This window comes from Rhizobium sp. WYCCWR 11152, assembly GCF_013087615.1.
GTDB classification, from domain to species: domain Bacteria; phylum Pseudomonadota; class Alphaproteobacteria; order Rhizobiales; family Rhizobiaceae; genus Rhizobium; species Rhizobium indicum.
Genome location: NZ_JABFCP010000011.1, coordinates 727090 through 784760, shown reverse-complemented (window position 1 = coordinate 784760; position 57671 = coordinate 727090). Strand labels below are relative to the sequence as shown.

General features: G+C 60.3%; 44 protein-coding genes, 1 tRNA gene and 1 pseudogene (1 of these 46 running past the window's edge). 23 read left to right on the top strand and 23 right to left on the bottom strand.

All coding sequences use genetic code 11. The features are described from left to right. The 7 genes from G9X67_RS25425 to G9X67_RS25395 all read right to left on the bottom strand — a co-directional run. Nucleotides 1-2211 carry part of the coding region annotated (locus tag G9X67_RS25425; RefSeq protein ID WP_171599964.1) for an ATP-binding protein on the bottom strand (this coding region is incomplete at its 3' end). Its footprint begins 1137 nt before the window's first position, so 2211 of the 3348 annotated nt are shown. Nucleotides 2212-2345: 134 nt separating this feature from the next. Next, a complete protein-coding gene (locus G9X67_RS25420) occupies nt 2346-3998 on the bottom strand; it encodes a GNAT family N-acetyltransferase (RefSeq protein ID WP_138332035.1) in 1653 nt (550 codons plus the stop codon). 270 nt (nt 3999-4268) lie between these two features. Then, nucleotides 4269-4760 (bottom strand): hypothetical protein, encoded by a 492-nt coding sequence (locus G9X67_RS25415; protein WP_012759596.1) that lies wholly within the window; start codon nt 4758-4760, stop codon nt 4269-4271. Nucleotides 4761-4879: 119 nt separating this feature from the next. Further along, entirely contained in the window at nt 4880-6229 is a 1350-nt protein-coding gene (locus tag G9X67_RS25410) for an HlyD family type I secretion periplasmic adaptor subunit (protein ID WP_138332036.1), read from the bottom strand. Between the two features lie 5 nt (nt 6230-6234). Continuing rightward, nucleotides 6235-8529, bottom strand: coding sequence for a type I secretion system permease/ATPase (locus G9X67_RS25405; RefSeq protein WP_171599963.1), 2295 nt, complete (start codon nt 8527-8529; stop codon nt 6235-6237). Nucleotides 8530-8554: 25 nt separating this feature from the next. After that, nucleotides 8555-10588 (bottom strand): hypothetical protein, encoded by a 2034-nt coding sequence (locus G9X67_RS25400; protein ID WP_171599962.1) that lies wholly within the window; start codon nt 10586-10588, stop codon nt 8555-8557. A 142-nt stretch (nt 10589-10730) separates the two neighbouring features. Further along, on the bottom strand, nt 10731-11681 hold the full coding sequence (locus G9X67_RS25395) for a fibrinogen-binding protein (RefSeq protein WP_171599961.1): 951 nt from the start codon (nt 11679-11681) through the stop codon (nt 10731-10733). A gap of 847 nt (nt 11682-12528) precedes the next feature. On the opposite strand from G9X67_RS25395, the gene G9X67_RS25390 reads away from it, so the two are divergent. Next, a complete protein-coding gene (locus tag G9X67_RS25390; RefSeq protein ID WP_171599960.1) occupies nt 12529-13311 on the top strand; it encodes a response regulator transcription factor in 783 nt (260 codons plus the stop codon). 15 nt (nt 13312-13326) lie between these two features. On the opposite strand, the gene G9X67_RS25385 is transcribed toward G9X67_RS25390, so the two are convergent. Further along, the gene (locus tag G9X67_RS25385) at nt 13327-13647 is read right to left on the bottom strand and encodes a hypothetical protein (RefSeq protein ID WP_171599959.1); all 321 of its coding nucleotides are present in this window, start codon (nt 13645-13647) and stop codon (nt 13327-13329) included. 383 nt (nt 13648-14030) lie between these two features. Here G9X67_RS25385 and G9X67_RS25380 point away from each other — a divergent pair, with 383 nt between their 5' ends. Genes G9X67_RS25380 through G9X67_RS25360 form a run of 5 tightly spaced genes read left to right on the top strand, consistent with a single transcriptional unit; the run spans nt 14031 to nt 19435 of the window. Next, the gene (locus tag G9X67_RS25380; RefSeq protein ID WP_171599958.1) at nt 14031-15053 is read left to right on the top strand and encodes a UDP-glucuronic acid decarboxylase family protein; all 1023 of its coding nucleotides are present in this window, start codon (nt 14031-14033) and stop codon (nt 15051-15053) included. Between the two features lies 1 nt (nt 15054). Continuing rightward, complete coding sequence (gene galE, locus G9X67_RS25375; RefSeq protein ID WP_171599957.1) at nt 15055-16038, top strand: UDP-glucose 4-epimerase GalE; 984 nt, start codon at nt 15055-15057, stop codon at nt 16036-16038. Continuing rightward, nucleotides 16035-17903 carry a glycosyltransferase family 2 protein gene (locus G9X67_RS25370; RefSeq protein WP_171599956.1) on the top strand — a complete coding sequence of 623 codons (1869 nt, stop codon included), beginning with the start codon at nt 16035-16037 and terminating at the stop codon, nt 17901-17903. The genes galE and G9X67_RS25370 overlap by 4 nt, the downstream gene beginning before the upstream one ends. Nucleotides 17904-17941: 38 nt before the next feature. Further along, on the top strand, nt 17942-18463 hold the full coding sequence (locus G9X67_RS25365; RefSeq protein ID WP_138332045.1) for a DUF995 domain-containing protein: 522 nt from the start codon (nt 17942-17944) through the stop codon (nt 18461-18463). A 3-nt stretch (nt 18464-18466) separates the two neighbouring features. Continuing rightward, a complete protein-coding gene (locus tag G9X67_RS25360; protein WP_171599955.1) occupies nt 18467-19435 on the top strand; it encodes a glycosyl hydrolase in 969 nt (322 codons plus the stop codon). Nucleotides 19436-19499: 64 nt separating this feature from the next. Here the strand turns inward: G9X67_RS25360 and G9X67_RS25355 are convergent, their stop codons facing one another. Beyond that, complete coding sequence (locus G9X67_RS25355) at nt 19500-20795, bottom strand: ABC transporter substrate-binding protein (RefSeq protein ID WP_138388545.1); 1296 nt, start codon at nt 20793-20795, stop codon at nt 19500-19502. A gap of 146 nt (nt 20796-20941) precedes the next feature. Between G9X67_RS25355 and G9X67_RS25350 the strand changes: the two genes are divergently transcribed. From G9X67_RS25350 to G9X67_RS25340, 3 genes are all read left to right on the top strand, one after another. Beyond that, entirely contained in the window at nt 20942-21961 is a 1020-nt protein-coding gene (locus tag G9X67_RS25350) for a LacI family DNA-binding transcriptional regulator (protein WP_138388544.1), read from the top strand. 127 nt (nt 21962-22088) lie between these two features. Then, nucleotides 22089-23945 carry a DUF2264 domain-containing protein gene (locus tag G9X67_RS25345; protein ID WP_171599954.1) on the top strand — a complete coding sequence of 619 codons (1857 nt, stop codon included), beginning with the start codon at nt 22089-22091 and terminating at the stop codon, nt 23943-23945. Beyond that, nucleotides 23942-24952, top strand: a complete 1011-nt coding sequence (locus G9X67_RS25340; RefSeq protein WP_138332050.1) for a hydroxyacid dehydrogenase — start codon at nt 23942-23944, stop codon at nt 24950-24952. The genes G9X67_RS25345 and G9X67_RS25340 overlap by 4 nt, the downstream gene beginning before the upstream one ends. Nucleotides 24953-25043: 91 nt before the next feature. Here G9X67_RS25340 and G9X67_RS25335 read toward each other — a convergent pair whose 3' ends face one another. The 5 genes from G9X67_RS25335 to G9X67_RS25315 all read right to left on the bottom strand — a co-directional run bounded on the left by G9X67_RS25335 (nt 25044) and on the right by G9X67_RS25315 (nt 30455). Beyond that, entirely contained in the window at nt 25044-26321 is a 1278-nt protein-coding gene (locus G9X67_RS25335; RefSeq protein WP_138388541.1) for a Gfo/Idh/MocA family oxidoreductase, read from the bottom strand. Nucleotides 26322-26362: 41 nt separating this feature from the next. After that, nucleotides 26363-27193, bottom strand: coding sequence for a sugar phosphate isomerase/epimerase family protein (locus G9X67_RS25330; protein ID WP_171599953.1), 831 nt, complete (start codon nt 27191-27193; stop codon nt 26363-26365). Nucleotides 27194-27330: 137 nt separating this feature from the next. Next, nucleotides 27331-28494 carry a DUF993 family protein gene (locus G9X67_RS25325; protein ID WP_171599952.1) on the bottom strand — a complete coding sequence of 388 codons (1164 nt, stop codon included), beginning with the start codon at nt 28492-28494 and terminating at the stop codon, nt 27331-27333. 3 nt (nt 28495-28497) lie between these two features. After that, entirely contained in the window at nt 28498-29646 is a 1149-nt protein-coding gene (locus tag G9X67_RS25320; protein WP_020052297.1) for a Gfo/Idh/MocA family oxidoreductase, read from the bottom strand. A gap of 131 nt (nt 29647-29777) precedes the next feature. Further along, nucleotides 29778-30455: a TetR/AcrR family transcriptional regulator gene (locus G9X67_RS25315; RefSeq protein WP_138332054.1), complete on the bottom strand. Its 678-nt coding sequence runs from the start codon at nt 30453-30455 to the stop codon at nt 29778-29780. Nucleotides 30456-30653: 198 nt separating this feature from the next. Here G9X67_RS25315 and G9X67_RS25310 point away from each other — a divergent pair, with 198 nt between their 5' ends. The 7 genes from G9X67_RS25310 (at nt 30654) to G9X67_RS25280 (ending at nt 39389) form a co-directional block, all read left to right on the top strand. Then, a complete protein-coding gene (locus G9X67_RS25310; RefSeq protein WP_138332055.1) occupies nt 30654-31940 on the top strand; it encodes an ABC transporter substrate-binding protein in 1287 nt (428 codons plus the stop codon). 6 nt (nt 31941-31946) lie between these two features. Next, nucleotides 31947-32906: a sugar ABC transporter permease gene (locus tag G9X67_RS25305; protein WP_017962699.1), complete on the top strand. Its 960-nt coding sequence runs from the start codon at nt 31947-31949 to the stop codon at nt 32904-32906. Between the two features lies 1 nt (nt 32907). Beyond that, a complete protein-coding gene (locus G9X67_RS25300) occupies nt 32908-33786 on the top strand; it encodes a carbohydrate ABC transporter permease (RefSeq protein ID WP_064653678.1) in 879 nt (292 codons plus the stop codon). Further along, entirely contained in the window at nt 33786-34883 is a 1098-nt protein-coding gene (locus G9X67_RS25295) for a Gfo/Idh/MocA family oxidoreductase (protein ID WP_171599951.1), read from the top strand. The genes G9X67_RS25300 and G9X67_RS25295 overlap by 1 nt, the downstream gene beginning before the upstream one ends. Before the next feature lie 32 nt (nt 34884-34915). Continuing rightward, nucleotides 34916-35992 carry a sn-glycerol-3-phosphate ABC transporter ATP-binding protein UgpC gene (gene ugpC, locus G9X67_RS25290; protein ID WP_138332058.1) on the top strand — a complete coding sequence of 359 codons (1077 nt, stop codon included), beginning with the start codon at nt 34916-34918 and terminating at the stop codon, nt 35990-35992. Between the two features lie 70 nt (nt 35993-36062). Beyond that, on the top strand, nt 36063-36938 hold the full coding sequence (locus G9X67_RS25285; RefSeq protein ID WP_171599950.1) for a phosphotransferase: 876 nt from the start codon (nt 36063-36065) through the stop codon (nt 36936-36938). Continuing rightward, complete coding sequence (locus G9X67_RS25280) at nt 36939-39389, top strand: FAD-dependent oxidoreductase (RefSeq protein ID WP_171599949.1); 2451 nt, start codon at nt 36939-36941, stop codon at nt 39387-39389. A 10-nt stretch (nt 39390-39399) separates the two neighbouring features. Here the strand turns inward: G9X67_RS25280 and G9X67_RS25275 are convergent, their stop codons facing one another. Both G9X67_RS25275 and uxaC read right to left on the bottom strand, forming a co-directional pair. Then, nucleotides 39400-40857 carry a mannitol dehydrogenase family protein gene (locus G9X67_RS25275; protein ID WP_171599948.1) on the bottom strand — a complete coding sequence of 486 codons (1458 nt, stop codon included), beginning with the start codon at nt 40855-40857 and terminating at the stop codon, nt 39400-39402. Beyond that, entirely contained in the window at nt 40854-42269 is a 1416-nt protein-coding gene (uxaC, locus tag G9X67_RS25270) for a glucuronate isomerase (protein WP_171599947.1), read from the bottom strand. Before uxaC ends, G9X67_RS25275 begins: the two co-directional genes overlap by 4 nt. Before the next feature lie 180 nt (nt 42270-42449). Here uxaC and G9X67_RS25265 point away from each other — a divergent pair, with 180 nt between their 5' ends. Next, nucleotides 42450-42659, top strand: a complete 210-nt coding sequence (locus tag G9X67_RS25265) for a SlyX family protein (protein ID WP_138332062.1) — start codon at nt 42450-42452, stop codon at nt 42657-42659. 56 nt (nt 42660-42715) lie between these two features. Here G9X67_RS25265 and G9X67_RS25260 read toward each other — a convergent pair whose 3' ends face one another. Both G9X67_RS25260 and G9X67_RS25255 read right to left on the bottom strand, forming a co-directional pair. Beyond that, nucleotides 42716-44197 (bottom strand): NAD-dependent succinate-semialdehyde dehydrogenase, encoded by a 1482-nt coding sequence (locus G9X67_RS25260; RefSeq protein WP_171599946.1) that lies wholly within the window; start codon nt 44195-44197, stop codon nt 42716-42718. 66 nt (nt 44198-44263) lie between these two features. After that, on the bottom strand, nt 44264-45544 hold the full coding sequence (locus G9X67_RS25255; RefSeq protein WP_138388530.1) for a 4-aminobutyrate--2-oxoglutarate transaminase: 1281 nt from the start codon (nt 45542-45544) through the stop codon (nt 44264-44266). 169 nt (nt 45545-45713) lie between these two features. Here G9X67_RS25255 and G9X67_RS25250 point away from each other — a divergent pair, with 169 nt between their 5' ends. From G9X67_RS25250 to G9X67_RS25240, 3 genes are all read left to right on the top strand, one after another. Continuing rightward, the gene (locus tag G9X67_RS25250; RefSeq protein ID WP_138332065.1) at nt 45714-46523 is read left to right on the top strand and encodes a MerR family transcriptional regulator; all 810 of its coding nucleotides are present in this window, start codon (nt 45714-45716) and stop codon (nt 46521-46523) included. A 204-nt stretch (nt 46524-46727) separates the two neighbouring features. Then, complete coding sequence (locus tag G9X67_RS25245) at nt 46728-47354, top strand: ribonuclease D (protein ID WP_025396583.1); 627 nt, start codon at nt 46728-46730, stop codon at nt 47352-47354. Nucleotides 47355-47584: 230 nt separating this feature from the next. Beyond that, nucleotides 47585-49144 (top strand): hypothetical protein, encoded by a 1560-nt coding sequence (locus tag G9X67_RS25240; RefSeq protein WP_171599945.1) that lies wholly within the window; start codon nt 47585-47587, stop codon nt 49142-49144. Between the two features lie 77 nt (nt 49145-49221). Here the strand turns inward: G9X67_RS25240 and rpsA are convergent, their stop codons facing one another. The 3 genes from rpsA to aroA form a co-directional block, all read right to left on the bottom strand. Continuing rightward, the gene (gene rpsA / locus G9X67_RS25235) at nt 49222-50925 is read right to left on the bottom strand and encodes a 30S ribosomal protein S1 (protein WP_003544285.1); all 1704 of its coding nucleotides are present in this window, start codon (nt 50923-50925) and stop codon (nt 49222-49224) included. Between the two features lie 176 nt (nt 50926-51101). Next, on the bottom strand, nt 51102-51749 hold the full coding sequence (gene cmk, locus G9X67_RS25230) for a (d)CMP kinase (protein ID WP_138332067.1): 648 nt from the start codon (nt 51747-51749) through the stop codon (nt 51102-51104). A gap of 67 nt (nt 51750-51816) precedes the next feature. Continuing rightward, entirely contained in the window at nt 51817-53175 is a 1359-nt protein-coding gene (gene aroA / locus G9X67_RS25225) for a 3-phosphoshikimate 1-carboxyvinyltransferase (protein ID WP_171599944.1), read from the bottom strand. 276 nt (nt 53176-53451) lie between these two features. On the opposite strand from aroA, the gene G9X67_RS25220 reads away from it, so the two are divergent. Next, the gene (locus G9X67_RS25220; protein ID WP_011649932.1) at nt 53452-53835 is read left to right on the top strand and encodes a TIGR02300 family protein; all 384 of its coding nucleotides are present in this window, start codon (nt 53452-53454) and stop codon (nt 53833-53835) included. Nucleotides 53836-53984: 149 nt separating this feature from the next. Further along, a tRNA-Ala gene (locus tag G9X67_RS25215) sits at nt 53985-54060 on the top strand. A 755-nt stretch (nt 54061-54815) separates the two neighbouring features. Here the strand turns inward: G9X67_RS25215 and G9X67_RS35105 are convergent. After that, entirely contained in the window at nt 54816-55418 is a 603-nt protein-coding gene (locus tag G9X67_RS35105) for a hypothetical protein (RefSeq protein WP_138332070.1), read from the bottom strand. A 1026-nt stretch (nt 55419-56444) separates the two neighbouring features. Further along, nucleotides 56445-57158, bottom strand: coding sequence for a class I SAM-dependent methyltransferase (locus tag G9X67_RS25205; protein WP_138332071.1), 714 nt, complete (start codon nt 57156-57158; stop codon nt 56445-56447). 249 nt (nt 57159-57407) lie between these two features. Here G9X67_RS25205 and G9X67_RS25200 point away from each other — a divergent pair. After that, nucleotides 57408-57656, top strand: a pseudogene (locus tag G9X67_RS25200) (hypothetical protein); the annotation flags it as partial. Nucleotides 57657-57671: the final 15 nt, after the last annotated feature.

The window sequence follows — 57671 nt, the reverse complement described above, 5'->3', positions numbered from 1 at the left end:
AGAACGGAGACTTGCCAGTTCGTCCTGATGCCAAAGACCGTCAATCTGGAACCGGTCCGTCTCCAGATCAGTGAGACGCCCGGGTAGGGTGGGATGACCGAGAATCGTCCCGAGACGACCGAATTCTCCTCTCTTCCGGGACCAGATTTCCCGTTGCGATCTGAGCGCCCGTTCGGCCCGCTGATGTCCGCGCAACGCCCGTTTCAGCGCAGGTCCATGAGTTTTTGCAAGATGACGCTCGCATTCCGCCAGTGCCTTGCGCAGTTCCAGCTGCCCGCGCGCATTGGCGCCGACATGTTGCCGATGCTGCCGCGCAGGGGTGGTCGGCAACACCCTCTCCCACCAGGCAGGAGCGCTGCGGTCGAGCAACTGTTCCTCCTCCTTCAGATGAGACAAAGCTTCCCTGATACGAAGTATTTCGGCTTGGACCATGTCGTATCTCTCCTGCGCTTGCCGAAATTCGCTTGCGGCTGCCCTGACCCCTTCAAGGGCTTCGCGGCAGAAGGCATCCTGCGAAACCAGGGCGATTTCGTCATAGAGATCGGCATAGCGTGCACATTGGCCGATCTTGTCGCCAACCGCGCCGTCGGCGACATGAAAAGCCGCCGACGCTTCGGCAAAGGTCGGTCCTTCATAGCTTTTCAGCCATTCCCAAATGGTCTGTGGCTTATCAGTGCCAGACCAGCCGGGTTTCGGCCTGTCGGCGATCTCCATAAAGCCGAAACGTTCCTTGAAGGCTCGGCGGTTCCTGGAGTTGCCGAGCGCACAGGCGATCAGACCCCACGGGCGGTCGTCGTCGGAGAGCTTGACGGTGGCACCATTGTCCTTCTGGCAAGCGATCTTGTGTGCGACCGTCTGTAGATATTGGAATGAAGACGTCTTCGCGATTGCGCTCTGCTTGGGAAGGTCACGCGAAATATTCTCCACGGCAGCGTTGTTGGAGGAGGCGACGACCATCTCGAATCCTGCCAGGGCCGGGATCAGCGCCGATATCGAGGCCGTGCTCCGGTCCGAGAAAATGACGCGGCGCGGCGCGCCATCGAAGGCATCGCGCGCCGTCTTCAAGGCGGCCAGGATGCGGGCGCGCCGAACGATATTATCCGCGAACATGTCGCGAAGCAGCGTCGTCTTTCCCGTCCCTGGCGGGCCGTTGACCGAGAACAGTCCCGTTTCCGACAGATCGTCGATCGCCGAATTGATCGCGAACTGTTGCATGAGGCTCATGGCGTGGTGAGGTTCGCTGAGCCAGCGCCCGTTTTCCAGGATGCAAGGCCCGAACGATCGCCCGGCGCCCCCGTCCTCCGAGTAGAGGTCGATCCGTTTCTCACGCGCCAGCGGGGTGAGATATTGCCTGAGCGGCGCGGGGATATCGCCATGCGTGACGCGCATCATCGCCTGCTCGATGTCCTCGATGAAGAAGCTGTTCAGGATCCCGATCTCTTCTTCGATGTTTGCACTCTCGTCCTCCTCGTCGTCGGCATCGGGCGCATTGCTTTCCTGCGGCGGCGGCAAGGCGAGGACTTCGGGTTTTTCCGCTCTGTCTCGATAGCGTATTTCAACGGCGGCGATGGGCTTTTCCTGCTTCGAGGCAAAGCCGGCCCAATCACAGAGCAAATCATGCAGTGTCAGGATTTCGCCGGCATTGATCGGCTGATCGGCCATGTCCTCGGAAGATGAAGATCTGACATGCCGTTGTGCCCGAAAGTTTTGAAGCAATTCCGAGAGCTGCCGCTTGCTGTCGGCAAATGCCTCGTAGCCGAGCGAGGAGAGGCCGGATTTCCGCACCCGTCCCAGAGCCCATGGCAGCGTGGAAACCGAAAATGTTTCAAACATCGGCTGTCCCAAGGGAGAGAGCTGCAGACTGGCAAAGCAGGTATCGCCATCGAGGTCGCTGCGTTCGGCATCGTCATATTCGGCGATATCGGGCGCAACGTTATCGAAGTGTCTGCGGACATCGGAAATTTCGGATTTGCTGAAAACGCCGAGGAACAGGGTAAAACCCGTGATCTGCTTCTCTTCGGGGATCACTGGACGGCTGAGTGCGGCACCGTCATCCCCGAGCGTTTTCGCATGTAACCAGAAAACACTTCGGCCTTCACCGGAGACGATGCGACTGGAGAGATCGTAAGGAATGAAGAACTCGATCTTGTGCCAGAAATCGAGAATGGCCAGAAGCCGTTCCCTTTCGGCGCCGTCTGCATTTGTCTGCATGACTTCTCACTGAGGAGTTGCAAAAATAGGCTCGCGCTTTCTTTTAGCAACGATCGCAGCTCAAAATCAAAGACCATGGTGACTGCGTGTCCCGGAGCCGCCGGACCGCATTTCCGCACCATGGCAAAGCCACATCAATGCAGACGGGGTCGGCGCCGCTCGCTGAGTTGCCGTCCCCGGTTCCAGCGGGCGATGGTCTCCGGCACGACGTCCGTCTTGCCAACGGCGGGCTCGGCGATCGAGCGCAGGCGCTCGAGGGCAATACCCGCCTTGGCGGCATAATCGAGCGAGGTCGGATCGTCCGAATGCACGTCCTGGATCGCGGCGAAGACGGTCTCCGCCTCGGCCAGCCGTTTGCTGGCCGCAAGGGCGATACCACGCTTGTAATGTGCCTGGATGAGATGCGGCCCGATCTCGCCGACCCGGCGGAAAGTCTCTGCGGCCTGCTCATATTGATGCAGGGCAAGCTGCGTGTCGCCAAGCCGCATTTGGATCGGTGTCGGATCGGGCGCTTGCTCGACGAGAACCTTGTAGGCAGCCAGTGCCTCCGTCAGTTTGCCGCGGTCGAACAGCAGATTAGCGAGCCCGAATTCCGCGCCGGTATGGCCTGGAGCCGATTGCAGGACCTGGTTGAAGGCGATCTCCGCCTTGCTGCGGGCTCCGTTGCGGTACATGTCGAGCGCCTGTTCATAGACGAAACGGATGCTGCGCGGGTTGAGCACGCCATGTAGATTCTGGCCGTTGCGGGTGCGGAACAGGGTGCAGCTGATCCGCCTTTCCTCCACCCCGAACATGTACTTATAGGGCTCGTTTCCGCGCAGGAAGTCATAGGTCTTGAAGCCGTGCTCGATCGCCCGCCGGATACAGTAACCATGCAAGATGAGACCGGGAGACGGCGTCTTCCAGTTCTCGTCGCGGCCGGTGATATAGAAGAGGATGGCCTTCTTCTGCCGGTCGACGATATTCGCCAGCGCGCCGAGCGGCTGGTCGCCATGCCAAAACACCGGCACCTCGAGATTGCCGCAGTTGAAGCTGTCCCTCAGCATTTCGCGTGTGGTGATGATCAGCCGTTCTGTCCGCTCCGTGCCTTTGCGGGCACTCCACTTGATCCGCCAGAGATTGAAGAGGATGTCCAAGTCCCTATCGATGGTCTCGGCGGTTGCCATCGTGATCCGGTAAATATCATCGCCTTCGACCTTGCGCAGGAAGCGCCGGAGCTTTTGGCGCGTCTGGCTGCTCATGCGCTGTTCGAGATAGTCGTCGAAGCTTGCCGGCAGCGGGACGATCGGGCAGATCGTATTGTCGATATTCTCGCTGTTCTTGGGCGAGCTGTCGCGAAACATCACCTCTGGCCCCTGCAGCGCCTCGATCATCTTCTCGCGCCGGCGGGCAGGACCGCTGAAATATTCGAGCTTCAGGTCGGTCCAGTTCTGATGTTTGAGAAACGAAGCAAAGCCGGCAATGGCGTGATGCTCGTAGTCCGGTCTGGCGATAAAGCCGGTATAATCGGCCGCAAAATTCCCTGCCATGATGATCTCGTCGTAGAAGAGCCCGGTCTTCTCGTTCAGATGCGTGATCAGGCGCAGCGGAAAGAAGGCGACATAGGGTGCTTCGGGATCGCGTTCGCGAAGGGCAAGGATGAACCAGCGGCGTCTGCGGGACAGATAATTCTTCAGCCAGATCCAGGAGAGGAAATGCTGCGCGTCGGGATCTTCCATGAAGACCTGATCCCAGTTCTCGCGTACCGCCTCGAACCCCGCAATGGTGTCGATGATATCTATGCGCATGTCCGCCCCCCAATACCCCATACGTCACTCGGGAGGTTTCATTCTAATGGGAAACAACGATCTTCAAATAAACCGTCCGGATGATTTAAGTGGCCTAAATGGGATTAGTCCTGAGCCGGCGCATAACCCGAAATCGCAATCGGTTTTGGTGATAATGATGCGCAGATTCAAAGCGATAGAGCACAACGGGTCCTGAAGGATGCTGCGCTTCAACGGACCTCGCCCGAAAGTGTGCGGCGGTTTTGAGAACATGAGTACATAAGGATTAGATCAGAGCTCGCCGGAGATCCGCGGGCTCGCATGGATGAAGGCCCAGAGCGTCCGGCTGATGGCGACGATCTCGGCGATCGACTTTTCCAGAAGGTCGAGCTCGCGCGCGTCCATCTGTTCGATCTTGCCGTAGCGGATCTGCTTGTCGTCCTCGACGAGCCGCATCAGCTGCGTACTCGAGATCTCTCCCTTTTCGTCGAAGGAATAGATGCAGTGATTGTACTTGTTGCGGATCTTGGATTCCTTCTTCAGCCGCGACATGGCTGAAAGGATCGCCTTGCGGTCGGAAGGGGAGGTCGAAGCGAGCTTGGACAGCCGTTCGATGAGATCGATCCGGGCGCGCGTGGTGTTGAGCGTCAGGAACACGACGATTGCTGCATCCTTTTCGACCCGGAGAAGATGGGCGATGATGTAGATCAGCAGGCTTTCGGTGTTCGTCCAGACATAGTTCAGGCGGCCGACCCGCAGCAGGACATCGGACATCGCCGCCATGCTTGACCCTTTCTCCCCGGAGGGGATCCATCCCTCGATGGGATGACATGTGGACATTACATCAGAACAACGGCAAGTCCGTCATATTTACCGGACCGCTCGTGCCGGATCACGAGCGATCAGCGCTCCTTGAAAGCCCGGGACATGCTGTCGGTGATCGGTTTGCTCAGATATTCGAAGAAGGTGCGTTCCGACGTCTGAATCAGCACTTCGGCCGGCATTCCGGGAACGGGATGGAAATTGTGCACCCGCGCAATCTCGGAATCGGGTATTCCGACGCGGACGATATAGACGTCCTTGACCGAAGCACCCGCATTTTCCTCGATCGAATCGGCTGAGACGTAAAAGACCTTGCCCTGCAGAACAGGGGTCGTGCGCCGGTTGAGCGCCGTGAGGCGGATCGAGGCCGTTTCTCCCTCATGCAACTGGTCGATCGAAGTGCGCAGCACCTTCGCTTCCAGGATCAGCGGCACGTGCGACGGCAGGATCTCCATGATCGGCTTTCCTGTCGTGATGACACCGCCGGCTGTGTGAAAATAGGAGCGCACCACCGTGCCCGACACCGGCGAACGGATAGTGGTGCGTTCGAGCACGCCGGCGGCCTCGCGCATCTGTTCGCGCACACTGTCCAGATCGGTTTCGGCGGTCTCGAGCGCATCGAGTGCCGCCTGCTTGTTGGAGTTGACGGCGATGACGGCTTCCTGGCGGAATTTGGCGATCTCCGCCTCGCTCTCGTTGAGCTCGCCGTTCAGTCGAGCAATGTCGCCCATCGCATCGGCGATCGCCCGCTCGATTGCCAGCAGATCCGTCTTGCGCATATAGCCGACCTTGACCAGCCGAGCCTTGGAGTCGCGTTCCTCGGTCAGCAGCGACAGCTGCCTTTCGAAGGATTCTCGCTGGCCCCTATAGCCGACGAACCGGAATTCGAGCGATGCGATGTTCTTCCCGATCAGATTGAGCTGCTCTTCAAGCTTGATCTGCTTGCTGTGGAAGACGACGTTCTGGCTCTGGATGATCGCGTTGATATCAGGATCTCCGGCCTCCTTCGTCACGATATCGGGAAGCTGGAATTCGCGCAGGCCCTGCGCTTCGGCACGGAGCCTGGCGACAACGGCTTCAAGGCGCAGGCGGCGAAGCTGCAGCATCCGCTCGTTTGAACGGGATGCTGTGGGATCGAGGGTCAGCAGGATGTCGCCTTCCTTGACCGTATCGCCTTCGCTGACGCGCATCTCCTTGATGATGCCGCCTTCCAGATGCTGGATGATCTTGTTGTTGCCGGTCGCGACGAAGCTTCCCTGCGCGATAACGGCGGAGGCGAGCGGCGCCGTCGCCGCCCAGAAGCCGAAGCCGCCGAACGAGGTGAAGAGAACCGTCAGGCCGACGATGCTGTGTACACGGATCGAGCGCGGCACATCGCTATACCACTCGAGCTGCACCGGACCGGTCGTCTCCCGATTTTTCCGTCCCATGTCGTTCATCCCTCAATGCGCGGTGCTTGTTGACCGTTATTGCCGTTGTTCTTGGAAAGCGCCTGCAGCACCTCGATCCTTTCCCCGAACATGGCGACGGTACCCTCCTTGAGCACGAGGATCTTGTCGACGCATTGGAGAAGAGCCGGGCGCTGGGTAATGGTGACGGTGGTGATGCCCTGCTTCTTGGCGTGAATCAGCGCCTTGGCTAGTGCTGCCTCGCCCTGGGTATCGAGGTTCGAATTCGGCTCGTCGAGGACCACGAATTTGGGATTGCCGAAGAAGGCGCGGGCCAGCGCGATGCGCTGCTTCTGGCCGCCCGAAAGCGGAGCGCCATCGGCCGCCACGATGGTTTCGTAGCCCTGCGGGAAGCCTGCGATGAGTTCGTGCACGTCGGCCAGCACCGCGGCCTCGTAGATCTGGTGATCGTCGACGTCGTCGCGCATACGGCAGATATTAGCCTTGATCGTGCCGGGAAAAAGCTGCACATCCTGCGGCAGATAGCCGATGCTTTCGCCGAACTGGCGCTGGTCCCAGTTGCGCAGATCCATCAGGTCGAGGCGCACATTTCCCGATGTCGGGACGATCGAGCCGACGAGCATCTTGCCGAGCGTCGTCTTGCCGGACCCGGAATTGCCGATGATCGCAAGCGATTCCCCCTTCTTGAGCGAGAAGGAGATGCCGTTGAGAATGACCTTCTTTTGCGGTGGCGGCACGAAGAGAATGCGTTCGACATCGAGTCGGCCTTCGGGATTGGGAAGACGCAGGCGCGGGAAGTTCAACGGGGAATTCAAGAGCAGTCCCTTGATCCTGCCATAGGCGCCTGCCGACCGGTTGAACTGGTTCCAGCCTTCGATGGCGCCTTCGATTGGCGCCAGCGCGCGTCCCGAGATGATCGAGGCCGCAATCACCATGCCGCCCGTCAGCTCGCCGGAGAGCGACAGATGCGCGCCCCAGCCGAGCAGAGTGACCTGGGTGATCATCCGGCAGGCCTTCGATATGCCGGAGAAGATGATGTTGCGGTCCTGTGCCTCGACTTGCGATTTCAGCGAACCCGCCGTTTCCCGGCCCCACATCTTCACGGCCTCGGGGATCATCGCCATTGCGTTGATGATCTGCGAATTGCGAGACATGGAATCGAGATGGAAATTCGCCCGGCTGAGATAGCCGTTGGATTCGGCGAATTGCCGGGCGGTGAATTTCTGGTTCAGATAGGCGATGACGAAAAGCACCGCGCAGCAGACCATGATGATGATGCCGAGATGCGGATGCACGAAATAGACGACCACCACGAAGAACGGCATCAGCGGCGCATCGAGAAATGCGATCAGCGTGCCTGATGTCAGGAAGCCGCGCAGCAGCTGCAGATCCTGCAGCGTCTGATAGTCCTTGCCGCTGCCATGCAGCGATGCCCGCGCTGCAGCGCTGAGGATCGGCGCGCCCAGCTGCACTTCAAGCTCCACCGCGGTGCGCATCAGGATGAAGCGCCGCACCGAATCCATGAAGGCCTGCAGCAGCACGGCGCCAAGCACGGCGATCGAGAGCATGACGAGCGTGTCGATGGAGCGGCTTGTCAGCACCCGGTCGGATATCTGGAAGAGATAAAGCGGTATCGCCAGCAGAAGGACGTTGATGGCGATCGTGAACATCATGACCACAACCATATTGCGTCGTACCGCCGCCATGCCGCGGGAGAGGCTGGCGGCGAAATTCACAGGCTCGCTGCGCTTGTGAAAACCGCCGCCACTTCCTCCGCCCCCGCCCCCGCCCCCGGGATCGGAATCCTTGCCGTTTCCGCCGCTGCCGGTGCGCAGCCGCCTGTCGTTCTCGCTGAACGGACCGCTTTCGCCTTCGATGGTCTTGCCGAAAGGCATCGTCGGGCTCGATTTGAGCTCGGTCTTCTCTTTCGGCAGTTCGGGAGCCACCCGCGCTTCGATCTGCGGTGGGGCCGGCGCTTCCGCCGGTTTTGCTGTCGCCAGGCCCTGCGCCACCGCGACAGGAGGTGCCGTTTCCACTTTAGCTTCCGGCACCGCCGTCTTTTCCGGGAGGGGCGCCTGCGTTGCGCTTGCGCGTCCGGTATCGGCAGCCTCGTTTGCCGCAGCTTCGGACGTCTCCTTGCGCTCATCGGGAGACGAAGGAGCGGCGCCGCTCAGCCTGCGAAGGTTCTCGACCGCCTCGTCGATCGCGGAGATGCACATCTCGGTCATCGCCGTTTCCGAGGGGGCAGCGGAGGGAATATTGCCCGACCTCAGATCGAGGGCGCTGCCTGCCGCAAAAACTTGTTTCGAAATCTGGTTCATCGTGGTTCCTTCGCAATACTTAAGGTCACGCGACCATGGCTTGCATTACGTCGGCGGGATGCGTCGACGACCATGAAAAATCCTGCCCGGCATTGATGACGCCGTCAGCACAATCGCCGCCTGCCGGATCGTCGTTGTCGAGAAAGGCGATGACCTCGTTGGCGAGCCTGTCGTCGGCCGGCTGCGGCTGTGTCGTGTCATGCTCCACCAGCCCGCCCTGAATGAGGATGGCGTCTGAATAGAGCTGGCCTGCCAGATAGGTCGTCTGGCCGAAACTGTCGTAGTCGACGATCTCGGCGATGTTGACGACCGCATTGCTGCCCGTGTCGATCGTAACCGTTGCATCGGGATTATTGTCGAGGAGCGTCGATGCCGCCTGGGTGACATCGTCGGAATCGCCGAGGATGCTGACCTGCTTTATGATTGTCATGTCATAGAGATTGCCGGTGATGTAGAGCACGTTCAGCCCGGCATATCCTTGGAAATTCGCATCGAAGGACAGCCCCTCCGGCATATTGGGATCGCGATCTTCGATCGCCTTCTGCGCGTCGACCATGTAGTCGGGCATGGCCTCGAACGGGCCGCCCGTCCCGACATTGTGGATCGAGGCGAAATTCCAGATCAGGTTGTTGCCCGTTTGTATGTCGGCGCCGGGATCGAGGTCGCCCTCTGCCCGCACCCAGTCATTGTCGTAGAGCAGCGAGACCTGGGTGATGCTGTTGATATCGAGCACATTGCCGCCGATGATCACCAGATCATATTGCAGGCCCATCTGGAAAAAGGAGGAGAAATTGATCGAAGTATTGCCGCCCGTCAGAACCGTGGCTTCGGACCCTGAGGTGGTGACCGTCATCGTGTCGTTGTCGGTGACGAAGTGATACTGCTCGATCCACTGGACGAAGGAGACGTCGCCGTCGATGACGCTGACGCGCCAGCTGTTGGGGAACGTCGGATCGGCAGGATCGGGTTCGGCATAGCTCGATGCTTCGAAGGTGCTTTGTTCGAAGACGGCGATGTTCTTGGCGATCGTTCCGGCTTCCTCGGCCGAGTGACCGGATGAGCGCAGCGCCGAGGCGATCTCGTCATTGTCGCTGTAGACAAAGGCCTGGGAGACCGCGTCGATCTGATGATAGTTGCCCATGACGGCGGTGACCGAGGCAATGACGCCGGTATGGATCACGGAGGCGACGTTGACGACGACGTTCGCACCGGCGGTCACCTCAAGGCTGTTGCCGCTGGGGTCGGTCTGCTCGACGGATGTATTGCTGTCATCGGGCTCTTCCGGGAGCTCGGCGAGACCGCGATCGGGCAGGAAGTCGTCGAGGACCGGTATATCGGTCTCGGCCTTGCCGTTGATGTAGACGGTGATGGGGCCGTCGCCCGCGGGATCGGTGGTGACGAAATGATGCGTCTCGTCGGTGCCGAGCGAAGTTGTCCCGCTGTCCTCGGTATTCTGGATATAGCTTTCAAGATCCTCGGCGATCTTCAGGGCGCCATCATAGGTATCGGTGCGGTGCAGGCCCGCAAAAGGCGTGAAGATCTCTGCCTTGGTGCTGAAATCCGCCAGCCGCTCGATGACGAAACTCGTGTCTCGAGGCGCATGGACGCCGTCCGTCATATCGAGATAGTCGTCGTCATAGAGTGCGTTGACCTGGAGGACATGACTGATCGCCGAACCAGGTCCGGCAAAGACGGTCAGTTCCGGCTCATCCGTGAGCACGATATCCGTAGGATCGCCGAAATGCGGTAACGGGATGTCCTTTCCGGCAATCGCCGCCAGCTTCTCGAGGCTCTCTTCGAAGACACGGCCGAAATGGCGCGTTGGGCCATATTCGATTTCGTAGCTGCCGCTTTTGTAAATGATGCCCGGATCGTAATCCTTGAGCTGGAGATCGGAAGAGAAGGCGGCGCTAAAGGCATCCTGATCCGGCAGAGCCGGTCCATCCGCGCCCGGTCCTGCGCCTTCGGCATAGTTGGTGCGCAACCTCATCTCGTCGGTCGTCATCTCGAAGAGACCGATGAAGTGCGCAATGATTTCCGAAATCTTCTCGATATGCATGGTTCGGCCCTCCCATTCGAGATGACGATCGGCCTTGGAGGCACCCGCCGGGAGCCGTGGTGTGGTCGTCAAATCGTTTTCAAGCAGTCAAACTGCACCGGCTTGAGCCGGTGCAGTTCGTCTTGGTCGCTGGAGGTCAGTGTCAGGTGCTGGTATCCTCGCCGACGTCGGAGACACGAGAGTTGCCGCCGATGACGCTGGAGTCGACCGTATTGCTGAGCAGGTTCGCACCCTGAACGAGCTCAAGGTGGTAGCCGGAATTGGCAAGGATTGCCGAAGCGTCCGCTGCGCTCGAGCCAGTGGCGTCGTCGCCAGCCTTGAGATCCCAGCCTTTGCCGTCCATGTCCAGGCCTTCTGCACTATTGGCGGTGCCGCCATTGGCATTCAGGTTGTTCTGGGCTCCTTCGTTGTCCATCTTGATGTTCCAGGCGCTATCCTGGTCGGCCAGATGGTTCGCCTGGACGGCGCTGAAGCCGCTGTCATTGCCTGCGCCGGTCAGCGAATTGTTCAGGATGCTGTCGACGTCGAGAGTGAAGGAGAAGTCGTCCCCGAGGTTGAAGGTGAGGTCGTGTCCGGCAACGCCGAGGTTGGAGTCCTTGACGTCCTCGATGACGGCGAAGTCTGTGTCCGTCTTGTTGAAGCTGTCGGAGGTGTTGTTGCTGTCGGAGACCGTCTTCGTATCCGTCTCCGTCTCAGTAACGGTCTTGATGTCGGTGTCGGTTACGGTCTTGGTATCGGTGTCCGTGATCGTCTTGGTGTCGGTATCGTTGTCGCTGTACGACTTGCTGTCATAGCTCCAGTCGTAGTCGTTATTGGAGTCGGTAGTCGTCGTGGTCTTGGTGCTCGTATCGTCGTCGGACTTGTAGCTCCAGTCATATTCGTTGTCGCGGTTGTCGCCATTGTTGGCGGCGACATCAATCTCCGCCTTGACGTCCACGTCGACGCTGTTGTCGGTATTGTCGCGATTGTCGCCATTGGCGACGCCGCCGACATAACCGGTCGAGCCGTCGTCGACTTCAGTTGAATTGACAGCGCTGTTGGCAAAGCCGTCGGCAAGCGCCCCGACCTTGGTGATTTCGATATCGTCAGACATTCAAGTTTCTCCAGAAAAAAACCGGAGCAGCTTTTCGAAATCCCTCTCATCTCAAATGGGATTTTACTCGCGCTCGCTCCGATGCGGTTAACATCGGCAGATGTATTCGATACTGGTCATCTGCGGCTTCTTCGCGATTTGTTGATCAAACCGTTGGTATTGGGAACGTACGTACTCAGTACAAGGCCGCACATATCCGGCTCCGAATCCTGAAAGGATAAGGAGTGGTCGGGTTTTCTTTTCGTTGAGTTGCCCTATAATGGAGGCCATGCATCAAAAACGCATAACGATACCTGGCTTTTCCATGTCGCCACTTGGACGACGATCACAGAATGCTGGAAAAAATGCGGATCCGATAGACACCAATTCGGGCTAAGGCCGATTTGCCCTGCCCGAATAGCCCTCGAACAGCTCCAGTCGTCGGAGCGCTAAGATCTGTTCGGCGTCGGCATCGGCGAGCAGCTATAGTCGAGGGCTCCCCGGCATTCGCTGCAGGGTTGAAAGGCACCTGTCGACGGTTTGCTGTCTCATATCCGGCCCGCCCTGCATAACTAAAATATGACAATTTGTACTGAAATATTACATTCAACTGATCATCTATAGTCGGAGCAAATATAGCCCTGAAGTATATATTGCAGCGAAAATACAACCAAAGCTTTGTATCGTATCGCTTTTTGTCCGTTAAAACTAATCACTTTGGGCCATTTCCTTCCTTCTCAATCCGTATTAACATAATTAAGAAATGTCTAAAAAATAAGGCGATGACATTCGGGGCCGGCATTTCTTACTATCTTATACCCGCCATCGCTCAACGTTTTAGTAAAGTGTAACGCTAGGGGAGGCGTAAATGTTCATGACAGGCTCAGGAATGGAGAATGCGGACCAGGGAAGGAAGTTGGGTCCGTCCGGAGATAATATACTAGTGGTAGCAAAGGCGGATCTATTTTCAGAATGCATGGTAGAAGCACTGGCAAAGAAATTTCCGAACTGTGAAGTGTCAAGCATAACGAGTACAAAGCCGATGCTGGAAAAAGATGCCAGCGATATGAAACTCGTTTTATTTTATCATATACCCGGCCCGGAGCTTCACGAAGCGTTGCAGGCTGCCCGCGAAAACCACCCTGAAACCTCGATCGGACTTGTCGTCGAAGCTATCGACATGCTCGAGCCCTATGTCAGCCGGCTGGTAGAAGCGCGGATCATCGATGGCGTCCTGCCACTCAACCTGCGGCTCGATGTCTTCATGGCTGCAGTGGATCTGCTGATGAAGGGCGGCGAACATTTTCCGTCAGCACTTCTCAATCGCCTCACCAACAAAAACGCCCAGCTGGAGCCTTCACTCTATCAGACAAAATCGGTCGATGCGGCCCGCAGCAATGCGCTCAAGCTGAGACGCGACAGCATCTCCGCTTTGACGACCCGGGAGGTTCAGATCCTGGATCTCATATGCAAGGGCACGCAGAACAAGATCATCGCCGACAAGCTGCATCTTTCCGAGAATACCGTGAAGGTTCACGTCCGCAACATCTACAAGAAGATGAACGTCCGAAACCGCACGGAAGCTGCATCCCGTTTCTTCAACGAGCATCCCGCCGGTGAAGACGACATGTCCGGCCGGTGGCGCAATTGATCTGACGCTTTTGCTTCAGATCGGGGGGCGTGCAAAGCAGCGTGACTTCTGTCCGAAGCCGCTTGGAGAGCAGATATAGGGCGCCGAGCCATGATAGGCTACGGCGCGGACCATTGCCCCCGCCGGGCGCTCGGCCCGATTTGCCGGATAGGCATACGCCTTGGAAACGCGCGGCGCCTCGACCACGGCGATATTCTTCTTCGCGACGACCGCGATATCGTCGTCGACGACCGTGCAGGCCGTCAGTCCGATCGCAAGAAGCGACGTTCCCCAGGCGAACATCGCCGAGCGGATACGCCGGCCTTTCAGCTGCGCTGCATCTTGTTTTTTCAACATGCCAAAACCCCTCGCATATGGCGCTTCCGGATGCAAGACCGGCGGTGCAGTTGCGCTCGGCCAATCTCCCGTCTTCCCCTTTATATTAGCTGCATTGAGTGGAGCTTGAGCGACGGGTGAAAGCATTGTGGCGGAGAAGTGTTAAGTGTGATTAATCATCTGTTACCTTGAAGAATACTTGTGTAATTATTTTGGATACTTGAACCTTTTAAAGTTGACCTTCACGCTAATCGTCTTATCATTTGAGTAGTAAATCAGTTATACCAAGAATAACTACAAAGTTATTCATGTCTTGATAGGGAGTTCACGAACATCCAGACGGATAGGAAGACTTGAAGCGCATAAATAAATCAAAAGACTAAATCCAGGGGAAGGAGTTTGTAATGCGTAGTTTCGTTCCCAGCGAAAGCCATTCTGAAGTGTCAGGCATCCCGGTAGCGCAAGCGTTGCGCACCGTTCTTGTGAATGGCGGGGGAGGTTTCCTCGGTTCACATCTCTGCGAAAGGCTTCTGCAGCACGGCCACCGTGTCATTTGCCTCGATAATTTTTCCACCGGCCGCCGTGCGAATGTCGATCACATTGCGTCGAACACTCGCTTCCACATCGTCGAGCATGATGTTCGCCAGCCCTTCGACATCGAAGCGTCGCTCATCTTCAATTTCGCCTCCCCGGCCTCTCCGCCCGACTATCAGCGGGATCCTGTGGGAACGCTGCTCACCAACGTGCTCGGCGCCGTCAACACCCTGGATTGCGCGCGAAAGACGGGTGCGATCGTCGTCCAGTCGTCGACGTCGGAGGTTTATGGCGACCCGATCCACAGCCCGCAGCACGAATCCTATTGCGGCAATGTCAACCAGATCGGACCGCGCGGCTGTTATGACGAGGGCAAGCGCAGCGCCGAAACCCTGTTTTTCGACTATCACAGGACTTATGGCGTCGACATCAAGGTCGGCCGCATCTTCAACACCTACGGACCGCGCATGCGCCTGGACGACGGGCGGGTGGTTTCCAATTTCATCGTGCAGGCCCTGCGCAACGCGGATCTGACGATTTATGGCGATGGCCAGCAGACCCGTTCTTTCTGCTATGTCGACGATCTCATCGAGGGTTTCCTGCGTTTTTCGGCCGCCGGCAGCGCCTGCAACGGCCCGATCAACCTCGGCAATCCAACCGAAATGACCGTTCGACGCCTGGCGGAAATCATCCGGGACCTGACGAACTCGCGTTCCCGGATCGTCCACCTGCCGGCGGTCACCGACGACCCCCGTCAGCGGCGGCCGGATACTTCCCGGGCCATGGCCGAGCTTGACTGGCAGCCCCGCATCGGGCTCGAAACCGGCTTGGCTCGCACCGTCGACTATTTCGACGGACTGCTCGCCGGCACAGAGAAGGCGGAGGTCGTATGAGATGCCCCGCTACATTCTCGTCACCGGCGGCGCCGGTTTCATAGGCAGTCATATCTGCAAAGCGCTGTCGCGCGGCGGCATGATCCCGGTTACCTACGATAATCTCTCGACCGGACATGCCGACAGTGTCCGCTGGGGGCCGCTCATCCGGGCGGAACTTGCCGACGCAGCCGCGCTGCGCCGGACCCTTGCCGAGTTTTCGCCCGATTGCGTCATCCATTGTGGTGCCAATGCCTATGTCGGCGAATCCGTCGAGATGCCGAGGAAATATTACCGGAACAACGTCGTCGGCAGTCTGACATTGCTGGAGGCCTGCCTCGACCAGGATATCGACCGGATCATCTTTTCGAGCAGTTGCGCCACCTATGGCGTCCCCGCCTCGCTGCCGATACGGGAGGAAAGCCCGCAGCACCCGGTCAATCCCTATGGACGCACCAAGCTGATTTTCGAAATGGCGCTCGAGGATTTTGCCGCTGCCTACGGCATCCGCTTTGCCGCACTGCGTTATTTCAATGCGGCCGGAGCCGATCCAGACGGCGAGCTCGCCGAGCGTCATCAACCCGAGACCCATCTCATCCCGCGCGCCCTTCTCGCCGCCGCCGGCAGGCTGGAGCGGCTCGATATCTTCGGCACCGATTATGCGACCGAGGACGGAACCTGTGTTCGCGACTATATTCATGTCAGCGATCTCGCGCAGGCGCATCTCGCGGCCGTCAATCATCTGTTGGCGGACGGCGGCTCGCTCAGCGTCAATCTCGGCTCCGGCCGGGGCACCTCGGTGCGCGAGATTCTCGAGGCGATCCATCGCGCCAGCGGCCGCGAAGTCCCTGTGCGTTATCGCTCCCGCCGCGTCGGCGATCCGCCGATCCTCTTTGCCAATACTGCAAGGGCGAAAGCGGAACTCGGCTTCTCGCCGGCTTTCTCGGATATCGATACGATCATCCGCACCGCCGGTCCCACCTTCGGGCTGGAGATGAGGGCATGAGCAATGTCTCGCAAATCGGCCATGGCGTCAGGACGGCCAAAGCCGTCACTGCTGATGCATTCGATCCTGTTTTCACCGGCTGGAACCGTGTCGCCTATGGCTTCGGCATTCTCTGCTGGCTGACGGCACTCGGCTATTTCTGGATCTGGTGGTGCCAGTCCGCCCATATCATTTCCTGGGCCACCTTCGTGCTCGTCACCCTCGTGCTTGCCTGGATCACGCTTGTGCCGGCCTATTTCATCCTGATCTTCCTCGATGCGAGGACGGTCAGCCCTCGCGCAGGGCTGCCGGAAGGGCGGGTGGCTATGGTCGTCACCAAGGCGCCGTCCGAGCCCTTTGCCGTCGTCCGCACTACGCTGCAGGCGATGCTCGACCAGATCGGCGTCGATTTCGATGTCTGGCTCGCCGACGAGGACCCTTCGGAGGAAACCAGGCGCTGGTGTGCGGCGCACGGCGTGCTGATCTCCACCCGAAAAGGTGTGGCGGAGTATCATCGCACCACCTGGCCGCGCCGGACGCGTTGCAAGGAAGGCAACCTCGCCTATTTCTACGACCATTTCGGCTATGCGCGCTACGATTTCGTCGCCCAGTTCGATGCCGACCATGTGCCGACGCCGACCTACCTCCGTGAAATCCTGCGCCCCTTCGCCGATCCCGAGATCGGCTACGTCTCCGCTCCGAGCATTTGCGATGCCAATGCCGGGACAAGCTGGGCGGCGCGCGGCAGGCTCTATGCGGAGGCAAGCCTGCACGGTTCGCTGCAGACGGGTTACAACAACGGCTGGGCACCTCTTTGTATCGGCTCCCATTATGCGGTTCGCACCGCCGCCCTTCGTCAGATCGGCGGCCTCGGCCCGGAACTTGCGGAAGACCATTCGACGACGCTGATGATGAATGCCGGCGGCTGGCGTGGCGTGCATGCCGTCGATGCGATCGCGCATGGCGACGGACCGGCGAATTTCACCGACCTCGTCGTCCAGGAATTTCAGTGGTCGCGCAGCCTGGTCACCATTCTGTTGCAGCATTCGCGCCGCCACATCATGCATCTGCCCTGGCGGCTGAGGTTCCAGTTCGTGTTCTCGCAGCTCTGGTACCCGCTCTTTTCCGTCTTCATGGCCATGATGTTCCTGCTGCCGGTTGCTGCGCTGCTGACGGGCCGTGTCTTCGTCAATGTCACCTATCCGGATTTCCTGCTGCATTTCGCGCCGATGTCGATTGTCTTGACGCTGTTTGCCTTCTTCTGGCGGACAACGGCAACCTTCAGGCCGCACGATGCGAAACTGCTCGGCTGGGAAGGGCTTGCCTTCATCTTTCTGCGCTGGCCATGGTCGCTTGCCGGCAGCCTTGCCGCTGTTCGCGACCATATCTGCGGCTCCTTCGTCGATTTCCGCATCACGCCGAAGGGAAGGCAGCAGCAGCGGTCTTTGCCGCTGCGCGTCATCGCGCCCTATATCGGGCTCGCCGGCCTTTCCGCCGCCGCAATGATGTTTGCGACCGATGCCGCGGCCGCCCAGGGTTTTTATGTTTTCGCCATGATCAACCTCACGGTCTACCTGTCGCTGACGGTACTGATCGTTATTCGCCACGCGGTCGAAAACGATCTGCCGCGGCTGCCGCAATCGCGCGGGCTGTGGCTTGCGACAGCCACCGGGCTTGCGATTTTTGTCGCCGGCGGCACGCAGGCGGGGAGCCACGGCCTGCGCGGCCTCGAAGCTCTTTCGCACGGCCAGACGTTCGTCAGTTTCACCGAAACGCAATTTGCCGTGGCCGGCGCCGGCCTCGGTGGCGGCAAGACCAGGATCGTGAAATTCCACCTGAGATGGAATGGTTTCGGCAGAACCGGCCGAGACGAACAGGGTGCGTGAGCCGGCGGAACCGGCAAGTGTCGAGTATGGAGGATGTAATGAGTATCGGATCGAGACTATGGGGAGCAGCGCTTGCTCTCAGCCTGTGCCTGCCGGTGGCAGCGCACGGCGCCGAGGTCGCCAAAAAGCAGGCGCCGACGCCGCTCAGCGCCTATGAGCTCTATCGGATCTACGGCGACAAGACCTGGACCTGGAACACCGGCGGCGGCCGTTTCTTCGACGACGGCCGGCGGTTCGTCGCCTGGAGCAACGACAAGGGGAAGCCGTCCTTTGCTGAAGGCAGATGGGTGGTCGACGATCTCGGCCAGCTCTGCATGCGCGCCACCTGGACGAATGCCGAGGGCGCGGCCCGCGCCAGCACCTGTTTCGGACATCGCAAGATCGGCAACACGATCTACCAGCGGCGCCAGCCGAACGGCGAATGGTATGTCTTCCGCCACGCATCGGTTCGTCAGGATGATGAATTCCAGAAGCTTGTTCCCGCCGATACCGTGAGCGCGAAGGCAAGCGAAGTGAAGCAGATCCTGCTGAGCCAGGAAATAGCCCGAAAAGGAGGGTGAGCCGTGAAGAAGCTGATGAAAAACCACCTCTCGACCGCCGCGATAGCGCTGCTGCTACTGTGTGTCGCGGATCTGCCGGGCCGAAGCGAAGTGCAATATGCCGCCTTTGCCCCGAACCCGGCCGCGGCCGTGCGGACGATCATCGACAAGTGCCCCGTGCTTCACGCCGACGGCATCAAGTTCGGTGCCTACGATCCCCACGGCGATTTCGGCGCCCAGGCGAATGTCGCGACCGAAGCCCTGTTCTTACCATGGGAGGACGTCGACCTCGAGACGTTGCGCGTCGCCGATGCCTATGCGCAGGCCAGAGGCCGCAACTTGCTGATCACCGTGGAGCCATGGTCCTGGGACGTCGATTGGCGGCTGACCTCCACGGAGCTTCGCGCAAAGGTTCTGCGCGGTGATTATGATGTCAACATGCGTGCGATCGCACAGATGATCTCCCAGCTGAAAAGCCCGGTGATCGTTCGCTGGGGACAGGAGATGGAAGACAAGTCGGGTCGGTTTTCATGGTCCGGCTGGAGCCCGCAGGACTATATCGCGGCCTACAAGCGGATGATGAACATTGTCCGCCAGGAGGCGCCCGGCACCGAGCTCATGTGGTCGCCGAAGGGAGAGCCTGGCCTCGAGGCCTACTATCCCGGCGACGATTATGTCGACCTCGTCGGGATCTCGGTCTTCGGCCTGCAGCGCTACGATGAGCTTGCCTACAATGAGCACCGGACCTTCTCGGAAGCGCTGAAGCAGGGATATGATCTCGTCGCCGGCTACGGAAAGCCCGTCTGGGTGGCGGAGCTCGGCTATGAAGGCGGCGACGCTTATATGAAGCCGTGGATCGAAACGGTTACGTTGAAGCAGAGCGCCTTCCCCAATCTGCAGGAAGTGGTCTATTTCAACGATCGGGATGTGCACGCTTGGCCCTTCAATCTCGGCCGGCCGGACTGGCGCGTGGTCGAAAGCCTGGGCAACTGACATTCCAAAAAAAGAGAGGTCCGCCGGGGTGTTGCGGGCCTCTCCTCTCATGTCCGGCGACCGATCATCCCTTGATCGTTGCCTTACCCTCTTCGATCAGCCGGGTTGCCGCATCGGCGGGCGAGACCCGTTCGAAGGCGAGTTCGTCACAAATCGGGCGCAGCACGCGCTGATCGAACTGCGTCGATCCCATCGGCGCCGGCGCCGGATATTCGCCGACCTGATCCTTGAGGAGATTGACGTATTTGACCGTTTCCTGCTCCGTCGGGTTGAGCTGGGGCAGGATGGCTTCGCGCACCGTCGGCGACATCGGCACGCCGCGCTCGACGCCGAGGATCTTGCCGGCCTCGACATCGTTGACGAAGAAATTGATGAACTTCGCTGCCTCTTCGGCGTGTTTGGTCGTGGCCCCGATGCTCCAGATCAGCGCCGGACGGTAATAGTGGCCAGACGGCCCGCCCTTCTTCTCGCGTGGCAGCGTGGTGATACCGATCTTGTTCTTGATGATCAGCTGATAGCCGACCATCTGGTTGGAATAGGCCATGCCGATCGCCGACTTGCCGAGCCCCAGGCAATTTGTGTCGATCGTGTTCTGGTCGAGCGTCTGCACGTCTGCGGCGACCGTGCCGCCCTTCTTGCGCAGGTCTTCCCAGTAGGTGAACCATTCCTTGGCGTCATCGGCGTTGAAGCCGAGGGCAGCGCTTTCCTTGGCATAGAGGCTCTTGCCGCGCTGGCGTAGCCAGGCGTCGAAGACGTAGGCGTAGCGGGCGGCATAAGGTCCGCCTGCAAAGCCCTGCTTGCCGACTGCCTTCGTTAGTTCGACGGCGAGCTTGGCGTATTCTTCCCAGGTGAGATCGGGCGTCGGCAACGGCAGGCCGGCCTTTTCGAAGACAGGAATGTCGAAGAACATCGAGAAGGAGTTGAGGCCGAGACCGATGCCATAAAGCTTGCCGTCGACGGTGGTGAGCTTCAGCATATCAGCCCCGAAGCTATCTACCTTCAGCGTCGTGGGCACGAATTCGTCGAGCGCCAGGCTGGCGCCGCGCCTCGAATAGTCCGAAATCGTACTGGGCTCCAGCTGGAAGACGTCGGCGACGGCGCGGCCGGCCATCTGGGTGGCAAGCTTCGTCCAGTAGCCGTCGCCGGAGAGCGATTCGCCCACCACGGTCACCCCGGGCGATTTCGACTGATAGAGCTTGGCAACCTCGAGCGTACGCTTGGCGCGGTCGTTGGATCCCCACCACATGGCGCGCAACTGTGCGTCTTCGGCAAAGGCCGGAATGGCGCTTCCGGCGCCGAAGGCGAGGCCGGCGGCCGCGCCGGCTGAACCCATCAGGAATGAACGGCGATTGACCTGCATGATATCCTCCTTGTTCCAATATGCCCGCTGCCATCCTCCAATGGCGTTGTCAGAGCATTTCAGCAAATAGACTACGCAAAAAAAATTTTATTGCAAGAACCAATCATTTTCTTGCAAATTTGCATTATTTGCATAATGTTTGCCCCATGAACGACCAAAAAATCAGACGGCCGCGTCAGGCCGATATAGCCACATTGGCCGGCGTCTCGGTCTCCACGGTGTCACGCGTGCTCGCCAACGAACCTGGTATCAGCGAAAGCGTGCGCCGGCAGATATTGAAGGTGGCAGCCGAGAACGGCTATCCCGTCAAGCCTGCTTCCGAAGCGGTTGCGGGGGGACTGGCGCTGATTGCCAGCGACGGCGTCACCGGCACCCTCAGCGTCTTTTATGAAGCGATCGTCGACGGCCTGCGTGCCGGCGCTGCCGAAGCGGGCATGCCCTTCGAAGTCCGGCTGGTCCGCGAAGATCGAACCACGCCGGATGCCGTGCGCGACTATATGCAGACCGCAGGCGCTGAAGGTCTCTTTCTCGTTGGTATCGATCCGAACGAGATGTTGCGCGACTGGCTGCAAGCCAGCATGACCCCCACCGTTCTTGTCAACGGCACCGATCCCAGGATGCAGTTCGATGGCGTTTCGCCGGCTAATTTCTTTGGCGCCTATGAGGCGACCAGCCGGCTGATAAAGGCCGGCCATCGCCGCATCCTGCATCTGAGCGGCTCTCACCGCCATACGATCCGGGAGCGCGTGCGCGGTTTCGAGGCGGCGATCGCCGCCGTCCCCGGCGCCGAGGGCCGTCTCTTGTCCCTAGCCCTTCAAGGCAGCGCCAGCCGAGAGGCGCATGAACGCACGGCAGAAGCACTTGCCGAGAATGCTGGTTTTACCGCCGCCTTCTGCATGAATGATTTTATCGCCGTCGGCGTGCTCGAGGCCGTTACCGAGGCCGGGCTGCGTGTGCCGGAGGATTTCGCGATTGTCGGCTTCGACGATCTGCCCTGCGCGCTCATGACCAATCCGGCGCTTTCCACCATGCGTGTCGACCGCGCAGCCCTCGGGCGCGAAGCCGTTTCGCTGATGCTGTCCCGTTTCCGCAACAGGACGGCCTCTGCGCGCCACATCTGCCAGGCGGTCGTTCCCATTCCGGGAGGGACTGTTCCGAACGCCTAGAACAGGATGATTTAGGCCAAGGCCTAAAATCTGAATCCTGTGCTAAATTAAATAGTTAGAGCATGATGTCGTCCGAAAACCGCTCACACTTTTCGGCATCATGCTCTAGAACCCGTGAGTGATACCGATGACCTATGATCCCGCCAGCGCCAACCCGCTCGCCGGCAATCCGCTGGAAACCCGCGCCGATATGAGCCGCGCCCTGCTTGCGCTCTTCGATCCGCTGCTTGCCTGTTTCTCGAAGGGTAATGCCCGCGTCACCCTCAATGGCGGCGCCGCCCATTTCGACCGGGCGGCGGCCGATCTCGAAGGGTTCGCCCGCCCGCTCTGGGGATTGGCGCCGTTTGGCGCCGGCAACGGCGACTTCGCCCACTGGCATCGTTTCGCCGAAGGTCTCGCAAACGGCACTGATCCCGCCCATCCGGAATATTGGGGAAAGGTCAATGGCCGCGATCAGCGGATGGTCGAGCTTGCCGCTCTCGGTTTTGCCCTGGCGCTGGTGCCGGAAAAGATCTGGGAGCCGCTCGATGCGCGCGCCCGCGGCAATGTCGTCGCCTATCTCAAGCATGTCAGACAGTTCGACTATGCCGACAACAACTGGAAATTCTTCCGGATCTTCGTCGATATCGCGCTCGATCGTCTCGGCGCCGATTTCGACCGCAGCCTGACGCGGCAATATCTGCAGGAGCTCGAAGGCTTCTATATCGGTGACGGCTGGTATCGCGATGGAAACGTCCGCCGCATCGACCACTACATTCCCTTCGCCATGCATTTCTATGGCCTGATCTATTCGAAGCTCGTCGACGACGATTATGCAAAGCGCTACCGCGAGCGCGCGGTCCTCTTCGCCCGAGATTTCCGGCACTGGTTTGCCGCCGACGGGGCGACGATCCCCTTCGGCCGCAGCCTGACTTATCGTTTTGCCTGTGCCGGCTTCTGGTCGGCGCTCGCCTTTGCCGATGTCGAGGCTCTGCCATGGGGCGAAGTCAAGCATCTCTGCCTGCAGCATCTGCGCTGGTGGAAGGATAAGCCGATTGCCGATCGCGACGGCGTGCTGTCGATCGGTTTCGGCTATCCGAACCTGCTAATGTCGGAGAGCTACAATTCCGCCGGCTCGCCCTACTGGGCCTTCAAGGCCTTCCTGCCGCTGGCGATCGCTGAGGATCACCCATTCTGGACGGCGAAGGAAAAAGTGCCGGAACAAGCACCTGACATCGTCTCCCAGCGTCATCCCGGCATGGTGATCATGCGGGCGGGCGGCGATGTCGTTGCGCTGTCTTCCGGCCAGGAAAACCTGCAGATGCGGTGCGGCACGGAAAAATATGCGAAGTTCGCCTATTCGGCCCGCTACGGCTTCAGCGTCGAGGCCGATGAGCGTGCCTTTGCGCTCGCTGCCTTCGATTCAGCGCTTGCCTTCAGCGATGACGGCCTGCACTACCGCGTGCGCGAAACGAACGAGGAAGCCAAGATCGCAGGCGAGGTGCTGTTTGCGAAATGGTCGCCTTTTGCCGATGTCGACGTCGAAACCTGGCTCGTGCCCGCCGCACCCTGGCATATCCGCCTCCATAGGATCAGGACAAGCCGGCCGTTGCGGATTGCCGAAGGCGGATTTGCCATCGGCCGCCGGGATTTCGAGCTGGATACGCTGTCCGCTTCGGGTGGGATTGCCTATGCGGTCGGCGAAGCCGATTTCACCGGCATTCTCGATCTCGGCTCTTCGGTCAAACGTTCGGGTATTGTCCAGAAGGCAATGCCCAACACCAATGTGATCGTCGCGAAAACCCTGGTGCCGCAGCTGCGTGGGCAGATTCCGGCCGGTGAAACCATCCTGGTGACGGCGGTGCTGGCGCTTGACGATCCCGCCGCTCTCTCGTCCGCCTGGACAAGACCGCCGAAAGCACCTGAGATTGCAGTGCTGGAGGCCCTGGTGAGGGAAAAGGGCGTCACAGTCAGCGCCATCGAAGCGCCCGGACAAATGCCATGAGCCAGCCGGCCATTATCCTTGCCATGCAACCGTCGCGCACGCAGCACGTCCTGCCGGATGAGGTCCTGCGCCGGTTGAGTAGTATTGGTCGCCTGCTTGATTCCAAGCCGCTGCAGCGCTTCGACGACGAGCGTGCGAAACGTCTGCTGACCGAGGCGGAAATCCTGATCACCGGCTGGGGCGGGCCCTATGTCGGGCCCGAAATTCCCACTGCGGCGCCGCATCTCAAGTTCATCGTCCATGCGGCGGGCACGGTGAAAGGCGTCATCGACGACGCCATCTTCGAAGCCGGTATCCCGGTCAGCCATTCGGCCGAGGCCAACGCCGTGCCGGTGGCCGAATTCACGTTGGCGGCAATCATCTTCGCCGGCAAGCGCGTCTTCCGTTTCCGCGATCTCTACGTTGCCGACCGAAACCGCGACCGGACACATTTGATGCAGCGCGAAGCGATCGGAAACTATCGCCGCACCGTTGGCATCGTCGGCGCTTCGCGCATCGGCCGGCGCGTGATCGAGCTCTTGAAACCCTTCGACTATAGACTGCTGCTCTCCGATCCGACGCTTGATGCCGCCGAGGCCGCCGGCCTGGGAGCAGAAAAGGTCGATCTCGACGAATTGATGCGGCAAGCGGATATCGTTTCCCTGCATGCGCCGTCGCTGCCGTCGACGCAGCATATGATCGATGCGCGAAGGCTGTCGCTGATGAAGGACGGCGCGACGCTCATCAACACGGCGCGCGGCATTCTCATCGATGAGGCCGCCCTGCTTTCAGCGCTGAAGACCGGTCGCATCGACGCGGTCCTCGATGTCACCGATCCGGAAATCCCGGAGGCAGGTTCTACTTTCTACGATCTACCGAACGTCTTTCTGACACCGCATATTGCCGGCGCCATCGGGCTGGAACGGGCGCGCCTCGGCGAGATGGCGGTGGATGAGATAGAGCGCTTCGTGACCGGCAAGCCGCTGCTCTACCAGATCCATCAGGCAAATCTCGAAAACATCGCCTGAGGCGCGTCAAGCGGCTGAGAGCAATTCCAGCAAAAGTGCGCAGCGGTTTTGCGTCCGGAATTGCTTAAAAACAACGCTCTATCGAAGGGTATCAGCGCGACGTCCTCAGCGAATTTGGCGAACCGTCATTGGCAAGTTCAGGCATGAGATCGGCAATCTCGACCACCTTGCCGGTGCGCGAACTCGTCAGCGCCGCAATGCCGCAGAGCACCGACATGGCACCCGCCCGCGTGCCGGCGCGTTGCGCAAGCTTGTCTTCCATGTCGGGCTTGAAGATCATGTTGCGCATCCGGTCGTCGCCGCCGTAATGGCCGCCGGTGAAATGCGGAACGACGATGCGCTCTACCGCCTCCCTACCGTTCGGGAAATTGCGGATGAGCAGGATCGTGTCCTCCTTCGGCTCTTCCCAGGGCTGGGCCTCATATTGACGAAGCTCGATCCGGCCTTTGGTGCCGTTGAAGGCAAGGTGATGGCCTTCGATCGGCTGGAAGGTGTTCAGCGAATAGGAGACATGGACATTGTTACGATAACGGAGCGACACCACCATCGTATCGGGAATGTCGATGTCCTCGCGGAAGACGCAGCCATCTCGGAAGTAGCCGTCGATCTTCGAGGGATCCTCGTAGAGTGAATCGAGGAAGGGATCGGCCTCTAGATCGAGATAGTAGTCACATTCATGCGCGTGCGGACAGAGCTTGCAGCGCGGGCCGCGGAACGGGCCTTTGCGGCCGTAATTCTGCAGGTCGGCGAAAGAGGTGACGGCTTCGGGATCGCTGTCGAGATACCAGTTCAGCAGATCGAAATGATGCGTGGCCTTGTGGACGAACAGGCTGCCGGAATTTTCCGTATAGGCATGCCAACGGCGGAAGTAGTCGGCGCCGTGCTTGGTGTTCAGATACCAATGAAAATCGACTGAGGTGACCCGGCCGATCTCGCCGGCATTCAGCAATTCCTTGATCTTCGCAGCCGTCGGCGCATAGCGATAGTTGAAGGACACGTCGACCCGGCGACCAGTGCGCTTTTCGGCATCCAGAATCCGGCGAATCTTTTCGACCGAGGTCGTCATTGGCTTTTCGGTAATGACGTCGATGCCGGACTCCAGCGCCCGCACGACAATATCGTCATGCGTATGGTCGGGCGTACAGACGATGACCAGATCCGGCTTCTGCTCGGCAAGCATCGAATCGATGTTTTCGTAGAGCGGCGCATTGCTGCCGATCATGTTGCGGGCGCGCTCGCCGCGCAGCGAATTCCTCTCGACGATGGCGGTCAGGTCGACATGTTCGCGCCAGCCGGCAAGCAGATCCTTGCCCCACATGGTGGTGCCGCGGTTTCCCGTACCGATCAGGGCAAAACGGCGTTTCTCCATCGAATGATCCTCCTGCATGCGTGATGAAACAAATACTGAAATCAGGCCTGGCAGCAGCTCCTGAAGCGCTCGACGCAGGTGGCGATCACTTCGTCGGCCGGGCGTTTCCACCAGTTTTCGGCCGAAAAGATCTCCACCTCCTGCGCGCCGAAGAAACCGGCGGCCTCCACCATCCGTCTTATGCCTTTGAGGTCGATCACACCATCGCCCATCATGCCGCGGTCGAGCAGCATGTCCTTTGTCGGCGCCAGCCAGTCGCAGATGTGATGGGCAAAGATGCGTTTCATGCGGCCGGCGCGGGCGATCTGGTTGGCAAGATCGGGATCCCACCAGACATGGTAGACATCGACTGCAACGCCGACATCCTCGCCGAGCTGCTCGCACATATCGAGCGCCTGACTGAGCGTGTTCACGCAGGCACGGTCGGCGGCATACATCGGATGCAGCGGTTCGATGGCGAGTTTCACGCCGGCAGCCTGCGCATGCGGCAAAACGGCGGCAATGCCGTCGAACACCATTCGGCGCGCGGCGACGATATCCTTCGAACTATCAGGCAGGCCGCCGACGACGAGCACGAGGCAATCGGCGGAAAATGCTGCCGCCTCGTCGATGGCCCGCCTGTTGTCGTCGAGGTTTTTCTGCCAGTCGGCATCGTTCGCCGCCGGGAAGAAGCCGCCGCGGCAAAGGCCGGTCAGCTTGATGCCGTTCGATTTGACGATACGCACCGCCTCGTCGAGACCGACCTTGGCGACTTGGTCGCGCCAGGGGGCGATCGCAGTGATGCCGTGTTTCAGGCAGATATCGACGGCCTGCGCAAAACCGCATTGCTCGCGGATCGTCGCCAGGTTGATCGAAAGTCCTTCGACCTGCATGTTATTCTCCTCCCATCACTACAGCGCCGCGCGTCTCTTCAGACGCGCAAAGGACGCTGTAGCACTTTGAATTGCTGCATAATTTTGTCCTCAAACCGGTTCCGACTTAAGGACAAAATTATGCAGCAGCCCGTGCTTCAGTTGACGCCGTGGACGGCAAGCACCTGTTTCATGCGCGCCGTTGCGAGTTCCGGATCGGCGAGAACCCGGGCCTTGTCGGCCAAGCGGAAGAGTTCGGCAAGATGCGTCAGCGAGCGCGTGCTCTGCTGGCCGCCCACCATGACGAAATGGTCCTGCAGGCCGTTGAGATAGGCGAGGAAGACGACGCCGGTCTTGTAGAAGCGCGTCGGCGCCTTGAAGATGTGGCGCGACAGCGGCACGGTCGGCTCCAGCAGATCGAAGAATTCATGGTTGCTCTTGCGGCCGAGCGCTTCGAGGGCTGCCGAGGCAGCCGGAGCGATCGCATCGAAAATGCCGAGCAGTGCGTCGGAATGGCCCTCTTCGTCGCCGGCGATCAGTTCGGCATAGTTGAAATCATCGCCGGTATACATGCGCACGCCTTTCGGCAGCCGGCGGCGCATCGCCACTTCCTTCTCCTTGGAGAGCAGCGAGATCTTGATGCCGTCGACTTTGTCGGCATGGGCCTCGATCACCTCGAGGCAGGTGGACATGGCTTGGATATGATCACCATTGCCCCAGTAACCTTCGAGCGCCGGATCGAACATTTCGCCGAGCCAATGGATGATGACGGGTTCCTTGACCTGGCGAAGGATCCGGTCATAGACGCGGATATAGTCGTCCGGCCCTTTGGCGGCGGCGGCAAGCGCCCGGCTCGCCATCAGGATGATGCGGCCGCCGGCTGCCTCCACGGTTTCGATCTGCTCCTCATAGGCCCTGAGGATCGTGTCGACGGTGACGTCGGGTCCCGGCGTCAGATGGTCGGTGCCGGCGCCGCAGGCGATCAGCGCATCCTTGCGGCCGGCCGCCTCACTGAGCGCCCGGCGGATGAGGTCGCGCGCTTCCGGCCAGCCGAGGCCCATGCCGCGCTGCGCCGTATCCATCGCCTCGGCAACGCCGAGGCCGAGATCCCAGAGCCGGTGGCGGAAGGCCAGCGTCCGCTCCCAGTCGATCGCCGGCGTCAGCCACGGATCGTTGTCGGCGAGCGGATCGGCTACGACATGGGTGGCGGCATAGGCGATGCGCGGAAAGGCCTTGGCGTCGCGCTTGGCGAGCGCGATCGGCGTGCCGGTCAGCGTGTAGGGAACGATCTTGCCGTCGAGAGGGAGATTGATCGTCGTCACGGCTCAGAACTCCAGTGCGGGAACGTCGAGCCAGCGGCGCTCGGCCCAGGATTTCAGGCCGAGTTCGGCAAGCTGCACACCCTTGGCGCCGGCTTCCAGGCCATAGGGCCACGGCGCATCTTCGACGACATGGCGGATGAACATTTCCCACTGCGCCTTGAAACCGTTGTCGAAGGCCTGGGTATCCGGAACCTCGTCCCAGGTCTTGTAGAAGTCGATCGTCTGCGGCTGGTCCGGGTTCCAGACCGGCTTCGGCGTATTGACGCGGTGCTGGCTCCAGCATTTCGTCAGACCGGCGACGGCCGAACCATGCGTGCCGTCGACCTGGAAGGTGACGAGGTCGTCGCGGCGGACGCGGACGGCCCAGGAGGAATTGACCTGCGCGATCGCGCCGCCTTCGAGCTCGAAGGTCGCATAGGCTGCATCGTCGGTGTCGCAATCATAGGGCTTGCCCTGCTCGTCGATGCGGCGCGGAATATGCGTAGCACCGAGGCAGGAGACGGCTTTGACTTCGCCGAACAGATTATCGAGCACATAGCGCCAGTGGCAAAGCATGTCGAGGATGATGCCGCCGCCGTCGCCCTTGCGGTAGTTCCAGGAGGGGCGCTGGGCCGGCACGCCCCAATCGCCTTCGAAAACCCAGTAGCCGAATTCGCCGCGCACTGAGAGGATCTTGCCGAAGAAGCCGGAATCCCTGAGCAGCGCTAGCTTGCGCAGGCCGGGCAGGAAGAGTTTGTCCTGCACGACGCCATGCTTGAGGCCGGAGCCGCGCGCCTTGCGGGCAAGGTCGAGTGCCACCTGCAGATCGTCGGAGATCGGCTTTTCGCAATAGACATGCTTGCCGGCATCGAGCGCCTTGGACAGAAGTTCGGCGCGCATCAGCGTCGTGCCGGCGTCGAAGAAGATCGTGTCGTCGGGATTGGCGAGCGCGGCATCGAGATCGGTCGACCAGCGCTTGATGTTATGCTTCTTCGCCAGCTCTTCCATCTTGGCGCCGTTGCGGCCGACGATGATCGGGTCGATCTCGAGTTTCTCACCCGATTTCAGCGTGATGCCGCCCTGGTCGCGGAAGGCGAGAATCGAGCGCACCAGGTGCTGATTGTAACCCATGCGGCCGGTGACGCCGTGCAAGATGATCCCCAAGCGTGCCATTTTTTCCTCCCAGCAGATTTTTGCGGCGGGAGCGGGCATCCTCGTCCGGTCCTCCCGAGCCGGTAACTAAACAGTTACTTGATGGCAGAAGAGCAACGCGGCTGTCAATAGTCAAATCCGAATTTAGAGATTCAGCGCTTGATCGAGGTCAGTGTGACGTGGACGATATGCCTTTCCCAGGCATTGAGATGGGTCGGCTCGATCAGGTCGCGGCCGAAGATCGTCGAAAGCGTGTACTGGTTGGACAGGTAGAAATAACCGAGCGAGGCGATCGTCAGGTAGACATGCAGGGGATCGGCGGACTCGATGAAGACCCCCTGCTTTTTTCCCTGCTCGAGCACGTCCGAAAGCTCGCCGATCAGATGCGAATGCAGTTCCTTGAGCCGGACGGACTGGCGCAGCCAGCGGGCCCGATGCAGATTTTCCGTGCCGAGCAGGCTGAGGAATTCCGGATGCTGGAGGAAATAACGCCAGGTGAAGAGCGCCAGTTCGCTGATGCCTTCCTCGGGGCTGCGGTCGCCGATATGCAGCGCGCGCTCGGCGGTGCGGATGCCGACATAGGCCTCTTCGAGCACTCTGAGATAGAGCTGCTCCTTGTCGCCGAAATAGTGATAGAGCATGCGCTTGTTGGTGCCGGCGCGCTCGGCGATGGCGTCGACACGAGCTCCGCCCATGCCGTTTTCAGCAAATTCCCGGGTTGCCGCGTCAAGGATAGCAGCGCGTGTCCGCTCCGGATCGCGTTGGGCCGTCCGTTCGGTAGATGGGCGCCGAGACCTTTTCTTTTCCCCATTCCCCCCGCTGTCGTTCATCTCTCCACCTCCGTCTCACATGTTGCGCTCATAAGCCTTCGGTGCGAAATTGTAAAAACCGAATTTGAAAGCCCCGCGAGCGACACCGCTTGACACGCTCGCCGCTTTGCCCGTAGCTTGTAACCAATTAGTTATTTATGCAAGGGTAACTAGGTTCGGAAGCGTGTGGAGGCGCTTCCCTTTGGAGGAGGAAAAGAAATGACATTCCGTGTAAACAGACGTAATTTCGTCGCGGGAGGCGCCACGCTTCTCTCGCTCTCGGCGCTGGGCACCAGCGCTTTGGCACAGGAAAAGCGCTTGCGTCTCCTGTGGTGGGGCTCGCAGCCGCGCGCTGACCGCACCAACAAGGTATCGCAGCTCTATCAGTCGAAGAATTCGGGCACCTCGATCACCGGCGAATTCCTCGGCTGGGGCGATTACTGGCCGCGCCTTGCGACCCAGGTCGCCGGTCGCAACGCGCCCGATGTCATCCAGATGGACTATCGCTATATCGTCCAATATGCACGGCGCGGCGCGCTCGCCCCGCTCGAATCCTATATGCCGGCCAAGCTCAACCTCGACGATTTCGACAAGGCGCAGATCGAAGGCGGCAGCGTCGACGGGCATCTCTATGGCGTCAGCCTGGGCGCGAATTCGGCGGCCACGGTCCTGAACACCACGGCCTTCAAGGAGGCCGGCGTCGATCTGCCGACTCAGGCGACGACCTGGGAAGAGTTCGCCCGTATGGGTGCGGAGATCACCAAGGCAGGAAAACGCAAGGGCATGTTCGGTTTGGCCGACGGCAGCGGCGGCGAACCGTTGTTCGAAAACTGGCTGCGTCAGCGTGGCAAGGCGCTTTATACCGCCGACGGCAAGATCGCCTTCGACGTGGACGATGCCTCCGAATGGTACGACATGTGGGCCAAGTTCCGTGAGGCCGGGGCCTGTGTTCCTGCCGATATCCAGGCTCTCGACAAGAACGATATCGAAACCAACACGGTCTCGCTCGGCAAGTCGGCCGCCGGTTTTGCCCATTCCAACCAGTTCGTCGCCTATCAGGCAATGAACAAGGACAAGCTGGCTCTGACCAACTACATGCGCATCAAGCCGGAATCGAAGGGCGGCCACTATCGCAAGCCTTCGATGTTCTTCTCGGTCTCCGCCCAGTCGAAAGCCGTGGATATGGCCGTGGACTACGTCAATTTCTTCGTCAAGAACCCCGAGGCAGCGCTGCTTCTGGATGTCGAACGCGGCATTCCGGAATCGAGCGCCATGCGCGAGGTCGTCGCGGCAAAGCTTGATGAGAACGGCAAGGTGGCATTGGCCTATGTCAGCGGCCTTGGCGAACTCGCCGGCAAATTGCCGCCGCCGCCGCCGGCCGGCGCCGGTGAAGGTGAGCTGATGTTACGCAACATCGCCGAACAGGTCGGCTTCGGACAGCTGTCCCCCTCCGACGGCGGCAAACAGCTTGTCGCTGAAATCACGCAGATTCTCGCACGAGGCTGATCCCGTATGAGCAATGCGATGCGCACGCCCGCAGGGGCCATCAATGTGGAAAGATATCAGGGGGCCGTGGCCGAAGGACGCTTCAAGCGTCTCTGGAATGCCAATGCTCCCGGCTATCTCTTCCTTCTTCCATGGCTCATCGGCTTTTTCGGGCTGACGCTCGGGCCGGCCCTGATTTCGCTCTACCTTTCCTTCACCGACTTCGACATGCTTCAGTCGCCGCGGTGGGTGGGAATGGCGAATTACGTGCGCATCGCCACGGCGGATCCGAAATTCTCGGCCGCCATGTATGTCACCTTGACCTATGTGGTCTTCTCGGTGCCGTTCAAGCTGACCTTCGCATTGCTGGTCGCCATGGCGCTGAACCGCGGCCTGCGCGGGCTGTCGGTCTATCGTGCCATCTTCTATCTGCCGTCACTGCTGGGCGGCAGCGTGGCGATCGCCGTGCTCTGGCGCCAGCTTTTCGCCAGCGATGGCCTCGTCAATGCCGCGCTTTCGTATTTCGGTATCGAAGGTCCGAGCTGGATCTCGCATCCGAACTATTCGATCTATACGCTGGTGGCGCTGTCCGTCTGGCAGTTCGGCTCGCCGATGATTATTTTCCTGGCCGGCCTGCGCCAGATCCCGCAGGATATGTATGAGGCCGCGAGCCTCGACGGCGCCTCCAAGTTCCGGCAATTCTACAAGATCACGCTGCCGCTTCTGACGCCGGTGATCTTTTTCAATGCCGTCGTCCAGACGATTGATGCCTTCAAGGCCTTCACGCCGGCCTTCATCATATCAGGCGGCACCGGCGGTCCGATCAACTCGACGCTGTTCTACACGCTCTACCTCTATCAGGAAGCCTTCGGCAATTTCCGCATGGGCTATGCCTCGGCGCTCGCCTGGATCCTGGTGGTGATCATCGCGATCTTCACCGCCTTCTCCTTCCTGACCTCGCGTTATTGGGTGCACTACGATGACTGAGATGACCGCTTCCGTCACTGCGGCCAGGCCGCCATCCGACATCACCAAACGCAGCCTGCCGGCGTCGCTCATCATCCACGCCCTGCTGATCGCCGCTTCGCTCCTCATGCTCTATCCGCTGTTATGGATGGTTTCGGCATCGGTCAGGCCGGAAACGGAGATCTTCTCGTCGACCTCGCTCATCCCGTCGTCGATCGATTTCTCCTCCTATGCGCGCGGTTGGGTCGGCCTCGATGTCAGCTTCGGCCGGTTCTTCTGGAATTCGCTGGTCATCTCGGTGCTCGTGGTGACGGGCAATGTCATCGCCTGTTCGCTGACGGCTTTCGCCTTTGCGCGGCTGCGTTTTGCCGGCCGGAATTTCTGGTTCGCGATCATGCTCGGCACGTTGATGATCCCCTATCACGTGACGCTGATCCCGCAATATGTGCTCTTTCTCGATCTCGGCTGGGTCAACACAATCCTGCCGCTTGTCGTACCGAAGTTCCTGGCAAGCGATGCCTTCTTCATCTTCCTGATGGTGCAGTTCTTCCGCGGTATTCCGCGTGAATTGGACGAGGCGGCGATGATGGACGGCTGCAGCGCTTGGCGCATCTATTGGAAGATCATGCTGCCGCTGTCGCTGCCGGTGCTGGCAACGGCCGCCATCTTCTCCTTCATCTGGACCTGGGACGATTTCTTCGGTCCGCTGATCTACCTGAACGACATGAACACCTATACGATCCAGCTCGGCCTGCGCACCTTCGTGGATTCCACCAGCGCATCGGATTGGGGCGGTTTGTTCGCCATGTCGACCCTGACGCTCGTGCCGGTGTTCTTCTTCTTCCTGTTCTTCCAGCGCCTGCTGATCGAGGGCATCGCCACGACGGGCATGAAGCGTTGATGGCGATGACGGGAAAGAGCGACATGAGCATCAGAACGGTCGCGATCGTCGGCTGCGGTATCGGCCGCTCCCATATCGTCGAGGGTTACCTGCCGCATTCCGACAAGTTCAAGGTCGTGGCGATCTGCGACCTGAACGAGCAGCGCATGGCAGCGGTCGGCGATGAGTTCGGCATCGAACGGCGCACCACCTCTTTTGCGGAACTGCTGGCCGACGACACGATCGACATCATCGATATCTGCACCCCTCCCGGCATTCATCTGGAACAGGTGGTCGCGGCACTTGCTGCCGGTAAACATGTCGTCTGCGAAAAGCCGCTGACGGGCTCGCTTGCCGCCGTCGATACCATCATGGCAGCAGAAAAGACCGCCAAAGGCGTACTGATGCCGATCTTCCAGTACCGTTACGGCGACGGCATCCAGAAGGCCAAGCGGATCATCGACGCCGGTATTGCCGGCAAGCCCTATACCGCTTCGGTCGAAACCTTCTGGCTGCGCAAGCCGGAATATTACGCCGTGCCTTGGCGCGGCAAATGGGCGACGGAACTCGGCGGCGTGCTCGTCACCCACGCCCTGCATCTGCACGACATGCTGATGCATCTGATGGGTCCGGCGGCAAGGGTCTTCGGCCGCGTCGCCACCCGCGTCAACGATATCGAGGTCGAGGATTGTGCCTCCGCCAGCCTGCTGATGGAAAACGGCGCCTTTGTCTCGCTTTCCTGCACGCTTGGTTCGCAGGAACAGATTAGCCGGCTCAGGTTGCACTTCGAGAATGTCACTTTCGAGAGCAGTCACGAGCCCTATACGCCCGGCAAGGACCCCTGGAAGATCATCGCCGCGAATGACGACGTGCGCGAGCAGATCGACAGGGTGGTTGGCGATTGGCAGCCGGTCGCGCCGCGTTTCACCACGCAGATGGGCCAGTTCCACGCTTTCCTCAGCGGCCATGCGCCGCTGCCGGTGACGACAAAGGACGCCCGCCGCGCGCTGGAACTCGTCACCGCCATCTACCAGTCTTCCGACAGCGGCGCTGACGTGTCGCTGCCGGTCGGTCCCGATAGTCCGAAATACGCCGATTGGCGCGCAAGAACGAAGTAACCGACAAAATAAAAAGAGAGGGTTTTGAGAAGATGGCAACCAGTGTCGTTCTTCAGAAGGTCGAGAAGCGCTACGGCGCGATGGATGTGATCCATGGCATCGACCTGACGATCGATCCCGGCGAATTCGTCGTTTTTGTCGGCCCCTCCGGCTGCGGAAAATCGACCCTTCTGCGCATGATTGCCGGCCTTGAGGAGATTTCGGGCGGCGCGCTGCTGCTCGACAGCGAGCGCATGAACGAGGTGGCGCCGGCCAAGCGCGGTATCGCCATGGTTTTCCAGTCCTACGCGCTCTATCCGCATATGTCGGTCTACAAGAACCTCGCCTTCGGCCTGGAGACGGCGGGTTACAAGAAGGCAGAGATCCAGCCGAAGGTGAAGCGCGCCGCCGAAATCCTGCAGATCGAGAAGCTGTTGGAGCGCAAGCCGAAGGCGCTCTCCGGCGGCCAGCGCCAGCGTGTCGCCATCGGCCGCGCCATCGTGCGTGAGCCGCGCATCTTCCTGTTCGACGAGCCGTTGTCGAACCTTGACGCCGAACTGCGCGTGCAGATGCGCGTCGAGATCTCCCGCCTGCACCGCAGCCTCGGCAATACGATGATCTATGTCACCCATGACCAGGTCGAAGCCATGACGATGGCGGACAAGATCGTGGTGCTGAATTCCGGCCGCATCGAGCAGGTCGGCGCGCCGCTCGATCTTTACAACAACCCGGCCAACCGCTTCGTCGCCGGTTTCATCGGCAGTCCGAAGATGAATTTTCTGAAGGCGCGCATCGAGCAGGTCGGCGAGACCGAAACCAGCATCCATGTCTGCGGCAATTCCGTCCGCCTGCCACGCCGGCTGAAAGGCGGGGCGGGAGAGGAGGTCACCTTCGGCATCCGTCCCGAGCATCTTTCGCTGGCCGATGGCGCAATCACGCTCTCGACCGTCAACGTCGATCTCGTCGAAAATCTCGGCGGCGCCACCATGCTCTACACCACCACGCCGGATAACCAGCTCCTGACCGTCGCGCTTGACGGCCAGCAGAAGGTGGAGCGCGGCGCCAATGTGAAGGCCTCCTTCGATCCGGCCCGCTGCCACGTCTTCGATGCCGCCGGCAAGACGATCTAAGCGCGCCGCTGCTTGACATCAGATCCTCCTCTGGCCCATCATTTCGGGAGGGGCCGCAGGGGGATCAAGCATGACGCCTGAAGATAGGATTCATGCGCTTGGCATCTGGCAGGGCCCGATCGAAATCTCGCCGATAGCAGGCGGCATCACCAACAGGAATTATCTGGTCAGCGATGCCGTCGCGCGCTGCGTGGTCAGGCTCGGCAGCGATATTCCGATCCATCACATCAACAGGCAGAACGAGCTTGCCGCAAGCCGTGCCGCCCATGCAGCCGGCATTTCGCCGGCGGTCATCCACCATTCGCCGGGCGTCCTGGTGCTCGAATATATCGAGGCGAGAGCGCTTTCGCCGGAAGATATCAGGACACCGCAAATGCTGGCCCAGGTCGTGCCGCTGGTCCGCGCCTGCCATCGCGACATTGCCCGGCATTTCCGCGGCCAGGCTATGATCTTCTGGGTCTTCCACGTCATCCGCGACTACGCCGCCAATCTGAAGGTGTCGAAGAGCGCCTATCTTCCGCTGCTGGCGGGGCTCGTCGGCAAGGCTGATATGTTGGAAGAAGCGGCAGGACCTTTCGAGATCGCCTTCGGCCATAACGACCTGCTGGCCGCCAACTTTCTCGATGACGGCAAACGGCTCTGGCTGATCGACTGGGACTATGCCGGATTCAACACGCCGCTTTTCGATCTTGGCGGATTGGCCTCCAACAACGAACTCTCGGAAGCGGCCGAGCGCGCGATGCTGGAGACCTATTTCGACCGGCCGCTGACCGATAATCTCAGCCGGCGCTATACCGCGATGAAATGTGCCTCGCTGCTGCGCGAGACGCTCTGGAGCATGATTTCGGAAATCCATTCCACCATCGATTTCGATTACGCCGGCTATACGTCCGAAAATCTCGCGCGCTTCGAGCGCGCCTATCAAGCCTTTGAACAGGACCAATAAATGACGAAGGAATTACCGAAGACGGCGAAAGCCGTGGTCATCGGCGGCGGCATCATAGGCTGCTCGACGGCCTATCATCTTGGCAAACTTGGCTGGACCGATACCGTCCTGCTGGAGCGCAAGAAGCTTACCTCGGGGACCACCTTCCACGCCGCCGGCCTCGTCGGCCAGCTGCGCACCAGCGCCAACATCACCCAGCTTCTCGGTTATTCCGTCGATCTCTACAAGCGGCTGGAGGCGGAAACGGGCCTCGGCACCGGCTGGAAAATGAATGGCGGCCTGCGCCTTGCCTGCAATGAGGAACGTTGGACCGAGGTCAGGCGCCAGGCGACCACCGCCCAGTCCTTCGGCCTCGAAATGCAATTGCTGACCCCGCAGGAAGCCTTCGATCTCTGGCCGCTGATGACGGTCGACGATCTCGTTGGCGCTGCCTTCCTCCCGACCGACGGCCAGGCCAATCCCTCCGACATCACCCAGGCGCTGGCAAAGGGCGCCCGCATGTCGGGCGTTTCGATCTTCGAGGATATGGAAGTCCTCGACCTCGAAATCGACAAGGGAAAGATCCGCGCCGTCGTTACGGCGCAAGGGCGCATCGAATGCGAGCGCGTCGTCGTCTGCGCCGGCCAATGGACGCGCGCCTTCGCCGCCCGCTTCGGCGTCAACGTGCCGCTCGTCTCCGTCGAGCATCAATACATCATCACCGAATCCTTCGGCGTGCCCTCCAACCTGCCGACGCTGCGCGATCCCGATCGCCTGACCTACTATAAGGAGGAGGTCGGTGGCATCGTCATGGGCGGCTACGAGCCGAACCCAATTCCCTGGGCGAAAAGCGGCATCCCCGAAGGTTTCCACTACACGCTGCTGGACAGCAATTTCGACCATTTCGAACAGATCATGGAACAGGCGCTCGGCCGCGTTCCGGCGCTGGAAAACGTCGGCGTCAAGCAGCTGCTGAACGGCCCGGAAAGCTTTACGCCGGATGGTAACTTCATTCTCGGCGAGGCACCGGAGCTGAAGAATTTCTTCGTCGGCGCCGGTTTCAACGCCTTCGGCATCGCTTCGGCCGGCGGCGCCGGCATGGCGCTTGCCGAATGGGTGACGAAGGGCGAACCGCCCTATGATCTCTGGCCGGTCGATATCCGCCGTTTCGGCCGGCCGCATTTCGATACCGACTGGGTGCGGACACGCACACTCGAAGCCTATGGCAAGCATTACACCATGGCCTGGCCGTTCGAGGAACATTCGAGCGGCCGCCCTTGCCGCAAATCGCCGCTCTATGACCGGCTGAAGGCGCAGGGCGCCTGTTTCGGCGAAAAGCTTGGCTGGGAGCGGCCGAACTGGTTTGCCGATCTCTTCGCCAACGAGGAGCCGAAGGATGTCTACAGCTACACCAGGCAGAACTGGTTCGACGCGGTCGGCCGCGAGCATAAGGCCGTGCGCGAAGCGGCCGTCATCTTCGACCAGACCTCCTTTGCCAAATTCGTGCTGAAGGGCAGGGATGCCGAGGCAGCGCTATCCTGGATCGCCGCCAACGATGTCGCAAGGCCTGTGGGATCGCTTGTCTACACGCAGATGCTGAACGACAAGGGCGGCATCGAATGCGACGTGACGGTCGCCCGCATCGCCGAGAACGAATATTACGTTGTCACCGGTACCGGCTTCGCCACCCATGACTTCGACTGGATCGCACGCAATATCCCGGCGGCGATGCATGCCGAGCTGGTCGACGTCACATCCGCCTATTCCGTGTTGTCGCTGATGGGACCGAATTCCCGCGCCGTGCTGGAAAAGGTAACGGGCAGCGACGTCTCGAATGCAGCCTTCCCCTTCGGCAAGGTCAGGACCGTCGGCATTGCAGGCTGCCCCGTGCGGGCCCTGCGCATCACCTATGTCGGCGAGCTCGGCTACGAACTGCATATTCCCGTTGAATATGCGACCACGGTCTATGACGTGCTGATGGCATCCGGCGGCGAGCTCGGCCTCGTCAATGCCGGCTACCGCGCCATTGAGAGCTGCCGCCTGGAAAAGGGTTATCGCGCCTGGGGGTCGGATATCGGTCCCGACCATACGCCTGTTGAGGCCGGTCTCGGCTGGGCGGTGAAGATGCGGAAGAATATTCCCTTCCGCGGCCGTGAGGCGATCGGGCAGCAGCTTGCGGGAGGCGTCAAGAAGCGCCTCGCCTGCTTCATTCCCGAGGATGCCGATGCCGTGCTGCTCGGCCGCGAAACGATCTATCGCGACGGCAAGCGCGTCGGCTGGCTGTCGAGCGGCGGCTTCGGTTATACGCTGGGCAAGCCGATCGGCTACGGCTACGTCCGCAGCCCCGAAGGGGTGACGGAAGAGTTCGTCCTCTCCGGCACCTATGAGCTTGACGTCGCGCGGGAACGCATCCCCTGCAGGGTGTCGCTGTCGCCGCTCTACGATCCGGATATGGCGCGGGTGAAGGCGTAGCGGCTGCTGCCTAGAACAGCGGCAAGCGGTCGTCCTGGATCAGGATCTCCAGCTTGTCAGCCACATCCTGCGTCCAGGCTCGGTGGCCTGTCAAGGCCGCCGGGAAGAGTCCCGGAAGGGTGAAAAGAGCCGCCGAGATCGCGAGGCCGGTGCGCGGGATATCGGCGATCAGAGCGGCGATTTCGCCAGCCCTGGGATCGCGCAATTCGTAGCGCTCGCCGTTGCCGTGCTCGCCGATCGCATAGCGCATCCATGCGGCAACAGCGATCGCATAGGTCTCTGCCCTGTCGCCATGCGCCAGTGCCTCGGTTGCCGGTTCCAGCAGCCGCTGCGGCAGTTTCTGCGTGCCGTCCATGGCGATTTGATAAGTGCGGTGTGCGATCGCCTTGTTTGCAAAGCGCGCTATCAATTCGCTGGCATAGTCATCGAGATCGATGCCGGGAACTGCATCGAGTGTCCTCGCCGCTGCATGCATGTGGCGGTAGGCAAGGGCTGCCAGGGCTTCATCATCCATCACGTCGCGGATGAATTCATAGCCGCCGATATAACCGAGATAGGCAAGCAGCGAATGCGCGCCGTTCAGCATCCGCAGCTTCATCTTCTCGTAGGAGGAGACCTCCTCGACCATCAGTGCGCCGCGCACCTTTTCCCAAGCCGGCCGGCCATTGGCGAAATGGTCTTCGATGACCCATTGCGTAAAGGGTTCGGTCTCGATCGCCGCCATATCCGTGCGGCCCGTCAGCCGTTCGGCATCGGCATAGGTCGCCTCGGTGCTGGCCGGCGTGATGCGGTCGACCATCGTCGACGGGAAGGGCACATTCGCCTCGATCCAGCGATGCAGGTCGGGATCTATGCGGGAGGTGAATTCCAGCACCAGGCGCTTCAGCACGGCGCCGTTGCTCGGCAGGTTGTCGCAGCTCAGCGGCGTGAAGGGCGCGATGCCCTTCTGCCGGCGGCGGGCGAGGCCTTCGACGAGATAGCCGATGACGCCGCGCGGCGCATGCCGGTTGGCAAGGTCGGCGACGATGTCGGGGTGTTTCAGGTCAAGGCCGCCGGTTGCGGGATCGAAACCATAGGCCTTTTCCGTCACCGTCATGCTGACGATGCGGATATCGGGGTCTTCGAGCCGCGCCAGCAGGCCGGCCGGATCGCGCGGCGCCACATGTGCCTTCAGGATCGAGCCGACCACCTCAGCCGTCGTGCCTGAGGTATCGCGGATCAGCGTCGTATAGAGCCCGTTCTGGGCGCTCAGATTGTCGGCAACATCGGGCGTGCGCAGGCTTGCCACCTCGATGCCCCAGTCGCCGCCTGCGGCTGCGAGCGCGCCGTCCGTGAAGGGTGCGAAATGGGCGCGGAAGAAAGCGCCCGGGCCGAGATGCAGGATGCCGGCCTTCAGCGCATTCCTGTCATAGGCGGGAAGTTTCGCCGTCGGCGCAAGGCCGGTCAGGTTTTGTAGTCTATCGCTCACAGCTTGTAGGCCTTTTTCGCATTGTCATAGGAGAGTTCGCGCGCGACGATCTCGGCTTCCTTCTTGGAAATCCGGTGCTCGGCGGCGAGCTGGGCAAGGAAGCGGCAAACTTCGCGGCGCCAGACGTCATGCCGCGCGGGGATCGAAAGCAGCGCGCGCGTATCGTCGTTGAAACCCGCCATATTGGCAAAACCTGCCGTCTCGACGACTTGGTCGAGGTAGCGGCGGATGCCGTTCGGGCTGTCGTAGAACCACCAGGGCGGGCCGATCATCAGGCAGGGCCAATGGCCTGCCATCGGCGCCAGCTCGCGTGCATAGGTCGTCTCGTCGAGCGTGAAGAGCAGCACACGCAAACCCGGTGCGTGGCCATATTTTGATAGCAGCGCATTCAAGCCGCCGACCCAGTCCGTGCGTGTCGGGATATCGGCGCCCATATTGGGGCCTCGGGTCGAGAAAAGTCCGCGGTCGGTATTGCGTCTGGAGCCGGCATGGATCTGCATCACCATGCCGTCCTCGGCCGAAAGCCCGGCCATCTCGGTCATCATCTGGCCGCGGAAGAGCTCGGCCTCTTCAGGCGAAAGCGGACCCTTCAGCGCCTTGTCGAGCAGCGCCTGTTTTTCCGCAAGCGGCAGGTCGGCGGTGAAGGCGGTGGGCACGCCGTGATCGGTCGCGGTGGCGCCGAACTGGCGGAAATAGGCGCGCCGGCGCCGATGCGCCTCGATCAGGCTGTCCCAGCGCGTGACCTCGGTGCCGGTGATCTCTCCGAACTTGATGAGATTGTCGCGGAAGCCGACGGCATCGGGATCGGTGACACTGTCCGGCCTGTAGGTGGTGCGCACCTTGCCGATCCAGCCGTCGGCCGCCATCTTCTGGTGATGCGCCAGAGGATCGAGCGCTCCATCCGTCGTCGCGATCGTTTCGATGCCGAATCGCTGATGCAGCGCCCGCGGGCGGAATTCCGGAAGGGCAAGCTGGGCATTGATATGGTCGTAGAGCGCATCGGCATTATCAGCCGTCAGCGGCTCGGTGCAGCCGAGCACGGCCGACATGGCGTGGTCGACCCAGAGGCTCGAAGGCGTTCCGCGGAAAAGATGATAATGCGCGGCAAATGTCCGCCAGATCGCCCGTCCCTCAGCCACCGGCTTGCCGTCGAGCCGCGGCACGCCGAGCTCGTCCAAGGTGACGCCGACGCTGTGCAGCATCCGGAAGAGATAGTGATCGGGAATGACCAGCAACGAGGCCGCATCTTCGAAGGGCCTGTCGTCGGCGAACCAGGAGGGTTCGGTATGCCCGTGCGGGCTGACGATCGGAAGATTGCGCACCGTCTCGTAGAGGTCTCGCGCGATGGTCCGTGTTGCCGGATCAGCCGGAAAAAGCCGGTCCGGATGAAGAAAGCCGTTTCCTGCATCCATCAGTATTCCTCCCTGATGGATAACGGCCTACCCCACAACATCAGGCGCGGCAAGGTCTTTTAGTAACCAAACGGTACAGTTTTGCGCATGGCCGCGCCGGGCATGGAAAGCATTGACGAGGTGGCCTATTTCCGCTTTGGGAGAACCATCTGTTCTGCCGGTTTCGGCAAAGGAGGATCGATGTCCGACGAGACGAACCACATCACCCGGCTGGAAGAAATGCTGGCCCACCAGGCAAAGGCGATTGAAGAGCTTTCCGATCAGCTCGCCGAGCAATGGAAGACCGTCGAGCAGATGCGCACCAAGCTCGACCGGCTGACCGAACGCTTCCTGTCGCTGGAGGAGCAGTCGCTGGACGCGCCAGCGATCACTCGCCCGCCGCATTATTGACGACACGCGGCGCAATGCCGCGTGTCGTTGGGTGTCTTGCGCCATGAGACGGCGGATCAAACGCCGCCGATGCAGAGATATTTCATTTCCAGATAGTCGTCGGCGCCGTGCCGCGAGCCTTCGCGGCCAAGGCCGGATTGCTTGATGCCGCCGAAGGGCGCCGTCTCGGATGACATCAAGCCGGTATTGATGCCGATCATGCCGTATTCCAGCGCTTCCGCCACCCGCCAGACCTTCTTCAGATCGCCGGCGTAGAAATAGGCGGCGAGGCCGAACTCCGTGTCGTTTGCCTGTTGAATGACATCCTCGACCGTGTCGAAGCGAAAGAGCGGTGCCACCGGCCCGAAGGTCTCCTCGCGCGCCACCTTCATGCCGCGCGCAACGCCGGTCAGCACCGTCGGTGTGAAGAAGGTGCCGGCGCCGTCGATGCGCTTGCCGCCGGTCAGCACCTTGGCGCCCTTGGCAAGCGCGTCGCTGACATGATCTTCGACCTTGGCAAGGCCTTGCTCGTCGATCAGCGGCCCGATCACGACACCCGGCTTAAAGCCGTCGCCGACCGACATCTCGGTGACCTTGGCGGCAAGCTTGGCCGCGAAGGCGTCATAGACGTTCGACTGGACATAGAGGCGGTTGGCGCAGACGCAGGTCTGGCCGGCATTGCGGTATTTGGAGGCAATCGCGCCTTCGACGGCAGCGTCGAGATCGGCATCGTCGAAGACGATGAAGGGCGCGTTGCCGCCGAGCTCCAGGCTCACCTTCTTGATCTGGTCGGCGCACTGCCGCATCAGGATGCGGCCGACCTCCGTCGAACCGGTGAAGCTGATCTTGCGCACTTTTTCATTGCCGCAGAGCTCGCGGCCGATTGCCGGGCCGTCGACCCCGACGATGACGTTGAAGACGCCGGCCGGAATGCCGGCCTGCTCGGCGAGTACGGCAAGTGCGATCGCCGTCAGCGGCGTCTGTTCGGCGGGCTTCGAGACCACGGTGCAGCCGACGGCAAGCGCCGGGGCGATCTTGCGGGTGATCATCGCCGCCGGGAAATTCCACGGCGTAATCGTGCCGACGACGCCGACCGGCTGCCGGATGACGAGCATCCGTTTATCGTCGGAAGGCGCGGGGATCGTCTCGCCGTAGATGCGCTTGGCTTCTTCCGCATACCATTCGATATAGGCCGCGGCATAAAGGATCTCGCCGCGCGCTTCCGGGAACGGCTTGCCCATTTCGGCGGTCAGGATCGCGGCGAGTTCGTCGGCATTGACGACCATCAGGTCGAACCATTTGCGCAGGATCGCGCTGCGCTCCTTGGCCGGACGGGCAGCCCAGCCCGGCTGGGCGGCATGGGCTGCATCGATCGCCGCCCGCGTCTCTGCCGCACCCATATCGGGCAGCGAGGCGAGCAGCTCGCCGGTTGCCGGGTTCAGCACGTTGAAAGTCTTTGTGGCATCGCCTGATGTCCAGACGCCGTCGATATAGCCGGCATCGCGCAGCAGGGGCGAGGAGAAGGGAACGTGCTTGGTCAGTGCGCTGGTGAAAGCCATGTCATATCCTCCTTGGGAGTGTGGCTGCCGGTTGCCGGCAGCCATTGAAATCCGGTTCGGGTGCGCTTAACGGCCCGCGCTCGCTTCCAGCATCGAGGCTTCGAGAATATCGAGCGCTTCGCCGAAGATCTCGTCCTGGATGGTGATCGGTGCAAGAAAGCGGATGACGTTTCCGTGGACGCCGCAGGTGAGCAGGATCAGGCCCTTGTCGAGCGCGATCAGTCGCACCTGGTTGGCGAATTCCGAGCTCGGCAGTCCCGTCGTCCGGTCGTTGAATTCGACGGCGTTCATGAAGCCCGGTCCGCGGATATCGACGATCTCCGGCACCGTCTCGCGCAACGATTCCAGCCGCTGCTTCAGCCGTCCGCCAAGCTGGTTGGCGCGGTTGCAGAGATCTTCATCGGCAATGACGTCGAGCACGGCGTGGGCAGCGGCGATCCCGAGCGGATTGCCGCCATAGGTACCGCCGAGCCCGCCCGGTCCCGGCGCATCCATGATCGCGGCGCGGCCGGTGACGGCGGCGAGCGGAAAGCCGCCGGCCAGGCTCTTTGCCATCGTCGTCAGGTCGGGCGCCACCTCATGATGGTCCATCGCGAACATCCTGCCGGTGCGGGCAAAACCGGTTTGCACCTCGTCGGCGATCAGCAGGATGCCGTGCTGGTCGCAGAGCTCGCGCAGCGCCTTCATGAAGGCGGCAGGTGCCGGGTAGAAGCCACCTTCGCCCTGCACCGGCTCGATGATGATGGCCGCGACGCGCTGCGGATCGACATCGGCGGCGAAGAGCTTCTTCAGCGCCGCCAGCGACTGATCGGCGGTGACGCCGTGCAGCTCGACCGGGAAGGGAATATGGAATACGTCGCCGGGCATGGCGCCGAAGCCGACCTTGTAGGGCACGACCTTGCCGGTCAGCGCCATGCCCATGAAGGTGCGGCCATGGAAGCCGCCGCCAAAGGCGATGACGGCCGAGCGGCCGGTTGCGGCACGCGCGATCTTGACGGCGTTCTCAACCGCTTCGGCGCCCGTCGTAACGAAAATCGTCTTCTTCTCGAAATCACCAGGCAGCAGCGCGTTCAGCCGTTCGGCAAGGTGCACGTAGCTTTCGTAGGGCACCACCTGATGGCAGGTATGGGTGAACCGGTCGAGCTGATCCTTGACCGCTGCGATGACCCGGGGATGGCGGTGGCCGGTATTGAGAACGGCGATGCCGGCGGCGAAATCGATGTAGCGGCGGCCCTCCTTGTCCCAGATCTCCGCATTCTCTGCGCGATCGGCATAGATCTGAGTGGTCATGCCGACGCCGCGTGAGATAGCGGCGTTCTTCCGGTCGGTAAGGCTTGTCGCGGTCATCGATGGCTCCTGCGTTGAGAGGGGGTGGAAAGCTATCTTGTATAATTTCTGCAAGATGTATATAAAACTCCTACATTTTTCCTGCAAGAAAACAAGCGGCATTTTTTGCTTCAAACATCACGCTTTTTGATGGAGGTTCTGGGGCGATTAGAATCGGGGATAGTTTCGGATGAACGATAACGGGCCTGTGCGCTACAAGGTGGCGGAAGCCGCGCGGCTGGCGGGCGTTTCGGCCTCGACGCTGCGCCTCTGGGAAAGCCAGGGCCTGGTGGTTCCCGGCCGTTCGGAAACCGGCCATCGGCAATACAGCGCCGACGATGTGGCGCGGCTGAAGCGCATTTCCTGGTATCGTGTCGAGCGGGGCCTTAATCCCGCGGCAATTCGCGAGGCGCTGGAGAGCGAGGAGCCTTCCGCCGACGGCGCCGAGGCAAGCCAGGATGCCGGCCTTGGCCGCAAGCTGCGCAGCCTGCGCCATGCGAGCGGCAAGACACTCGATCAGGTGGCCGGCGACATCGGCGTCACCTCGTCGACACTCTCGACGCTGGAGCGCACCTCGCAGGGCGTCAGCTTCAAGACGCTGCACGATCTGGCAGACTATTACGGCACCACCGTCTCCCGCCTCTCGGGTGAGGAAAGCGGGGAGGTGCCGGCGCTGGTGCGCGCCGGCGAATGGCGCAGGTGGCCGGAAACGACGCCGGGTGTCGCGGTGCAGCTTCTCGCCGAAGGCCGCCGGATGATGGACTGCCATCGTTTCGTGCTGGCGCCGGGTACTGCCAGCGAGGGCGCCTATCGCCACGAGGGCGAGGAATTCATGCATGTTCTGTCCGGCCGGCTCGAACTGGTGCTCGACGGCGATCAGTTCTTCGATCTCGGCCCCGGCGATTCACTCTATTTCGAAAGCCGCCGCGACCATTCCTGGCGCAACCGCCACGATGGTGAAACCGTGCTTCTCTGGATCAACACGCCGCCGACATTCTGAACGGCTAAGGACGCAAGGCGCTCCAGCAGCAGGAAAGCGGTTTCGCACTCTGCGCCTTTGCGCTATAGCGCTGCTGCATAATTCCTTAAATCGGAATCGATTTAAGGATAAAATTATGCAGCCATCAAAGTGCTACAGCGTCCTTTGCGACTCTCGAAAAGACGTGCGGCGCTGTAGGGGATGCATCGAACGAAAGACAGTCTCATGGCAGCGACCATACGTTATCACGAAGGCGATATTTCCGCGGCCGATGCCGCCCGCTACACCGGCGCGATTGCGATCGACACCGAAACGCTCGGCCTGGTGCCGCGCCGCGATCGGCTCTGCGTCGTCCAGCTTTCGCCGGGTGACGGCACCGCCGATATCATCCGCATCGCCGCCGGTCAAAAAGAAGCACCCAATCTCGTCGCCCTGCTCGAAGACCCCACCCATCAGAAGATCTTTCATTACGGCCGTTTCGATATTGCCGTGCTCTTCCATACCTTCGGCGTCACGACGACCCCGGTTTTCTGCACCAAGATCGCCTCGCGCCTGATCCGGACCTATACAGATCGCCACGGCCTCAAGGACAATCTCAAGGAGATGCTCGACGTCGACGTCTCCAAGGCGCAACAATCTTCCGATTGGGCGGCCGAGAGGCTGTCTCCGGCCCAGCTCGAATATGCCGCCTCCGATGTGCTTTATCTGCATGCCTTGCGCGATAAGCTGACGGAACGCCTGATCCGCGACGGCCGCTATGATCATGCGACGGCCTGCTTCGAATTCCTGCCGACCCGCGCCAAGCTCGACCTGCTCGGCTGGGAAGAGGCCGATATCTTCGCCCACAGCTAAGCGAATTGCCTTCGTTCTGCGTTTGCTAGTAACCGGGCGGCAGACTTGTCTGCGGCCGTTAGCGATTCATTAACGCCTGTTTATTAACATTCCTGTTAATTTTTATGCATTCGATGACGCCGGAACTGCGTCATGCGGATAGGAGGATCTGCTGGGATGCAAGGGGACCGGATGAGCGCGGTCCTTTTCTAGAGCCTGCTTTCATCGTCACTTTACGAAAGGAGCATGCCATGTTGACTCCCGTTCGTGCAGCGTCCAATGCAAGCTTTTCGTCCCAGGGTCAGACAGCGGCGATCGTCGCCAGTGGTCTCGGCCACTCGGTGATTGCCCCTGCGCCTGTCAACGCCGTCGAAGCCGCAGACCTCAATTCCGCCATTGCCGGCAAGCTCAATATTCTGCTCCTTGCGGCGCGCGAGCGCATGGTCGAAGCCCTTTTCGATGTCATCGATGCGGCAGGCCGCTCGATCTCGCTGGATCGTGGCGAGGACGAGAGCAATCTTGCCTTCGCCTCTCGGCTCGCCGATGCCATCCGGCGGCTGCCAACCGCCAGGATCGACGAGGTCGAGCGCCAGCTCGCCGAGAATGGGCATAGCGTGCCGCTCCGGACGATCGCCGAGGCCCTGAAGAACCCGACAGGCCCTGAAGCCGCTCGCATCGTCGCCTATCTGGAAATCGTCCGCTATAAGGATCGCGATCTCGCCGCCCGCGCGGTCGTCCGCTCCTATGGCCAGAACGATGCATCGCCGATGCGCGCCGAAGCTCGCCCCGAGATCCGGCTGCCCGAGATAAGACTGCATGAGGACAGGCTGCCTGCCGCAATGCCTCAGCCGGCAGACACGGCGTCCGCGTTAGGCGATTCGCTGATCGAGGCCGCAGCTCCGGCGACCACCGAGGAAGCGGTCATCGCCGAAGCTGTGGAAGCTGCCGATCCGGAAGCGCCGAAAGCTGAAAACCAGGCTCAGTCCGCCCCGGCGACCACAAGGGAGGTCGTCCCGGAAAAATCTGCATCGCAGGAGATTGAAACCCGGCACCCCTCGTCGACGGAAGCCGCAGCAGCCGACGATACGCAGGCAACGCCGGAGCCGGCTGCCATCCAAACCGGTGCGATGTCGGAAAAGGTCGATCCTGTCATTCCCAGGAACTGGGCAGGAATTGTCGCCTCCATGACCGAAGAAGTCTCCGAGATAATCGCGACGATCATCCGCGAACAGGACGTCGAAACCGTGCTAGAGGATGTTCCCGTCGAGGCGGCGGTGGAGATCGATACGATCCTCGACGATGCCGTCATCAGCGATGCGACCGAAACCTTGACCAGGCAGCCCGCTGAATTCACCGCACCCGATGCTCGCCAGTCCGCAGCACTCCGCCTATCGCAGATGGATATTGAGACCGTGGCTGCGGCCGTCCGTCAGCCGAAAGAAATCTCCGCGCAACCGCAGATGATGCCGGTTCCCGAGACGGCCGCGGCTTCCTATGTGCCGTTGGCGGCAAGGATGCCGGAGGGATTTGCCTATACCCAGCTGCCTTACCAGTTCGCCAAGGACACGCCGTCGAACGACAAGGCAGGCGAAACGCATCACCAGCATCAGCACCACCGCGACGACGCGTCCGAGGATCAGCAGCAGGCGCAGTCCGGCGGCGAGGATGCCGAGCCCGACGCCGAAGAAACCGACGCCGCACCCGAGCGGAGGACGCCAAGGATGATCGATACCGAACCGTCGGCCTATCAGGCAGGCGTGGCCACTGATCCGGTCTATGCGCTTTATCAGCGCATGGTCGGTTGGGAATAACACATTTCATCGCCTGAAAATGAAGAACCCGCCGGATCGCTCCGGCGGGTTCTTCAATTCAAAGGCGGATGCGAGGCTTATTCGCCGCCGCGGTTCTTCAGGGCTGCGCCCAAGATGTCGCCGAGCGAAGCGCCGCTGTCGGACGAACCGAACTGGGCAACGGCTTCCTTCTCTTCCGCAATCTCCAGAGCCTTGATGGACAGCATGATCTTGCGGTCCTTCTTGGAGAAGTTGGTGACGCGGGCGTCGAAGACCTGGCCGACCGAGAAGCGCTCGGGGCGCTGCTCGTCGCGGTCGCGGGCGAGGTCGGCGCGACGGATGAAGGAAGTGATGTCTTCGTGGTTGACGAGCTTCACTTCGACGCCGCCGTCGTTGACTGCGATGACTTCGCAGGAAACGACTGCATTCTTGCGCAGGTCGCCAGAAGCAGCGGCGTCGCCGACTGCATCCTTGCCGAGCTGCTTGATGCCGAGCGAGATGCGTTCCTTCTCGACATCGACGTCGAGAACGACGGCCTTGACGACGTCACCCTTGTTGAACTCCTCGATGACCTGCTCGCCTGGACGGTTCCAGTCGAGGTCGGAGAGGTGCACCATGCCGTCGACATCGCCGTCGAGGCCGATGAACAGGCCGAATTCGGTCTTGTTCTTGACTTCGCCTTCGACTTCAGTGCCGGCCGGATGGCTGCGGGCGAATGCTGCCCACGGGTTTTCCAGCGTCTGCTTGAGGCCGAGCGAAATACGGCGCTTGGACGGATCGACTTCGAGAACGACGACTTCGACTTCCTGGCTCGTGGACAGGATCTTGCCGGGGTGAACGTTCTTCTTGGTCCAGGACATTTCCGAGATGTGGATCAGGCCTTCGATGCCCGGCTCCAGCTCGACGAATGCACCGTAGTCGGTGATGTTCGTGACGGTACCGGAGATCTTCTTGCCTTCCGGATACTTGGCCTGGATGCCATCCCACGGATCGCTCTCGAGCTGCTTCATGCCGAGCGAGATACGGTGGGTTTCCTGGTTGATGCGGATGATCTGAACCTTGACCTGCTGGCCGATGTTCAGGATTTCCGACGGATGGTTCACACGGCGCCATGCCATGTCGGTGACGTGCAGCAGGCCGTCGATGCCGCCGAGGTCAACGAACGCACCGTAATCGGTGATGTTCTTGACGACGCCGTCAACAACCTGGCCTTCTTCGAGGTTCTGAACGATTTCAGAACGCTGCTCGGCACGGGATTCTTCCAGAACCGTACGGCGCGAAACCACGATGTTGCCGCGGCGCTTGTCCATCTTGAGGATTTCGAAGGGCTGCGGATTGTGCATCAGCGGGGTCACGTCGCGGATCGGGCGAATATCGACCTGAGAACGCGGCAGGAAGGCGATCGCACCGTCGAGGTCGACCGTGAAGCCGCCCTTGACCTGGTTGAAGATCACGCCTTCGACGCGCTCGCCAGCTTCGAACTTGGCTTCGAGCTTGACCCAGCTTTCTTCGCGGCGAGCCTTCTCGCGCGACAGAACGGCTTCGCCAAGCGCGTTTTCGATGCGCTCGACATAAACTTCGACTTCGTCGCCGACCTTCAACAGGCCGTCCTTGGCGCGCGCGCCGAATTCCTTGAGCGCGATGCGGCCTTCAACCTTCAGGCCGACGTCGACAACGGCGACGTCCTTCTCGATGCCCGTGACGATGCCTTTGGTGACATAGCCTTCGGCCAGGTCGTTCTTGGCAAAGGACTCTTCGAGAAGAGCCGCGAAATCCTCGCGGGAGGGGGTAGCTACTGACATAAAATCTCCTGCGTGTCCTGAAACGGAAGCGGACACGTATGCGCCGGTTGGTTTGCGTTGAACGGGCCTGAACCCAGTCCGCCCTCTCTGACGAAGGCAATCCGGCGCTTGGACGGAATTTCAGGCTTGCTGTATTAGAAGCGATCCATGCTCAGAGCACGCAAAATCGCTTGAATTTAGGCATTTCGGCTCAAGACCGCATCGATGATCGATTGAGCAGCTTGAAACGCGGCCTCTATACTCATTTCCGACGTATCAAGCAAGTGCGCATCATCAGCTGGTTTCAAAGGGCTGTTGGCCCGTCCCATGTCGCGTTGGTCGCGCCGCTTGACGTCCTCGAAGATCGCATCGAAATCCGCCGTCAGGCCTTTGCCGAGGATCTCGTCATAACGGCGTCTTGCGCGGACTTCCGGCGACGCCGTTACATAGAATTTCACCGCCGCATCCGGGCAGACGACCGTGCCGATATCGCGCCCGTCGAGCACAGTTCCCGGCGCTTTCGCCGAAAACCGCCGTTGCGCCTCGACCAGCGCCCGGCGCACCGCCGGCATCACGGCAATCTTCGAGGCAGCTTCGCCGATCTCATGTTTGGAAAGTATATCGCGATCCAATCCAGCGAGTTCAACCTCTCTTGCGATCTTTTCTGCCACCGCCTCGTCGTCGAGCGGCAGGCCGGCATCGAGCAGCGCCTTGGCCGTGGCGCGATAGGTCAGGCCGGTATCAAGATGGTGATATCCGTAGCGCTCTGCGATGAGGCGCGAGAGCGTGCCCTTGCCCGCTGCCGCCGGGCCATCGATGGCGATGGTGAAGGTCTCGTTCGTCATATGATCAATCCTGCGACAGCGCCCGATCGCGGCGATCGTGTTCGCGGAAATGCGGAGGCTGGTACCATTATTCCGGCACCTCTTCGATCCTTGCCCCGAGACCCTTCATCAACGTCATGAATTCGGGAAAGCTGGTCGCGATCATCGCCGCGTCGTCGATCGTGACAGGATGCTCCGAGGCAAGCCCCATGACAAGGAAGCTCATGGCGATGCGATGGTCGAGATGCGTGCTGACCCTGTCGTCGGCGGCGTTACCGAGGCCCTTGCCGTCTGGCCGTCCGCGCACGATGAGAAAATCCTCGCCTTCGTCGCAGTCGACGCCATTGAGTTTCAGACCATCGGCGACGGCGGAAAGGCGGTCGGACTCCTTGACGCGCAGTTCCTCCAGCCCCTTCATGGTCGTCGCGCCTTCGGCGAAAGAGGCGGCGACGGCGAGGATAGGATATTCATCGATCATCGACGGCGCGCGGTCTTCGGGAACGGTCACGCCCTTGAGTTTGGAATGGCGCACGCGCAGATCCGCCACGTCCTCGCCGCCGGCAAGACGCGCATTCGCCACCTCGATATCGGCCCCCATCTCCTGCAGCGTCAGGATCAGCCCGGTGCGGGTCGGGTTCATCAGCACGTTGACGATGGTGATGTCGGAGCCAGGGACGAGCAATGCCGCAACCAGCGGGAAGGCGGTGGAGGAGGGATCGCCGGGAATGTCGATCACCTGGCCCGTCAGCCTGCCACGCCCTTCGAGCCGGATTGTGCGCGCACCCTCGCTATCGGTCTCGACGGAAAGGGCAGCGCCAAAACCCTGCAGCATCTTTTCGGTATGGTCGCGCGTCATCACCGGCTCGATGACGGTGGTGACACCCGGCGTATTGAGGCCGGCAAGCAGCACGGCCGATTTCACCTGGGCGGATGCCATCGGCACCCGATAGCGGATCGGGCTCGGCGTTCCCGGGCCTTTGAGCGTCACCGGCAGCCTGTCGCCCTCGGAGGCGCTGACCTGCACGCCCATTTCGCGCAGTGGATTGAGAACGCGACCCATCGGCCGTTTCGAAAGCGAGGCGTCGCCGATGAAGGTGGAGCGAAAGTCATAGGTGCCGACGAGGCCCATGGTCAGCCGCACGCCGGTGCCGGCATTGCCGAAGTCGAGCGGCGCGTCAGGCGCAAGCAGCGCGCCGTTGCCGGTGCCGTCGATCACCCATTGCGCGCCATCCTTGCGAATCCTGGCGCCCATCGCCTGCATCGCCCGGCCGGTATTGATCACGTCCTCGCCTTCGAGCAGGCCGGTGATCCGGGTTTCGCCGGAAGCAAGCCCGCCGAACATGAAGGAACGATGCGAGATCGACTTGTCGCCCGGAATACGGACGCTACCGGTAAGACCGGCGGATTTGCGGGCGGTGGCGGGCCTGGGCGCAGAGCCGTGCAGCATGGCGCAATCCTTTGCAAACGCAGTCTATTTTTGCCACAAGACAGGATTGGCCGGTCGCAATTCCCGTCCGCTTCTGCAGCTGTTGCGGCTCGTTAACATAAACGCGCCGGGCGGTCATCCGTCGGCTTGCCAAAAACCCCGCGCTCGGATCGCAAAGTTTGGCTTTGACATGGGAAGCCACAGCGATTAAGGGGACCGGCTTATAAATTCCGATGGAACGCCGGCTTGAACGGCATCTGCCGAATCTCATATTCGGCTATTCACACGAGGCTTATAGTGGCGAAAGCGGAACTTGGAACCAAGCGTACCGATCCGGAAACCGGCAAGAAGTTTTATGATCTGAACCGGGATCCGATCGTCTCTCCTTATACCGGCAAGTCCTACCCTCTGTCCTTCTTCGAAGAAACCTCGGCGATCGCCGAAGTTGCCGAGGAAGACGAGGTTGCGGAAGTCGATACTGAAAACACCGAAGTCGAACTGGTTTCGCTTGAGGATGCCGATGACGCTGCCTCTGGCGACGACATCCCCGATATCGGCGACGACGATGTCGAAATCGAAGGCGATGACGACGACGATACCTTCCTCACACCCGACGAAGATGACGATGATGACGACATGAGCGACATCATCGGCGTGACCGGCGACGAAGACGAAGTCTGAGACCGCATTTCGGCCCGGCGAGGAAAAAATTCTCCGGGCCAGATTTTTTAGGCTTGCTATCTCCGGAATCCGGAAGTAATAAGCCGCCACTCCGAAGGGCACGCCTTGAGGAGCATCCCAGGACCGGCCCTGAGCCGGACCACCTTGATGGGGCTATAGCTCAGCTGGGAGAGCGCTTGCATGGCATGCAAGAGGTCAGCGGTTCGATCCCGCTTAGCTCCACCAAAATTTTCTTAAAAACAAAGACTTGCTGAGCGCGATTCAGTTGATTTAACGCTGTGGGTTTGCTGGGGGAAGCACCTGGGAAACACGGCCGCCGGAGAATGCGTATTTTTTTGCGGCGCTTGTCGCTTTAGTTCCTCCTAGCCGGGTGGGCGATTCTCCGAGGGAAGCAATTTTGGTTGCTCGATATCTTTTTGCGGATGAAGCGGGCTGCTTCACGTTCAACAGAAATCAGAACGTAAGCCACCACTTCATCATCTGCACCGTGACGACGAATGATCTGAAAGTTGGAGACGCGCTACACAACCTTCGCCATCAACTTGTCTGGGAACGTGCGCAGATCGGCGATCTTTTTCCATGCTACTGAGGAGAAGCAAGCGATACGAGATCGGGTTTTCAAAACAATTTTGGAGCATGATTTCGAAATTCAAGCGACCGTCTGCGAAAAGGCAAAGGCGCAGCCTCAGGTAAGAGCGGATAAGGCGCGCTTTTACAAATACCCTTGGTACTACCATCTGAAGCACGGGATCGCACCTCATATCCCGGAAAATTCGCAGTTGCTAGTCACTACCGCTTCGTTGGGCACGAAAAGAAGGGCTAACTTTCACCAATAGCTTTGACGACGTGCTGTCGCAAACCGTGCGAGGTGCGAAGTGGGTCGTCGATTTCAGGCCTTCCCAAACGGACCCATGTCTGCAACTTGCAGATTATTGCGCGTGGGCGGTACAAAGAAAATGGGAACGCAACGACCTAGCCTCTTACGACCTAGTAAGGGATCGGATCTCATACGAGTACGAGCTTTGGAAGCACGGGAAGACCTGTACTACTGAGAAAAGTTGCAGGTCGCCATACCGGCAATCTTGGCTATCAGCCGCCACCCCGGCAGACACTGCCGCGTCAGCATATGCAGTCGTCGCAAGGCGGGTCGAATTATTGCCAGCAGCTTGCGTGGGGGCGGTCGGATTGCCGGCCAGCGCCGGACTTGCCAAAGGTGCCTTCAGTGCCAGGTCGGAGACGAGATTGACAATTGTCGACTGTGCCTGAGTACCGGTATGGTTGGCGCGGTCGAAAGCATCTGCGTGAATGTTCTGGGGATCGTATGTTGCCTCAGTCATAAGGCCGGTCGTATCGATGACCGCGGCAAACGTGTCAGTGAACGACATGATGGAATAGAGATTCTCGTCGCTGTTCCATGTGGCAAAGAACACCTTATCAGGATCAACAACCGCCGGAATCCGTATCAGGGAATTCCAATCGTAGCCAACGGCGACGTCGACGCCGCTCCTTTCCACCGCAATGCCAGCGCCCGGCAAGATTCTTGCTGGGAAGCGTCGGAGAACGCGCATGCTGATGCCGGCCATGTTCGACTGCTCCATTCTTGAATTTGCAGTCAATCATCGCAGGTTCTTGCCGCCATGAGCACTTGAAGTATCCGGAAATGTTTTGCAGCTAGGCTGACATAGCCTAAGGTTTTATAAGCGCTGCCGTCCCCGCCCGATGATGTGAGCAGGGCGCCGTCTTGAACATGCCTCTAGTTTGGCGGAGACGTACGGGATGATCTGCAAAATCGTCGCACTCTTCATTTTGACTGCCGGTGTTCTTGCAACGATATTTGCTAGTGCCGATGATCCATATGTGCCCACGCCCTGGCCAGAGATAAGCGCTCCAAAGACCTCCCGCTTGGTGCCGCCATCTGCGCCCTTGCCGTCTGACCGGTAGACGCACCGCATCGTCCCGCTGTTTGATTTCTACACCGTTCGTTGTTGACAGCGGCCGGTCGACCGTCAAGCAAACAGCAATGGTGACGAATCGCAGTCTTCTCTCAGAATTCGAAGGCCTTATCATCCTGCTTAAAGGTACGCCGAAACTCCTCCTCCCAAGGATCGAAAAATTTCTCGCCCTTCGGAGGTGGGGGTCTCGTGGGCCGTTCGTCTTCTTTATTCTGGTCTTTCAAATCGTTCATCGTCACCTTCTAGACAGACGAAGCGAAAGCGTCGACCATGCGCCCGGACACATTTGTAGACATCGATAGATTGTGTGATTGGACAGGATGCCGGCTCGCAAAATTTTAGTCACGAGGACGCGACCAGGCGGTCACCTACCCACGAAGGCTCCAACGGCAGCACCAAGAGACGCGCCGAATGTTATCCCGATTACAGCATCATCAAACAGCATCCGGCCGACAACCGCGCCTATTCCAACTCCGATCGTCGCACCCAGAGCCATGGGTTAACTCCAATCCCATCGCGATTCATCGCGTGTGATTTCATCTGCAAACAAGACCGCTGCCGGTCAGAACGGCAAGATATTGTCCTAGGAGCATGGCCAAATCAGGATCGCGCCGTCGCGGTGGTGTAGATTGGGTGGGCGGGCTTCGGCCCGCTTCCTCAATCAACTTTGCAAAGTGCTCCCGCCATATAGACCATGTTCCTCGTGGCAAACTTTGGAGCGATTCTCAGGAGTTTTTGGCGAATTTGGTACTTTAGCCATCCCTTTGCCCGTCCAGCCAAATACTGTTCGTATTGAATGTCGTGGGCGAAAATAATTAGACGTTCGACCTTAAGGCCACACGTCTTCAGCAAGTTTTCGAAGGAGCCTGGCGTATAAAAGTTGATATGGCCGTAGGGGCCCGATTCTCGGATGGACTTCGAAAGATTGTTCGTAAGTTCAAGCGGCACCTCAACATAGAGGTTTCGACTCACGCGTTTGGCCTCACGTAGAAACATGCGTTCGTGCTCGACGTGTTCAAGCACGTGGATTGCCAGACCCAAGTCGAATGTCTTGTCTGGATGTGGGATTGAATAGCCGTCGAATTGGTCCGCCGCCGCTAGGGCATCGATTTGGCGTGCGCGTATGGCCTCTATACCTGATCGAGATAGCTCCACTGCCGCGAAACGATTGGCGAAGCCATTGTCGGCAAGTTCCGAAAGAACGGCCCCTTCTCCCGCGCCTATATCAATTACTGATTGGAAGCTCTGATCTGCTGCGATTCGCTTGATGTGTCCAACGGACTGCTTAGCGGCGATAGATCGTTTCTCCGCGACGGACCCATCAGCGTAATAATCGTCGTACATCTCGACTATTTCGGCGCTGCTGCTCATGTGGATGTCCTCCCCGGTGGGATTATGCGCACGCAAGACGTATAAGCAAGTTAGAATTTCCTAAATACACACCTGGGTTGCGTCACGGCGCATGCCGTGCCGTCTTGCGCCGGCAGGGCGTAGTCCCGCTTTGTGTGCCGTTTGATGAAGCTGGCGACCTCATGTTGGCTGAAAGTTTGATGTCGCGGCTCCGTGCCGGCCAACATGCAAATGCCAGCTTACCGTGGCACACGAGGTAGTGGATCGTTGATGCCGATACGTTCAGCTCGCGCGACTTCGGGACGGACCCGACGAACCCTGACCGGGCTCGCCCTCGTCGGCTCTATCTCGTTTCTTGCCGGCATGACCGATGCGAGCGGTCTTCTGCTCACCGGCGATTTCATCTCCTTCATGACAGCGAATTGGTGAAAGATCGGCAAGAACTATGCATCGTCGTCGCAAAGACAGCCGAAAGCAAGGGCTGGAACCGCGATGAATGAGAGCCCGTACGAGGCATCCACGCACAAGCCGCTT

What these genes read in the sequence shown, in the direction of transcription:
- G9X67_RS25420 (WP_138332035.1), bottom strand. Translation starts at nt 3,998, where the DNA reads ATGCGCATAGATATCATCGACACCATTGCGGGGTTCGAGGCGGTACGC.
- G9X67_RS25415 (WP_012759596.1), bottom strand. Translation starts at nt 4,760, where the DNA reads ATGGCGGCGATGTCCGATGTCCTGCTGCGGGTCGGCCGCCTGAACTAT.
- G9X67_RS25410 (WP_138332036.1), bottom strand. Translation starts at nt 6,229, where the DNA reads ATGGGACGGAAAAATCGGGAGACGACCGGTCCGGTGCAGCTCGAGTGG.
- G9X67_RS25405 (WP_171599963.1), bottom strand. Translation starts at nt 8,529, where the DNA reads ATGAACCAGATTTCGAAACAAGTTTTTGCGGCAGGCAGCGCCCTCGAT.
- G9X67_RS25400 (WP_171599962.1), bottom strand. Translation starts at nt 10,588, where the DNA reads ATGCATATCGAGAAGATTTCGGAAATCATTGCGCACTTCATCGGTCTC.
- G9X67_RS25395 (WP_171599961.1), bottom strand. Translation starts at nt 11,681, where the DNA reads ATGTCTGACGATATCGAAATCACCAAGGTCGGGGCGCTTGCCGACGGC.
- G9X67_RS25390 (WP_171599960.1), top strand. Translation starts at nt 12,529, where the DNA reads ATGTTCATGACAGGCTCAGGAATGGAGAATGCGGACCAGGGAAGGAAG.
- G9X67_RS25385 (WP_171599959.1), bottom strand. Translation starts at nt 13,647, where the DNA reads ATGTTGAAAAAACAAGATGCAGCGCAGCTGAAAGGCCGGCGTATCCGC.
- G9X67_RS25380 (WP_171599958.1), top strand. Translation starts at nt 14,031, where the DNA reads ATGCGTAGTTTCGTTCCCAGCGAAAGCCATTCTGAAGTGTCAGGCATC.
- galE (WP_171599957.1), top strand. Translation starts at nt 15,055, where the DNA reads ATGCCCCGCTACATTCTCGTCACCGGCGGCGCCGGTTTCATAGGCAGT.
- G9X67_RS25370 (WP_171599956.1), top strand. Translation starts at nt 16,035, where the DNA reads ATGAGCAATGTCTCGCAAATCGGCCATGGCGTCAGGACGGCCAAAGCC.
- G9X67_RS25365 (WP_138332045.1), top strand. Translation starts at nt 17,942, where the DNA reads ATGAGTATCGGATCGAGACTATGGGGAGCAGCGCTTGCTCTCAGCCTG.
- G9X67_RS25355 (WP_138388545.1), bottom strand. Translation starts at nt 20,795, where the DNA reads ATGCAGGTCAATCGCCGTTCATTCCTGATGGGTTCAGCCGGCGCGGCC.
- G9X67_RS25350 (WP_138388544.1), top strand. Translation starts at nt 20,942, where the DNA reads ATGAACGACCAAAAAATCAGACGGCCGCGTCAGGCCGATATAGCCACA.
- G9X67_RS25345 (WP_171599954.1), top strand. Translation starts at nt 22,089, where the DNA reads ATGACCTATGATCCCGCCAGCGCCAACCCGCTCGCCGGCAATCCGCTG.
- G9X67_RS25340 (WP_138332050.1), top strand. Translation starts at nt 23,942, where the DNA reads ATGAGCCAGCCGGCCATTATCCTTGCCATGCAACCGTCGCGCACGCAG.
- G9X67_RS25335 (WP_138388541.1), bottom strand. Translation starts at nt 26,321, where the DNA reads ATGGAGAAACGCCGTTTTGCCCTGATCGGTACGGGAAACCGCGGCACC.
- G9X67_RS25330 (WP_171599953.1), bottom strand. Translation starts at nt 27,193, where the DNA reads ATGCAGGTCGAAGGACTTTCGATCAACCTGGCGACGATCCGCGAGCAA.
- G9X67_RS25320 (WP_020052297.1), bottom strand. Translation starts at nt 29,646, where the DNA reads ATGGCACGCTTGGGGATCATCTTGCACGGCGTCACCGGCCGCATGGGT.
- G9X67_RS25315 (WP_138332054.1), bottom strand. Translation starts at nt 30,455, where the DNA reads ATGAACGACAGCGGGGGGAATGGGGAAAAGAAAAGGTCTCGGCGCCCA.
- G9X67_RS25310 (WP_138332055.1), top strand. Translation starts at nt 30,654, where the DNA reads ATGACATTCCGTGTAAACAGACGTAATTTCGTCGCGGGAGGCGCCACG.
- G9X67_RS25305 (WP_017962699.1), top strand. Translation starts at nt 31,947, where the DNA reads ATGAGCAATGCGATGCGCACGCCCGCAGGGGCCATCAATGTGGAAAGA.
- G9X67_RS25300 (WP_064653678.1), top strand. Translation starts at nt 32,908, where the DNA reads ATGACCGCTTCCGTCACTGCGGCCAGGCCGCCATCCGACATCACCAAA.
- G9X67_RS25295 (WP_171599951.1), top strand. Translation starts at nt 33,786, where the DNA reads ATGGCGATGACGGGAAAGAGCGACATGAGCATCAGAACGGTCGCGATC.
- ugpC (WP_138332058.1), top strand. Translation starts at nt 34,916, where the DNA reads ATGGCAACCAGTGTCGTTCTTCAGAAGGTCGAGAAGCGCTACGGCGCG.
- G9X67_RS25285 (WP_171599950.1), top strand. Translation starts at nt 36,063, where the DNA reads ATGACGCCTGAAGATAGGATTCATGCGCTTGGCATCTGGCAGGGCCCG.
- G9X67_RS25280 (WP_171599949.1), top strand. Translation starts at nt 36,939, where the DNA reads ATGACGAAGGAATTACCGAAGACGGCGAAAGCCGTGGTCATCGGCGGC.
- uxaC (WP_171599947.1), bottom strand. Translation starts at nt 42,269, where the DNA reads ATGGATGCAGGAAACGGCTTTCTTCATCCGGACCGGCTTTTTCCGGCT.
- G9X67_RS25265 (WP_138332062.1), top strand. Translation starts at nt 42,450, where the DNA reads ATGTCCGACGAGACGAACCACATCACCCGGCTGGAAGAAATGCTGGCC.
- G9X67_RS25260 (WP_171599946.1), bottom strand. Translation starts at nt 44,197, where the DNA reads ATGGCTTTCACCAGCGCACTGACCAAGCACGTTCCCTTCTCCTCGCCC.
- G9X67_RS25255 (WP_138388530.1), bottom strand. Translation starts at nt 45,544, where the DNA reads ATGACCGCGACAAGCCTTACCGACCGGAAGAACGCCGCTATCTCACGC.
- G9X67_RS25250 (WP_138332065.1), top strand. Translation starts at nt 45,714, where the DNA reads ATGAACGATAACGGGCCTGTGCGCTACAAGGTGGCGGAAGCCGCGCGG.
- G9X67_RS25245 (WP_025396583.1), top strand. Translation starts at nt 46,728, where the DNA reads ATGGCAGCGACCATACGTTATCACGAAGGCGATATTTCCGCGGCCGAT.
- G9X67_RS25240 (WP_171599945.1), top strand. Translation starts at nt 47,585, where the DNA reads ATGTTGACTCCCGTTCGTGCAGCGTCCAATGCAAGCTTTTCGTCCCAG.
- rpsA (WP_003544285.1), bottom strand. Translation starts at nt 50,925, where the DNA reads ATGTCAGTAGCTACCCCCTCCCGCGAGGATTTCGCGGCTCTTCTCGAA.
- cmk (WP_138332067.1), bottom strand. Translation starts at nt 51,749, where the DNA reads ATGACGAACGAGACCTTCACCATCGCCATCGATGGCCCGGCGGCAGCG.
- aroA (WP_171599944.1), bottom strand. Translation starts at nt 53,175, where the DNA reads ATGCTGCACGGCTCTGCGCCCAGGCCCGCCACCGCCCGCAAATCCGCC.
- G9X67_RS35105 (WP_138332070.1), bottom strand. Translation starts at nt 55,418, where the DNA reads ATGGCCGGCATCAGCATGCGCGTTCTCCGACGCTTCCCAGCAAGAATC.
- G9X67_RS25205 (WP_138332071.1), bottom strand. Translation starts at nt 57,158, where the DNA reads ATGAGCAGCAGCGCCGAAATAGTCGAGATGTACGACGATTATTACGCT.